Genomic DNA, 57,237 nt, shown 5'->3' on the forward strand with positions numbered 1-57,237 from the left:
GCGGTGCCATCGGTCGAACCATCGTCGGCGATCACGATCTGGCGCGGCGCGCGCGTCTGCGCAAACAGCGCATCGAGCGTGATCGGCAGCACGCCCGCCTCGTTATGCGCGGCGACGATGACGCCCAGCGTCGGCATCGAAAACGATGCAGATGCGGGCACAACCATGCCAATGTCCTGCACGGGCCGCAACAGCACGCGCGCCTGCCATGCCACGAAGATCAGCAGCACGGTGTCGTAGATCACGTAGGCGATGCCGGTCGACCACGCGACCACGCCTTGCAGGAAGAACGCGCGTGCGAACAGCACAAGCCATAACACCATGACGCTCAAATGAATCACGATGCTGACGAGCGGCGTGGGCGGCGGCGCGATACGCGGCGAAGTGCGCGCGAGCGCCTGATCGAGCAAGTCGTTCAAGACAGTCCTTTGTCGTCGTTCACGGCATCATCCGGCGCAGCACCGAATGACGATCGATCCACTGATGTTTGAGCGCGCCCGCAATATGCAGCGCAAGCACGCCATAGAGCGCATAACTGCACGCCGTATGCAGCGCGCCGAACTGCTCGTGCAACGCGTTCTTAGTGGCGGGATCGAGATTCATGATGAAACCGATACGCGGCCACTGGAACAGCCCGAACAGATACATGGGATGCGAAGCCGCAGCCACCCACGCCGAGTCGTGCAGCCAGCCCGTGAGCGGCATCGCGAAGATCAGCACGTAGAGCGCGATATGGGCCGCGTGAGCGGCCGCGCGCTCCCATGCCGGGAATTCGGCGGGCAGCGGCGGCGGACGGTGCGTGAGGCGCCACAGCACGCGCAGAATCGCAAGCCCCAGCACGGTGATGCCGATGGACTTGTGCGTGTCGATCACGAAGCGGATGTTTTCGTCGGAGAGCGTGCCATCGGGCAGGAGCGAAGCCGTCAGGCCAAGCGCGACGTTGCCCAGAATCAGCAAGGCAATCGACCAATGCAGCAGCACGGCCACGCGCGTGTACTTTTGCGCGGGCGCGGCGGCGTTGAAACGCGATTCGGCGGTAAGAGAAGTTTTCACGTGAGCGAGCCGTAACCTTTCAGTAGGAGATAACGCGCGGTGCGGAATCTTTATTCCCCGCCCACGCAAAGATTGTTCGAATGTCGCTGGGCGCGTCTGCAAAACGGGACGCCATCACGGCGCACGCGCATTATGCGCCCTCGGACCTGACACTGCAGAAGCCAAAAGATGGCGGAATTGCCAGTTCCATTCGGGCAATGAAAAAGCCGGAACGGCGCTTGCGCACCGCTCCGGCCTGCGAATCGGAATACCTGAAACGTCCCGCGGCTTCCAGCGACTTATTTGCCGCTGCCCGCCTGTTCCTCGATCTGCCGCCCCACATTGGCGTCGATATTCTTCCAGTATTCGAACACGCGTTCGCGCACGGGACTGCGCACGCCATTCAGGCTCGCCACCACCTGCTCGACGAGCAAGGCGCGCTGCTTGTCGTTAAAGACGTTACGCACAAGATTGCCTGGCTGGCCGAAATCGTCGTCTTCCGCGTGCAGCGTATAAGCGCTGCGGACCATTTCGCCATCGGCTTCCCAGCCATCGTCGGCGGGACCGGTCTGGTCGGCCCACGGACGCCCGAAGCTGTTCGGCACATAAGTGGGCGCGTTGCCGGTGTGTTCGAACGCCATATGACCGTCGAACTGATAGGTTTGCACCGGCACCTTCGGCTGGTTCACCGGCAACTGATTGAAGTTCGTGCCGATACGCGCACGGTGCGCGTCGTTATAGGCGAATGCGCGGCCCAGCAGCATCCTGTCCGGCGACAGGCCAATGCCCGGCACCGTATTGCCCGGCGAAAACGCCGCCTGCTCGATCTGCGCGAAAAAATTCTCCGGGTTGCGATTGAGCGTCATCGTGCCGACCTTGATGAGCGGATAGTCCTTGTGCGACCACGTCTTGGTCAGATCGAAAGGATTGAAGCGATAGTGCTTTGCCTGCGCGTAAGGCATCACCTGCACCGAGAGCGTCCACGTCGGACATTCGCCGCGCTTGATCGATTCGAACAGATCACGCCGATGGAAATCGGCATCGCGCCCGGCAGTGGCTTCGGCTTCGGCATTGGTAAAAAACTGCATGCCCTGATTGGTGTGGAAGTGATATTTCACCCAGAACTTCTCGCCCTGCGCGTTGATCCACATATAGGTATGCGAGCCGTAACCATTCATATGACGCCAGGTTTTCGGCAGGCCGCGCTCGCCCATCAGATACGTGACCTGATGCGCGGATTCCGGATTGTTCGTCCAGAAATCCCATTGCATTTCGCCGTCGCGCAGACCGGAATCGGGCAGACGTTTCTGGCTGCGGATGAAGTGCGGAAACTTCATCGGATCGCGCACGAAAAACACCGGCGTGTTATTGCCGACCAGATCGTAATTGCCTTCCGTGGTGTAGAACTTCAGCGAAAAGCCGCGCACGTCGCGCCACGTATCGGGGCTGCCCATCTCGCCCGCCACGGTGGAAAAGCGCGCCAGCATTTCCGTGCTCGCGCCCTTCTGGAACAAGGCCGCCTTGGTGTACTTCGAGACGTCCTCGGTGGTCTTGAACTCGCCGAACGCACCCGAACCCTTGGCGTGCGGTTGACGCTCCGGCACTTTCTCGCGGTTGAAGTGCGCCATCTGCTCGAGGAAATGCACGTCATGCAGCAGGATCGGACCATCCGGTCCGATCGTCAGCGAATTGCGGTCGCTGACGGCCGGCGCACCCGCGCTCGTCGTGGATTTACCGAGTGACTTACCGCTCGAATCAGCCATCTGAACTCTCCTGTGGAGTCGCCGGCCGCGCAACGCCGTACTGGACGCCGCGGACGCGAATGGTCTCTGCAGCGTGACGCGCGTGGCATCGCACGGCGCGGCGCCTGTCGCGACTCTGATTGGGGGACGACCCGGCGCCTGCCTGCACGCCAGGGAATGGCCATTCTGCACGTCCTCGCCAAGCATTGCGCTTAAGCGGTCGCTCGCGCATGGCAAGCGTTGGCGCGGCAGAAAAGACCGCCAGGGCAGCGTCGTTTCGCATCGGAAAATTTGTCGCCACGCGCCAGGTTCATGCGTTTCGAATCGGAAATTTCTGGCTTGTTGCGATGCCTGCCGATGTCAGCATTTTCTTAATACGAATCAAGCGTTTACTGAAATGTTGCGACGCACAAGATAACGCTTGACTTGGTTTTCTTTTGAGATATTATGAAGTCGATTGCTGCATCGCACCAATGCGCGAACCGGTGATCGATAGAACGTATTCTTCTTTTCGTAACGGAACCGACGCGTAGCGGTCCCCCATCAGGAACGACGACATGACTCTGCCTACTCCCGAACAATTCGCCGCCACCCAGAAAGCTGGCCTCGAAACCCTCTTCGGCCTGACGACCAAGGCGTTCGAAGGCGCAGTCAAGCTCGCCGAACTGAACATCGAAGCAGCCCGCTCGGCGATCGCCGAAGGTCAGGAACACGCCCAGCGCACGCTGACGGCCAAGGACCCGCAAGGCTTCTTCGCCCTGCAAGCCGGCTTCGCACAGCCCGCCACCGAAAAGGCGCTGGCTTATGGCCGCAACGTGTACGCCATCGTTTCGGCTACGCACTCGGAATTCTCGGAAGCCGCGCAAAGCCAGTTCGAACAGCAACAGCGCGCTGTCCAGTCGTTCGTCGACACGGCTGCCAAGAACGCGCCCGCCGGTTCGGAAAGCGCCATCGCGGCATTCAAGACGGCCATCACGGCAGCGCAAGGCGCATTCGACTCGGTGAACAAGGCTGCGAAGCAAGCTACGGAAATCGCCGAAAGCAACATCGACGCCGTGACCAAGGCAGCGTCGAAGGCCGCCGCACAAGCTACGCGCGCTGCAAAGCAAACGGCTTAAGTTTTACGGCGGCTTCTGGCGCCTTCGTGGCGACAGAGCGTTGCTGAGAACGGGTTTCGCGAAAGCGAAGCCCGTTTTTTCTTTTCGGCGACGAAGTTTCCGATCGGCGTCGTTCTGGCGAATCGCCGTTAATCGTCGCAGTTTCCCACGTCGAACATCGCTTTCAGCGCGCAATGGGAAGTCAGCATGCGTGCACCGTCATGACCGACGCCCGGGACGACGTGGAAATGCTGATTCAGACCGTTCGGATGCCGCGACTGCATATAGCGGAAGAAGCTTTCTGCGCGCGCGAGACGCTGCGGCCCTTGCGCCTGCGCGGCGCAGCTTTTGTCGAGCGAAGCCGATAAAGAATCGTGATCCGCCCCGCCCACCATATAGAGAATGTGCCGTTGCGCGTAGCGCGTTTCCAGTTGCTCCGGCGTCTTTGAGCCCATGAACGCCGGACGCGCATTCATGCCGTATTTCCAGTTATCGAAACCCGGGCAGCGCGAAGCATCGACAGCGACCGGGCGCTGCGCATCGAAATACGCGTACGACGAAGGACTCGCCACCACAAAGCGCACGTCGATGCCGGCCTGCGCGAGATCGTCCGGCACATCGGAGGCAATCGCATAGCGCTGCAGCACTTGCGCGCCGCCCGAATGCCCGGCGAACACGATCGTCTTGAGATGGGGGAAATGCTGTTTGTCCGCGAGGCGGCGCGCGATGGCGTCGAGTACCGCGTACGCGCCCACGGGCGCGCCGGTTTTCGCGTCGGCGCCGCCCATCCACGCGTTGGCGTGCCAGCTTAAAAGATCGCCCGGCGCGTGAAAGGCGCGCGTATCGTCAGTCGAAAGGAATTGCGGCGCGATCAGGATCGTACTGCCAGTATCGACGCCCGCTTTGTCGCGCGCCTGTTGCGCCGTGCGGAAATAATCGTTGGCGTTGCGCAACCGCCCATGCAGCACGATCACAGCGCGCACGACGTCGGGCTGCGGCACGTTCCAGTCAGCGCTTGAATCGAGCGCGAATTCGGCCTGACCTTGCGGCGTATCGATCGGCATGCGCGCACCGGCAAGCGCATCGACCGGACGTGAATCCGATGCATGCGCGCGGGCAGCATAAACAGAATCGCTAATCGAAACAGCAAGCGCGCAGGCCAGCGCTATTGCAGCGGCGGCGCGCAGAACAGTCGTACCCATCGTGTTTCCTGTTGGAAAAACACAGGATAAAACGTTCGAAAAGGAAACTCGCCGACTGCGGCAGTAGAAAAGCGGCCAGCATCGCGCGGGCCGCTCATTGAGAACGTGATATCGCCTGGCGAATCAGGAACCGAACATTCGGTTCACGGCATGTTCGAGGTGATCGCGCATGGCCTGCGAAGCGCGCGCGACATCGCGTGCCTGAATCGCTTCGAGCACTTCCAGATGCTCCTGCTGCACGATGCGCTGACGCTCGATCGACTTCACGAGCGACAGGTTGCGCGACAGATTCATGCTGAAAACCATCTGCTCCTGAATACCGGAAAGTGCGGTGATAAAGAACTGGTTCTTCGACGCGCGGGCGATCGCCATGTGAAAGGCGAAGTCGTCTTTCGCGCCAATGCCCGAGGTTTCGATAATCGTCTGGAGATTGTCCCACTCGCGGCGGATGGCCGAGAGGTCGGCGTCATCGGCCTTCTGCGCGGCGAGCGCCGCGGCGCCCGCCTCCACCACCACGCGATATTCGTAGCAGCGGCGAATGTCCGACAAGGTTTCGAGCGGCGCAAAGCGGCGCACGTCCGGGTCGGGACGGCGCATGACCGTTGTGCCCGAACCGTGGCGCGTGGCGATGATGCCGTCGGCGCGCAGTTGCGCGAGCGCTTCGCGCACGGTCGGCCGCGAGGTCGCGAAGCGTTCCGCGAGCATGTGCTCGGTCGGCAGGCGTTCGCCTTCCTTGTATTCGCCTTCGATGATGCGGTTCAGGATGTCGCTGTAAATCCGCGCCGGCATATTCGGCGCTTTCTGCTCAGCCATGGTCAGGTGCTACGCGGTGAGTTGTCAGGTATGTCGTGGATTGTAAGTCATATGACGCTGTCACAGAGCGAAACGCCCCATCCGACAAGGCTTCTGCGATATTTACAACAATGTCTTCGCCGCTCATCGCAAGGCGCTCACGGCGATGCGCAGCGTGGCCGTTTCGCTTTGTCCCGGCGCCAGCCAGCGCAAACCCAGACCGTTGTGGATCGCGTCGGGCAAACCGAGCCACGGCTCGACGCAATAAAAATCGGCGTCGGGCGCGAGCGTCCACGAGGTGACCGCGTACCAGGGCAATGAATCCGGGCGCTTCAAGTCGATTTCGATGCTGCGGTTCAGCGTGGGGATATCGATACGTACAGGTGTTTCCGGCTCGCCTTCGATGCAGTGAAAGCGATCGACGATCTGCGGGTCGTCGAAGGCATAGCGCGTGGCACCAGCTTGCGGCTCGGTCGTCGTGCCGTCGGCGAGCTGATGCCGGTAGACGTTGCGCGGCAGCGTGAGTGTCGCTTCGCCGCGCTGCGTGTGCGGCAACGCGAAGTAGAAATGATGGCCCGCGTAGTACGGCATGGGCGCGTCAGACGAATCTTTCGCATCGGAAACTTCTGCCGTATTCGTCGTGATCAGGCTGACTTCGAGCGTCGCTTCATCCACCAGCCGATACACCGCCTCGAAGCGGAAACGAAACGGATAGCCCGCCTGCGTCGCCGCGCTGTCGGTGAGCGTCATGCGCACGCTCGCGCCGTCTTCATCGACTTGCGCAGCGAACGGCAGATCACGCGCGAAGCCGTGCAAAGGCACTTCGCGCACGACGCCCTGCGCATCGCGCCAGAAGCCGATGCGCCCATCCACACGATGCCGCGCGATAAACGGAAACAGCAGCGGATTGCCACCACGCACCAGCGCGGGCTGCGTCCAGTCGGCGGCATCGGGCCAATGAATGATGGACGCGCCGTGCAGATGCCACGACAGCAGACGCCCGCCCGCTTGCGGCGCGAGCAGCAGACGCGAACCACCGCGCACGATTTCGATGACTTCCTGGTCCTGAAACTTCGGCATGTCGTATCGGAAATAGAGAAAACTTTTGTCGTGCGCCAGGCTGCTCGCGCCAACCTGGCTTTGTCTTTGTCTTTGTCTTTAACCGCGCGCCTTTTTCCACTCGGCGTAAGCGGCCAGCGTGGCTTCGTTGGGCGGATACGTGCCCGGCAATGCCGCACCGGCCTCGATGCGCTCGGTGATAAAGCATTCGAGCGTTTCCTGCTCCACCGCCGCCAACGCGACTTCCTCGACGAGATGACGCGGAATCACAACCACGCCATCGGCGTCGCCCACGAGAATGTCGCCCGGAAACACCGCCACGCCGCCGCAGCCGATCGGCACGTTTAGATCGACGGTGTGGTGCTTGCAGAGATTGAGCGGTGCGGAAGCGCCCGCGCAATAGACCGGAATGCCGAGTGCGGCGATGGTCGCGCTGTCGCGCACCGGACCGTCCGAAACCATGCCCGCGACGCCGCGCATCTTCAAACGAGTGGCGAGGATCGAGCCCATCGACGCCGCATCGGTCACGCCGCGGCAGTCCTGCACCAGCACCGCACCGGCGGGCACGGTTTCCACGCCCTTGCGCTGCGGATGCTCGGGATTCTGGAACGCGCTCAACTGGTCGAGATCCTCGCGCGCCGGGATGTTGCGCATCGTGAAGGCCGGGCCGACCAGATTGGGCGTGCCGGGCGCGGGCGACGCCAGCGGCTTCACGCCCTGGATAAAGACGTTGCGCAGACCGTGCTTGAAAAGCTGGGTGGTGAGCGTGGCCGTGGAGACGTGGCGCAGTTGTTCGAGCGCTTGTTCGCTCACGGGGATGGCGGGTGAATTCATCGTGTCTCGTCCGTTTTTGTGGCGCGCGAGGGTCGCGCAGGCTGGCCGCCAGGCATTGATGGAACCTCGTAGGCAGTTCGAGAAAACCATCGCCGGGCGCAATGCTCGCATTGTTGTAATACAACACGAAAATTGTCAACCAGCCCGATGGGTCTTGCTTCGGCACAGGTCATCGGACAACCCGCTCGAGCCTTGATTCGTCGGCTTGTATGCACTTGTCCAGCACCGCCTTCGACGATCCGCACGGCCTTTGATTACCCGCAGATTTGTGCCACGTCCCAGGGAAATCCCCATCCAAACATAATTTGCTTTACAACTTTGCGGCAAATAGAATGATGTCTTACATGACGAGCCCTATCCGGGCCCGTCACGGCCCACCAGAGAGAACCGAAAAAAGGCTGAACAACGGTGCGGGACCGCAGGGTTGCATGACAACACGGCGGCTACGCTACCAGCAGACACACGCTGACAACATTCATCGGGACGCACGAACGCAGGCGGCCACAACACGGGACCGGAACGGATACTTCCAGAGCATCCGCCGACGGCTCGACAGGAGACGAGCAGTGCAACGCAAGACTATCAAAGGGGTGCGGTGGTGGATCATCGGCCTCATCATGATCGGTACGGTCTTCAACTATCTCGCGCGTAGTTCGCTTTCCGTGGCCGCGCCCACGCTCACGCAGACGATGCACATGACCACGCAGCAGTATTCGTACGTGGTCACGGCCTTCCAGGCCTGCTATGCGCTCTCGCAGCCGATCGCCGGCTTCGTGCTCGATTCGGTCGGCGTGAAGATTGGTTTCGCGATCTTCGCGTTCGGCTGGGCCATCGCCAACATGCTGCACGGCCTGGCCAGCAGCTGGCCCGCGCTGGCGTTCTTCCGCGGCCTGCTCGGCATGAGCGAAGCGGCGATCTTCCCGGCCGGCATGAAGTCCATCAGCATGTGGTTCCCGGCCAAGGAGCGCTCGGTGGCCACAGGCTGGCTCAACACCGGCACGTCGATCGGCGCGATGATCGCTCCGCCGCTCGTGGTCTGGTGCATTCTCAAGTACAACTGGCAATTCGCCTTCGTCCTGACGGGCGGCGTGGCGCTGATCTGGGTCGCGCTCTGGCTCGTGTTCTTCAAGACGCCCGCCGAGCACCCGAAGCTCTCGAAGGAAGAAGCCGAGTACATCAGCGCCGGTCAGACCGACGCGCAGAAGGCCGGCATCGGCAAGCGCGCCTCGTTCAAGGAAGTGCTCAAGACGCGCCGCTTCTGGGGCATCGGCATCCCGCGCATGCTCGCGGAACCGGCATGGCAGACCTTCGGCGCGTGGATTCCGCTCTACATGGTCACCGTGCGTCACATGAACCTGAAGGAAATCGCGCTGTTCGCGTGGATGCCCTTCCTGGCCGCCGACCTCGGCTGCCTGATCGGCGGCTACCTGGCGCCGTTGTTCATCCGCTGGTTCGGCTGCTCGCTGATCACCTCGCGCAAGCTCGTCATCACGACCGGCGCGCTGCTGATGGTCGGCCCGGCCTGCGTGGGCCTCGTTGCCAGCCCGTATGCAGCCATCGCCCTCTTCTGCGTCGGCACCTTCGCGCACCAGACGATCTCCGGCGCCCTGTTCACGCTCGCTTCGGACGTATTCGGCCAGCATGAAGTGGCGACCGCCACGGGCCTGTCGGGCATGTTCGGTTATCTTGGCGCGACGGTGTTTTCGCTCATCGTCGGCGCACTGGCCACCACGATCGGCTATAACCCTCTGTTCGTGTGTCTGATGCTGTTCGACATCATCGGCGCCTGCGTCGCCTGGCGTCTGATCTCGAACCAGCAGCGCGACAATGTCGCCACGACCACGCTGCACGCACAGAACGTGAAGGCCTGATCGATCGATCATCGGCCGGCACCCGCGAGGGTGCCGGCTTTTGGCGTTTTTATGTGAGGTAAAACCACTGTGAAGAAAGTTGCATTGTCCGGCGCGGCCGGCCAGCTTGGCACCGTCCTGCGCAAGGGTCTGCACGAGCGCGGCGTGAACCTGCGCTCCGCGGCCGGCACGAAGCCGCTCGAACCGCTATTCGACGGCGAAGACGTCATGCACGGCGACCTGCGCGACCCCGCAGTGGTCGATCGTCTGCTCGACGGCGTGGACGTGCTGATCCACATGGCGGGCACGAGCGTCGAGCGTCCCCTGCCCGAGATCATCGAGAACAATCTGCGCGGGCTGGTGGAAGTGTATGAAGGCGCGCGCCGGCATGGCACGAAGCGCATTCTGTTCGCGAGCTCAAATCACGCGATCGGGATGTATCCGGTCGAAGACAAGCTCGATCTCGACTGCGCGTTTCGTCCCGATGGTTTCTACGGGCTGTCGAAAGCGTGGGGCGAATCGCTGGCGCGGCTGTACTGGGACAAGCACGGCATCGAAACGGTGAATGTGCGCATCGGTAGCTGTTTGCCGAAGCCGACGGAGTTTCGCCATCTGAGCACGTGGTTCGGTCACGAGGACCTGTTCCATATGATCGATCGCGTGATCAATGTGGAATCGATCGGCTTTGCGGTGGTGTGGGGCGTGTCGAACAACACGCGCAGCTACTGGACGCAGGAAGGCGCCAGCGACGATGCGAAGCGTCTGGGCTACGAGCCGAAGCAGGACGCGGAAGACTGGGCGCAAGAGATTCTCGCGAAGGAAAATCCGCTCGATGCGACGGCGCAGCGTTATCAGGGCGGCAGTTTCGCGAGCTTTGATTTCACGCCGGTTGAGCAGCGTGGGAAGAAGGGTTGATCGCCTGAGATTGCTTGCTCGAAACGAAAAAGCGCCCACATGGGCGCTTTTTTACAGCACGCCCCAACCCATCACACCACACCCGACTTAATAATCATCTGCACCGCGGCCGCGAGCACGCACACCAGCACCACCACGCGAAACGCCAGCGGATGCAATTTATCGCGCAGCGGCCGGATCAAAAACATGCCGATGATCGCCGGCACACTCGCCAGCGCGGAGATACCCAGATCGGTGCCGTTCGCGTGCGCGCCGCCGCTGAACGTGGTGATGAGCGTGAGCACCGACACCACCAGAATGATCGCGATCTGCTTGGTGAACACCCGCCCCGAAGCACCCGAAGCGATCAGATACATCGCCAGCAACGGCCCCGGCACCGAAGCAATGCTCTCCATCAACGCCGCACCAAAACCCAGCAGAAAGCCCACCGGCTTCACATACGCAGGCGAGAGCGCGAGTTTAGGCGAAGCCAGCAGCAACGCAGCCGCCACAATCAACGCAAGCCCCGAAGCCGCCTGCGCATGATGCGGTTCCAGGTGGATCAGCAGCGAAACACCCACCACATTGCCAATTACCGTGCCGATCAAGGGCGCGGCAATCTGCCTGACCGTCTTCCAGAATTCCCCGCCTTCGAGCGCCTGCGGAATATTGCCGAGAATGATCGGCATCGATAGCAGCAGTACCGCCTGTTTGACCGGCAGGAAGTGCGTGAGGATCGGCATCGCCACGAGCGGCACGCCGATGCCCGTCACGCCTTTCACCATGCCGCCGAGCACGAGCGCAATGGCGATACCGCAAAGCTGCAGCGCGTCGAGCGACTGCATATGCGGGAGCAGAACGCCCCCGGAAAAGTGGAAATCGAACATCGTGGACGATGAGTGCGTGGATGAACGGCAGCTCGCATAGCGAATTTTGCGATGCCGGGCCTGCATGATAGCTCAGGCCGCGACCGGTCCATCGTCATCGACTTTATCGCCCGGATCGCCCGGATCGCATCAAGCCTTCTTCACGAATTCCGTTTTCAGGCTCATTGCGCCAAAGCCGTCGATCTTGCAATCGATATCGTGGTCGCTGTCCACCAGGCGAATATTCTTGACTTTGGTGCCCATCTTGACCACGCCGCTCGAACCCTTGAGCTTCAGGTCCTTGATGACGGTGACGGTATCGCCGTCCTGAAGGATATTGCCGGCGGAATCGCGATACACCCGCGCAGCGGCATCGCCCGCTTCGGCGGCTTGTGCCGACCATTCATGCGCGCATTCCGGACAGACGAAGGTGCCGCCATCTTCATACGTGAATTCGGAATGGCATTTCGGGCAGGGAGGCAGTGCGCTCATGTTGAATCCTTGATCTGGCAGGTTCTACGAAAGCGCGAAAGTATACCGTGCCCGGTTCATCGCTTAAATTCCGGCGCGCGCTTCATGCGCGCTTCACATGCCGTTGCAGCCGCCGCTTACAAGTCAAATCCCCGATTCACCAAACGCTCCCTTTCGCATCAGCCGATAAAAAAACGGCGGCGCCGCAATGGCGCCGCCGTCAAACCTGCCTCGGAGCGTGAAAATCCGGTGTAGCGCCTAGAACCGGTGCACGATGCCGATCGCACCCGCCACCTGGCTGCGCGACGAGGACGGCGCACTGTTCTGGCCGTCGCCAATATCGGCGGTCGCGTTGATGATGTTGCCCGCACCGTTCGTGCCGAGCGTCTGGCCGCCCGCGCGCTGATAAGCCTCGACGAAGTACAGGCCCGTGCGCTTGGACAGGCTGTAGTACTGCGAGAGGTTGAACTGCTGGTACGAAGCCGCGCTGCTGATGCCGTTGGCCTTGGTCGCGCGCGTGTAGCTATAGCCGGCCGCCAGATCGAGCGTCACGAACGGCTTGTAGTGCAGCACCACGCCGCCGGTGTTCCAGATCTGCGTGTCGAAGAACTTCGAACCCGAACCCGCCACGTATTGCACGTTCGAATAGGATGCCGAAATATCCCATTGCGAGTTGAATGCGTAGCCGCCGGTCACCGCAAGGCGCTGTTGCGTCTTCGCGGTCTGGTAGCCATTGGTCACGCCCGAAACGCCCGGCTCGCCGTTGCTGTATGCCGTCGAGCTCGTACCCCAGGTGCCGCCGCCGCTCGTCGAGTTGCTCAGGCGCTCGAAGCCTACCGCCAGCCCAACCGGACCGTGGATATAGTTGGCCGCCACGCTCCACGACTGGCCTGCGCCCGTGCTGCCCGCCACGCCGCCCAGCGCGTACATGCCGCTGACCGTGAAGCCGGCGATATTCGGCGAGGTATAGACGAGCGAATTGTTGATCCGGTAAATCGTGTCCATCGAATCCAGATCGCCCGGGTGCGCGCCGTATGCGCCCGTGAGCCACGTGGTCGGGCTATACGGCGAGAGCAGCGTGTAGTACGGCGCGTACTGGCGGCCGGCGGTCAGCGTGCCGTAGTCCTTGTTCGCAACGCCAACAAACGCCGCGCGGCTGAACATCAGATTCGAAGTGGATTGCGCACCGTTCGCCGAGTTATAGCCCTCTTCAAGCTGGAAGATCGCGCGCGTGCCGCCGCCCAGATCTTCGCCGCCCTTCAAGCCGAAACGCGAACCGGCCCACACGCCCTGCACCATCTTGACGGCGGAATGACCGCCCGAATTACTGCCCAGCGATGCCGAGCTGCTTTGATAACCAATACCGGTATCGACGATACCGTACAGCGTGACGCTGCTCTGGGCGTGTGCGCCCAACGCCGCGAATCCAAGCGCGGATGCGATAAGGGTCTTCTTCATCTGTACTCCTGATGTAATCGTTGTGATGTATTGCTTTTTTAACTACGTTTGAATCTCATTGCGAGAGTGCTCCTCCTTGGCGGCACGGGGCGCCGCTTTTCGCAACGCCCCGTGCCTTCAGGTGCAAACCCGATCCGCTTAGTGGATCTCGGGTTCGCCGCCCGCTTCGCTGCTACCGCCACAGCCGCCCGCGCCTTCACGTTGCATGAAGTCGAATTCGCAGCCGTTGTTCGCCTGCATCACGTGCATCTGATACATCGCGCCATAACCGCGCTTGAAGCGCGGCTCCGGCTCGACCCACGCGGCCTTGCGGCGCGCCATTTCTTCATCGGAGATCAGCACGTTCAGGCGGCGCTCCGGCACGTTCAGCTCGATCAGGTCGCCGTCCTGCACCAGCGCGAGCGGACCGCCGATAAACGATTCGGGCGCCACGTGCAGCACGCACGCGCCGTAGCTCGTGCCGCTCATACGCGCATCGGAGATGCGCAGCATGTCGCGCACGCCCTTTTGCAGGATCTTTTGCGGAATCGGCAACTGGCCCCACTCGGGCATGCCCGGCGCGCCGACCGGACCCGCGTGCTGCAGCACGATCACGCTGTTCTCGTCGCAATCCAGGTCTTCGCTGTCGATGCGCGCGGCCATGTCGTTGTAGTCCTTGAAGACCACCGCCTTGCCCGTGTGCACGTGCAGACGTTTTTCCGCCGCGCCCGGCTTGATGACCGCGCCGTCCGGCGCGAGATTGCCGCGCAGCACGGCCAGCCCCGTGTCCGGCATCAGCGGTTTGGCGCGGCGATAGATCACTTCTTCGTTGTAGATCTCGGCATCGGCGATGTTTTCGCCCAGCGTCTTGCCGTTGACCGTCATCTGCGAACCGTCGATCAGATCGCCCAGTTCCTTGAGCATCGCGCGCAGACCGCCCGAATAATAGAAGTCCTCCATGAGGTACTTGCCGGTCGGGCGGATATTGGCGAGCACCGGCGTGCGGCGCGCGACATCGTCGTAGTGCGCGAGCGTCAGATCGACACCGGCGCGGCGCGCCACGGCGATCATGTGCACGATCGCATTGGTCGAGCCGGAGAGCGCGAGGCAGGTCGTGACCGCGTTATCGACGGCCTTGCGCGTGATGATGTCCGAAGGCTTGAGGTCTTCCCAGACCATTTCGACGATACGCATGCCGGTTTTCGCCGACATCTGCGCGTGACGCGAATCCGGCGCGGGAATCGAGGCGAAACCCGGCAGCGTGAAGCCGAGCGCTTCCGCGGCGCTCGTCATCGTCGATGCCGTGCCCATCGTCATGCAGTGGCCCGGCGAGCGGGCGATGCCGCCTTCCACGCCCTTCCAGTCTTCTTCGGTGATCTTGCCTGCGCGCAGGTCGGCCCAGTACTTCCAGGTATCCGAGCCCGAACCCAGCGTCACGCCGTTCCAGTTGCCGTTGAGCATCGGACCGGCGGGCAGGAAGATGGTCGGCAGATCCATCGAGATCGCGCCCATCAGCAGCGCGGGCGTGGTCTTGTCGCAGCCGCCCATCAGCACGACGCCATCGGCCGGATACGAGCGCAGCGTTTCTTCCGCTTCCATCGCGAGGAAGTTGCGATAGAGCATCGTGGTGGGCTTCTGGAACGGCTCGGAGAGCGTTTGCACCGGCAGTTCGACCGGGAAACCACCGGCCTGCCAGATGCCGCGCTTGACCTCTTCCACGCGCTGCTTGAAGTGCGTATGGCAGGGGTTGATCTCGCTCCACGTATTGAGGATCGCGATCACCGGCTTGCCCGCGTACTCCTCGCGGCTGTAGCCCATCTGCGCCGTGCGCGAGCGATGGCCGAACGATCGCAGATCATTCACGCCATACCAGCGGTGGCTGCGCAGTTCTTCGGGGGTCTTTCGCTTGTTGCTCATCTTGCCTTGCTCCAGTGTTTCCGCGGATGTGTCAATAAAACCGCCGGCGCGGGCCGACATCGCGCTAGCGCGATTCCTTCACACGCGACACGAGTTGGGTCGGGCTGACGAATTGCAGCGCGACCAGCACCCATGCAAGCGTGATAGCCATGTAGATCATCGCCATGGCGTCGATGGACTGCGGCGCGCGTACGCCCGTCGAGAACACTGCGTAATACAGCGCGACGACGAGGGTTTGCGTGTCGGGTCCGGCGGTAAAGAAAGTCAGTTCGAACATGCCGATCGTGCGCACCAGCACGAGCAGCCCGGCCGCCAGCATCCCCGGCACGAGGAGCGGCAGCAGTACATAACGGAAATAGCGCAGCGTGTTCGCGCCGAAAATACGCGCCGCCGATTCCAGATTCGGATCGATCTGCTCGATGAACGGCGTCATCACGAGAATCACGAAAGGCAGCGCGGGCACGAGGTTCGCGAGGATCACGCCGGTCAAGGTTCCCGCGAGACCGGTCTGGTACATCGCCGTGGCCATCGGAATCCCGTAGGTCACAGGCGGCACCATCAGCGGCAGCAGGAACACCAGCATGCAGATGCGCTTGCCCGGAAACTGCGCGCGTGCAAGCGCATAAGCGGCCGGCACGCCGAGCGCGATGGACAGCAGCACGACCGCGCCCACCACTTCGAACGTGACCCACAGCACGCTGCCCAGCTGGAAATCGCGCCATGCCTGTGCGTACCAGTGCAGCGTAAAACCCTGCGGCAGCGGCGTGCCGAACCAGCGCGTGGCGATGGAATTCACGCCCACCGTGGCGATCAGCAGCACCACGTTGAGCAGGAAGAACACCACGCCGCCCCAGACGAGCACTTTCCAGAGGATGTCCGGCACGCTGGCGCGCGGCTTCGTTTGCGGCGCACTGGCGCCGCCAGCGGCGCTGCCGCGCTGCTCATCCGGCATATTCGCGTGCAGGCCGGCTGCGTTGCGTTGATGTGCGGTCATCAGCCTTTCCCTCCGCTCACCGGGCCCGAATAGAAGAAGCGTTTCGCGCCGAGCATCGCCGCCACCACCAACAGTTGCACGAAGCCCATCGCAATCGCGATCGTCGAGGCGAGCGAGTAGTCATAGCTTTCGAACGCCGCTTCCGAAGCCGCGATCGAAATCACGCGCGTGGGACCGGCCGGCGCGCCAAGCAGCACCGCCGAAGGAAACACCGAATACGCCTGCACGAACGACAGGCACGCAGCCATCGTCAGACCGGGCGCGAGCAGCGGCAGATAGATCAAACGGAACTGCTGCCACGGACCGGCGCCGAGCGTGGCGGCCGCGCGCGCAAGCGTCGGATCGATGCCCGTCACGTAGGACAGCGTCAGCAAAAACGCGAACGGAAAGCCCGAGACGATCAGCGAAATCAGCACGCCCCAGTAGTTGTGCGTGAGGCGAATCTCTTCGCTCGTGTACAGATGAACCGCGTGCAGCGCCTGCGGAAACCAGCCGTTCGGGCCGAAGTAGCTGAGCATGCCGTCGGCGATCAGCACGGTGCCGAGCGTCACGGGAATCACGAGCAGCGTCGTTACCAGCTTCTGATACGGTGACTTGCGGCGCAGCGCGAACGCCACCGGCAGCGACAACCCCACGTTGATGATGGTCGCGGGAATGGCCAGCTTGAGCGTGACGAACACGGTGGGCCACAACGCGAGATCGTGGAAGAACTGCACGTAGTTCGCGAGCATGCCGCCGCCGTTCATCGGCTTGAACGAGAGCACGAGGCCGTAGGCGAACGGATAGAGAAACAGCGCGATGATGAAGCCGAGCGCAGGCGCGACCAGCCAGCCGCGCGCGTCACGCGGCGCCTTGGTGAGCGACGTGACGAGCGTACTCATGCGGCACGCTCCGCATAGGCGAGTACACGCGACGGCGCGACGCGCAGCGTGGCGCGCTCGCCCGCTTCGAATTCGCCTTCCACGCGCGCCCACAGCTTGCCGAAGGGCGCATTGGCGAGCAGCAGCGAATCGCGGCCGCCGTATTCGACCATTTCGACTTCGACGTCGAAGGCGTTCGCATCGCCCGCATTGGCGCGCTCGAAATCTTCGGGGCGCATCGCCACGGAAATCTCGCCGCCGCGCACGTCGCCCATCGGAACGCCCGTGAGCGTGATACCCGATGCCGACAACGCGACATGTTCGCCACGCTCGCCGCTCACCGCGAACGGCACGACATTGCGATAACCCATGAAGCGCGCCACATGCAGATTCGACGGGCGGCTATAGACTTCCTTGGGCGTGGCGACCTGCTGCACGACGCCCTCTTTCATGACGACGATGCGATCGGCCATTGAGAGCGCCTCGTCCTGATCGTGCGTCACGTAGATGGTCGCGCGTTCGAGCTGACCGTGAATGCGGCGGATTTCCGCGCGCATTTCAATGCGCAGTTTCGTATCGAGATTCGAAAGCGGTTCGTCCATCAGCACGAGCGGCGGCTCGATCACGATCGCGCGCGCAATCGCCACGCGTTGCTGCTGGCCGCCCGAGAGCTGGCCCGGCAGCTTGCTTTCGTGGCCGACCAGTTGCACGAGTTGCAGCGCCTCGCGCGCGCGACGCTTCGTTTCCTCGCGCGAAACGCCCTGCATTTTCAGGCCGAAACCCACGTTCTCCAGCACCGTCATGTGCGGGAACAACGCGTAATTCTGGAACACCATGCCGAAGCCGCGCTTCTCGGGCGGCAGCACGTCGATACGTTGTTCGTCGAGCCAGATGCTGCCGCTCGTGAGCGGTTGCAGGCCCGCAATGCAGTTGAGCGCCGTCGATTTGCCGCAACCCGAAGGGCCGAGCAGCGCAATGAATTCGCCACGGCGAATGTCGAGATCGAGACCGCGCAGCGCGGCGAGCTGCACGCCCTCTGCGTTGGCGAAACTCCGACATACCGCGTCCAGACGCAGACGATCGAAAGAATGCTTCATGACACCTTCCTGACCCACGTGATCCACTTTTCAGAGCCAGGCTTCAGGCATTGCCCGAGACCTGGCTTCGCGCCCTTTACACCGATTATTGCGACTTCTGCGAGCCGACTTCGCGATCCCATTTCTGGAACGCCGCGACCATCGCCTGCGCCGAAAGCGGCTGGACGTGCGGATACTGCGTGAGCCACTTCGCGTATTCAGGACGGCCATATTTGGCAATCACGTCCTGGCTTTGCTTCGGCGCCATCGCGAGCGTCACGCCGTTCACGGCCGGGCCCGGATAGAAGTAGCCATCGTCGTAGGTCATCGCCTGTTGCTGCGGTTCGAGCATGAAGTTCATCAGCTTGAGCAGCACGGCGAGTTTTTCCTTCGACACGCCCTTGGGCACCACCATGAAGTGCGCATCGTTCACCCACGTCATGTTGTCGAAGGCCTGCACCTTGAACTCGGCCGGCACGATGCCGAGCGCGCGCGGGTTGATGTCCCAGCCCGTCACGGTCACGGTCATGTCGCGCGTGCCCTCGCCGAGTTCCTTCATCACCGCCGAGGTGCCGCCCGGGTAATACGGCACGCACGAATTCAGCTCTTTGAGGAAGGCCCAGGTCTTGTCCCAGCCGTTGATCGGGTCTTGCGGATTCTTGTCGCCGAGCAGATACGGCAGGCCCATCAGGAAGGTGCGGCCCGGACCCGAATTGGCCGGACGCGCATAGATCAGCTTGCCCGGATTGGCCTTGCAGTACGCGAGCAGTTCGGCGGGCGTATGCGGCGGCTTCGCGACCTTCGCGGGGTTGTATTCCACCAGCGGACCCGCGGGCATATACGACACTTCCAGGCCGTAGCCCTGCGCGAGTTCCTGCATCTTGCGCGGACCCGGCGCGTACTTGTCGAGCACGCCCGGCAGCGCCGCCGTTTGATCCGGCAGCAGCTTCATCCACAGGTTTTGCTCGATGCCCGCGGCGAGCGCGTCGGTGCCCGTGAGGACGAGATCGATATCGGCGCGGCCGGCGGCCTGCATCGCCTTGATCTTGCCAGGCAGTTGCGGCGCGGGCGCGTTGGTATAGGTGATATTGGAAACGAGATTCGGGTACTTCGCCTTGAACGCCTCGAAAGCTTTCTGCGTGAGTTGCAGATTGCCGGCCACGTCGACAATGTTCAGCGAAACAGGATCAGCCTTTGCCGCGTTCATGCCGAACGCCGCTACGGCCGCCACACAAACGGCCAGCACCCTGGCCTTCAAGCGTCCATCGAACATCGCATCTCCTCACTCTGTTTATGGAATTTTTTCTTTGCGGCTGGGCTATTTCTTTGTTCTTGCCTCGCCGTTTTTAGCCGAGGTCGTGTCTGAGCGCCGCGGTCAAAGGATGCCGAACCACACATCAAGTTGTCAAGCAACGCATCTGCCGATGTAAGAACTTTTTAAGCCTGATCTGAAAGCTTCATCGGCAGCCTTGCGAGGAAGGCGCTTGCAGCGGTTCTGCAAGCGCCTTCGCGCGAGGTTTTAGCGCTTATTTGCGCACCAGCTCGCCGTCGCGCAGACGCCACAACGCGAGCGGGTTCTCGTCCTGCAATGCCACCGGCAGCAGTTCCGCCGGCAGATCCTGATAGCAGACCGGACGCAGGAAACGCTCGATCGCCATCGCGCCCACCGAGGTCGTGCGCGCATCGGAGGTGGCCGGGAACGGACCGCCGTGCACCATCGCGTACGACACTTCGACGCCGGTCGGGAAACCGTTCGCCAGAATGCGGCCTGCCTTGCGCTCCAGCACCGGCAGCAGACGCGCGGCCATGGCGTAGTCGTCGCGATCGATCTGCAGCGTGGCCGTGAGCTGGCCTTCGAGATGCTCGGCCACGCGCACGAGTTCGGCTTCGTCGCGGCACGCCACGACGATCGACGTCGGCCCGAAAATCTCGTCCGACAACGCGTGCTGCGCGAGGAACGATTCCGCGCTGGTCTTGAACAGCAGCGGCAGCACGGCGCACTGCGCGTCCGTCTGCGTGCCTTCGGCCAGTTGCTCGACGCCTTGCGCCGTCTTGCGCGCCGCCACCGCTTCGCCATACGCCGAGGCGATGCCCGCCGTCAGCATGGTTTGCGACGGCTTGCCCGTGAGCGCCGCGCTCGCGGTCTGCACGAAGCGGTCGAGTTCCGGCGAATCGATCGCCAGCACCAGGCCCGGATTGGTGCAGAACTGGCCGACGCCCATCGTGAGCGAATCGACGAAACCCTGCGCCAGCGCCTCGCCGCGTGCAGCCAGTGCGGCCGGCAGCACGAACATCGGGTTGATGCTGCTCATTTCGGCGTAGACGGGGATCGGTTCGGCGCGTTGCGACGCGATCTGCGCCAGCGCCAGACCGCCGCGACGCGAGCCCGTGAAGCCCACCGCCTTGATGGCCGGATGCGCGACCAGCGCTTCGCCGGTTTCGTTGCCGCCGCCGAAGATCAGCGAGAACACGCCTTCGGGCAGACCGACATCGGCGACGGCCTGCTGGATGGCGCGGCCGACGAGTTCCGACGTGCCCGGATGCGCAAGGTGCGCCTTCACGACGACCGGGCAACCGGCAGCCAGCGCCGAAGCCGTATCGCCGCCCGCCACCGAGAACGCCAGCGGGAAGTTGCTCGCGCCGAACACAGCCACGGGGCCGAGGCCGATGCGCTGCGCACGCAGGTCCGAGCGCGGCAGCGGCTTGCGATCCGGCAGCGCCGAATCGAGCACCGCGCCGCACCAGCGGCCATCGCGCACCAGCGACGCGAACAGGCGCAACTGGCCGACCGTGCGGCCGCGCTCGCCTTCGAGGCGCGCCTTGGGCAGCGCCGATTCCAGCATCGCGCGCTCGATCAGTTCGTCGCCGATGCCGAGAATGCGTTCGGCGATCGCTTCGAGCAGCTTTGCGCGGGTTTCATGCGGCGCGGCGCGGAAGGCGTCAAACGCCTGCGCCGCGAGTTCGCAGGCGCGCGTGACTTCGGCCTTGCCGCCGAGCCCGAACGACGGCTCGATGTCCTTGCCGAGCGCGGGCGCGAAAGCGCGCATCTCGCCGGCCTGGCCGCGCACGGCCTGCGCGCCCAGCAGCATGTTTCCGGTGATAGACGACATGGTTGCTCCGTTCAGTTCAATCGGTTGCGAGGCGCTCAAGCGTGCGCCGCCGCCAGCGACTGCTCGAACGCCAGCAGTTCCTTCGCGGCCGCCCCGATGGCGGGCAGCGCTTCGGCCGGCGACTGTGACAGCAGCGGCAGGATCGGGCCCATGTCGGCGATACCGGAGAGCGTGACGGCGTCGTGCAGCACGCGGATCAGCGAGATGTCGTCGCGCAGCGTTTCGAGCGGCATGAAGGCGTCATAAATGCGTTGTGCTTCGTCGGCGCGGCCTTCCTTCGCGGCCTTGAGCAGCGCCATGACGGCGTGCGAAGCGATACAGCCCGAACCCGTGGTCCATGCAGCCAGGCCGAAGTCGCGCACGTGCACCAGTGCGGGACGCTCGCCCATGCCCGACACCACCTTCGAAGCCGGCACGCTTTGCAGCAGGCGGCGCAGATACGGATCGTTGGCCGGATCGGCGCGCACGATGGCGTATTTCACGGCGATCAGCGTGCCGCGGTCGATCAGGCGCACGAGCGTGTCCACATCGACGTAATCTTCGCTCTTGATATAGAGCGTGAGCGGAATGCCGGCAGCGTCGGCGATGCGCGTGAGACCGGCTTCGACGCCTGCGGGCGTGGTGAAACCGGCGAGCGGCAGCACCATGGCGGTCTGGTATTTCGTCTGCGCGAGGATGTGCGCCTGGTCGAGCATCTTGCCGTAGTCCGGGCCGATGGCCGGGATCACGCGCGTTTCCGGTGCGGTCTGCTCGGCGAGCATGTCCAGCAGTTCGCGGAATTCGCTGACGGCGACGTGGTAGAGGTTTGCGTTGCCGCCGTAGAGCAGCGTGCGGATGCCGCCCACTTCCATGTGACGGATGAGCTTGCCGTTAGCTTCAACGTCGAGCGAGAAATCGGGGCGGCGTGCCAGGGGGGGCACCGCCATCACGGTCGAAGCGAATTCGCTCTCGACGATCGGGGACACGTTCATGAGGCCTCGTGCTGGATGGGAGGGTTGTCGATGAACTGAACAGTAGCACCGGCCTCGCTTAGTTGTCAAACAACTTGGCGATTTGTTAGGGTTTGTTTGGAGGCCGGGTTCGGTGGCCTGCGCCACAAGGGATCTGAGCGATTCCCCTTTCTCATCAGATAAATACCCGCGGCGCGATGCCTTAGCAAATCCTCCCGGCTTCTGACAACCGGCCGCGCCGATTCTTCCCCTAAAAGCAACAAAAGCGGCAACGCGTCACTTGTCAGAAGACGTCCTTCGAGCTTCGCCGTTCGCTCAAGCCGAAGCGAGCTCATCGCCAGTAAGCATCTGATTCGCATAAAGAATCTGTGGCGCAAGCAGCACTATCCCACCGTCCCGCAGCCCTACCACATCCCCCGTTCCACCCCCACCCCTACAGCGACTGAAATTGATTGTTGTAAAATTCTTCGATAATAATGGAACCGGTTCCAATTACCATTGCCCCGCAATGCGGCCCAGGCTAAAAGCCGCTCCCCCGCAAACGGCACGGCCAGATCAGGCCGCGTCGAATTGATACAGAATCCAACCATGTCCGAATCTCCTCTCTCGTCACGCCGGGGCTTCCTGCGCACGGCGGTGGTGCTCGTTCCGGCAACCGGCGCGCTCGCGGCCTGTGAGGGCGGCTCGCAGCCGTCTGCGGGCGCCGCGCAAGGCGGCAGCCAGGCGAGCGCGAGCCAGTCCGCTCAAGCCGACTACAAACCCCGCTTCTTCGATGCCCGCGAATGGACCTTCCTGCGCGCGGCCGTCGACCGTCTGATTCCCGCCGATGCCGAAGGCCCGGGCGCCCTCGAAGCCGGCGTGCCCGAATTCATCGACCGTCAGATGGACACGCCCTACGCGCACGGCGCGCTCTGGTACATGCAGGGGCCGTTCCAGCAAGGCGTGCCGGAGCTCGGCTATCAGATGAAGCTGGTGCCGCGCGATCTGTATCGCCTCGGCATCGCGGCGGTGAACGCGTATTGCGGCAAGGCGTACGGCAAGGACTTCGACGCGCTCGACGCCAGCACGCGCGACGCCGTGCTCGGCGCGCTCGAAGCGGGCAAGGTCGAACTGGACGGCGTGCCGGCCAAGGTGTTCTTCGGCCAGTTGCTGCAGAACACGCGCGAAGGCTATTTCAGCGATCCGATCCACGGCGGCAACAAGAACATGGCCGCGTGGCAGATGATCGGTTTTCCCGGCGCGCGCGCCGACTTCATGGATTTTGTGAACCAGAACGGTAAGGCTTACCCGTACGGTCCAGTTTCGATCAACGGGGAGCGCACGTAATGGCGATCAAGAAACCTCATGTGGACGCGGTCGTCGTCGGCTTCGGCTGGACTGGCGCGATCATGTCGAAGGAACTCACGGAAGCGGGTCTGTCCGTGGTCGCGCTCGAGCGCGGCGAGTATCGCGACACCTACCCGGATGGCGCGTACCCGAACACCATCGACGAGCTCACCTACAACATCCGCAAGAAGCTCTTCCTCGATCTCTCCAAGACCACCGTCTCGATCCGTCACAGCGCGGCCGATACGGCGCTGCCCTATCGTCAGCTCGCCGCGTTTCTGCCCGGCGAAGGCGTGGGCGGCGCGGGTCTGCACTGGTCGGGCGTGCACTTTCGCATCACGCCGGAAGAGCTGCGCCTGAAGAGTCACTACGAAGAGCGCTACGGCAAGAAGTTCATTCCCGAAGGCATGACGATCCAGGATTACGGCGTCAGCTACGACGAACTGGAGCCGCATTTCGACTTCGCGGAAAAGGTCTTCGGCACCTCGGGTCAGGCGTACAAGGTGGGCGACAAGGTCGTGGGCGACGGCAATGTGTTCGAAGCGCGCCGCAGCGACAATTTTCCGTTGCCCGCGCAACTGAATACGTATTCGGCGCAGCGCTTCTCCGATGCGGCGAAGTCGCTCGGCCTGCATCCGTATCGTCTGCCGTCGGCCAATACCTCGGGTCCGTACACGAACCCGTATGGCGTGCAGATGGGCCCGTGCAACTTCTGCGGCTATTGCAGCGGTTACGCGTGCTACATGTATTCGAAGGCCTCGCCGAACCTGAACATCCTGCCCGCGCTCAAGCAGGAAAAGCACTTCGAATTGCGCGCGAAATGCCACGTGCTGCGCGTCGAACTCGACGATACGAAGAAGCGCGCCACCGGCGTCACCTATGTCGATCCGTCGGGCCAGGAAGTGTTCCAGCCCGCCGATCTCGTGATCGTCTCGGCGTTCCAGTATCACAACGTCCACCTGCTGCTGCTTTCGGGCATCGGCAAGCCGTATGACCCGGTCTCGGGCGAAGGCGTCGTGGGCCGCAATTTCGCGTACCAGAACCTCTCGACCATCACCGCGTTCTTCGACAAGGACACGTACACGAATCCGTTCATCGGCGCGGGCGGCAACGGCGTGGCCGTGGACGATTTCAACGCCGATAACTTCGATCACGGTCCGCTCGGTTTCGTCGGCGGCTCGCCGCTGTGGGTGAACCAGGCGGGCGTGAAGCCGATCAGCGGCATCGCTACGCCCGCGGGCACGCCCAACTGGGGCTCGCAGTGGAAAAAGGCCGTCAAGGACCACTACGCGCATACCGTGTCGATGGACGCGCACGGTTCGAACATGTCGTATCGCGACGTGTTCCTCGACCTCGATCCGACCTATCGCGATTCGTATGGCCAGCCGCTCTTGCGCATGACCTTCGACTGGAAGGACAACGACATCAAGATGGCGCAGTACGTGACCGGCCAGATGAAGAAGATCGCCGAGGCGATGGGCCCGCAGTCCATCAACGTCTATACGCGCGAATTCGGCGCGCACTTCGATTCGCGCCGTTATCAGACCACCCACCTCGTGGGCGGCGCGGTGATGGGCACGGACCCGAAGACCAGCGTGCTCAATCACTATCTGCAGAGCTGGGACGTGCATAACGTGTTCGTGCTGGGCGCATCGGCCTTTCCGCAGGGCATCGGCTACAACCCGACGGGTCTGGTTGCCGCACTCGCGTACTGGTCGGCGAAGGCCATCCGCAATCAGTATCTGAAGAACCCCGGCCCTCTGGTGAGCGTGTGACGAGCCGTATGAAGACGATCTTTTCCCCCACGCGCATCGTGCGTCGTGCCGCACGCCTGACGGTTGCGGCCGCAACTATCTCGGCGGCTGTGCTGGCTGCGCCGCTTTCGGCCAGCGCCGCCAATGCCCCCGCCGCCAGCACCCAAGCCGACGCCGCGCTCGTCGCGCACGGCGAATATCTCGCACGCGCCGGCGACTGTATCGCCTGCCACACCGCGAAAGGCGGCAAGCCCTTCGCGGGCGGCCTGAAATTCGACACACCGATCGGCGCGATCTATTCGACCAACATCACGCCCGACGCCAATACCGGCATCGGCAAGTGGAGTTACGCGGATTTCGGCAAGGCGGTGCGCGAAGGCGTGCGCCCGAACGGCGACACGCTGTATCCGGCGATGCCCTACCCGTCGTACGCGCGCCTGTCCGATGACGACATGAAGGCGCTCTACGCGTACTTCACGCAGGGCGTCGCGCCGGTTGCGGCGCAAAACCGCGCGGTGGACATTCCCTGGCCGATGTCGATGCGCTGGCCGCTGGGCATCTGGCGCACGATGTTCGCGCCGAAGGTGCAGGCCTTCGACGGATCGCATTACAACGATGCAATCGTGTCGCGCGGCGCCTATCTCGTGCAGGGTCTTGGCCACTGCGGCGCGTGTCACACGCCGCGCGCAGCGACCATGCAGGAACGCGCGCTCACCGATCTCGAAGGCGACGATTTCCTCGCGGGCGGCGGCCCGATCGACGGCTGGGTGCCGTCGAATCTGCGTGGTAATCCGCGTACCGGCATCGGCACCTGGAGCGAAGACGATATCGTCCAGTTTCTGAAAACCGGCCGGAATCTGCATACCGCTGCGTTCGGCGGCATGACCGATGTGGTTCAGCACAGCATGCAGTACATGACCGATGCGGATCTGCTCGCGATGGCCCGCTATCTGAAGACGCTGCCGTCGAGCGACGCGAAGGAAACGCCCTACGCCTACGATGCCGCCGCCGGTCATGCGCTGCAAAGCGGCGACGCCAGCGCGCGCGGTGCCGCGGTCTATCGCGACAACTGCATGGCCTGCCACCGCAGCAACGGACGCGGCTATACGCGCGTGTTCCCGGAACTCGGCGGCAATCCCGTCGTGCAGGGCACGGATGCCACTTCGCTGATCCACGTGCTGCTCACGGGCGCCGCGCTGGAAGGCACGAAAGCCGCGCCTTCGACCTTCACGATGCCGCCGTTCGGCTGGCGACTCTCGGATCAGGAAGTCGCCGATGTCGCCACCTTCGTGCGCACGAGCTGGGGCAATACCGGCGCGCCGGTCAGCGCCGGTGACGTTGCCAAGGTGCGCAAGACGGTCAGCATCGTCACGCCCGACACGCCTCCGGGCGCGTCGTTCAAGCGCTAAGGATGCAATCCAGGCCTTGAATTCAGGCCTTAAAGCGCAGAGGTTTTCGCGCGCGGCATCGCGCCGCGCGCGGAAAAATCACTAGCGCTTTCTGCGCGACTCCGTAAAATCCACGCCTTTTTTCCGCGCGCAGGCCGCGGGCCGTCTCGCATCCGCACGCGAGACGGTCTGTTCCTGCGCGCATAACAAGAGACCGCAGCATGGCGGTCCGCCTCTCATCGAGACAACACATGATGAAAAAACACCTGATCTCTGCACCGATTCTGATGTCGCTCGCGGGCGTCGCGGCGGCGCAGGGCTCCGTTACGCTCTACGGGATTGTCGATGCGGGTATCACGTACCGCAGCAATGAGCGCACCGGCAGCGCAGGCGCCTATCAAGGCCACTCGAACCTGGGCGTGACGAGCGGCAATCTTTCGGGCAGCCGCTGGGGCCTGAAGGGCAAGGAAGATCTGGGCAACGGTCTGGCGGCGATCTTCCTGCTGGAAGACGGCTTCGACATCAGCAACGGCACCTCGGGTCAAGGTGGCCGCCTGTTCGGCCGTCAGGCATTCATGGGCCTCACCGACAAGCAATACGGTTCGCTCACGATGGGCCGCCAGTACACCTCGCTCAACGACTTCGTCGCGCCGGTCGCGCCGGTCAGCGTGGTGGGCGGCTTCGGCGCGCATCCGGGCGATATCGACGATCTGGATCAGACCACCCGCGTCGACAACTCGATCAAGTACACCAGCGCGAACTACTCGGGCTTCACGTTCGGCGCGTTGTACGGCTTCGGCGGCCAGGCCGGCAGCCTCAAGCGCAAGAACACCTGGAGTGTGGGCGGCGCGTACGCGAACGGCCCGCTGCGCGTGGGCGTGGGCTACGAGCGCTCGGACAACAGCAAGACCAGCACCGCGGACAGCACCTACGGCAAGTGGCAAGGCACCTACGACGGCACCTTCAACTCGTCGATCAACGAAGGCTACGCGAGCGCGCAATCGCAGCAGGTGATCGCAACGGGCGCGACGTGGGACTTCGGCACCGCGCTGGTCGGCGTGAACTACAGCAACGTGCAGTACAAGGCCGGCACGAACTCGCTCTACTCGGGCACGGCGACCTTCAACATCGCCGGTGTGTTCGGCATGTGGAACGTGCAGCCGCGCACGCGCCTGTTCGCGGGCTACAGCTACACGCGCGGCAGCCACGTCGATGGTCAGGACGATGAAGCGCAGTACCACAACGTCTCGCTCGGCGCGCTTTACGATCTGTCGAAGCGCTCGACCGTGTATCTGCTCGCGGGCTATCAGCACGCTTCGGGCATGACGCTCAACGCGCTCGGCGAACCGGTGGCGGCCACGGCATCGGTGTCGGACAAGGGCAACAGCCACTCGTCGGCGGCCCAGTCGCAGGCGATCGTGAGCGTGGGCTTCCGCCAGAAGTTCTAAGCATCACCATGCAAAAGAGCACGCGGCGCAACTGCGCGGCGTGCCCTTTTGCGGTTCGTCCAATGGGCGAACCTGCACCTCTATCGATCAGGAATCCCGACTAATATGCCGGCTCAGTGCAGCACTTCCGGGCGCGCGAGCAGACCGATGAATTCATCGATCGACAGCGCCGGCGCAAGCTCGGAAAGCGTCGAGTAGATCACGGTATCGTAGATCGCGGAACCCGCGGCCGATTCGAGTTCGACACCCGCCGCAGCGGCGCGATATTCCGCGCGCTCGTGGGCGATCGAGAGAATCAGTTGCGCTTCCGATTTGGAAAATGGCGTCTTCATATCCTGGCTAACGGCGGCGCGGATGGAACCTTTAGGGTAAGGCGCGGTAAGTCTTTGCCGCTTTCGACGCAAGCAAAACGAAAGATTCAACGCGCCGCGACTTCGTGCGGCGGCGCAAGTTGCGGCGCCGTGGCGGGCGGCGTGATCGTATAGCCCGCGTCGCGCAGATGCTGGAGCAGCGATCGCTCGCCAAAGAAGTGGCCCGCGCCCACGGCCACCAGTATTGGCCCTTTACCGTAGAAGTAACCGTCCTGCGCGAGCGTTGCCGCGAAGATATCGGTGCCGCGCGCGAACAGATACTGGCTGAAATCGTAATGCGCGTCGCTTTCGCCGGGATAACGCGCATTCGCCAGACGCTCGAGCGCCGCTGCATCGCCCACGGCCCACGCGCTCTGGAACGATTCGTATGACACTTCGCCGGGCGATCGGCCACCGTGCAGGCCCGTGCAGACGCCCTGCAAAAAGGCTTCCTGATCGGCGGCGGGCATGTCGTCGAAAAGCTGCATGCCCTGCTCCATCGTTTCCAGGTAGATCAATGGAATCTGCCGATGGCGCGCCAGCGTTTCCAGCCGCTCGTCGATGCCGGGAAACACCAGCGGCGCAGCCGCTTTCACAAAATGCGCGCGCTTGCCGCCGTTCGATACCCACTGCCACTGATGCAGGCGCACGGCCTCCACGGCAAAGCCCGCCAGCCACGGCTTGGTCTGGAAAAAGGTGCGGATATCGGCGCCGCTTTCGCGCGCGCAACGCGCCAGCGATTCGGCCGTCATCGAACTCACGTGATTCGCCAGGCTGTCGCTCGCCGGATAGAGACCGATGCGTTTGATCGTCTGCGTGTCCTCGGGCGTGGGCTGCGTGTGCGTTTCCAGCACGATTGCCTGCACGCCGGTGGCGAGCGAAGCGAGCGCGGCATTCACGCGCGGATCGTCGATGGCCAGCGCGTGGATCGTCGGTAACAGGATCAGCGTGGGATGGTCGGGCGAGCGCGCGACCCAGACGGGCGGATGGTCTTCGGCGGACCTGACGGCCTGCGCCTGCGCCGGGTACGCGGCGGCCAGCCATAGCGCCGCGCAGGCGAGCGCCACGCGGCGGCATGTCCCGGAGATACGCGCAACGCTGATCATTGTTCGACCCCGCCTGAGGGGAAGGCCCGCTCACAGCATACGCTTTGCAAAACGGCCTCTGCGTGCGTCAGCCCACACGTCGCGCGTGCGAAGATGCGGGTCTGAATCACTGGCCCGAGGAGCGCCCATGGACCGTCTGCAAGCGATGCAGATCTACGTGAATATCGTCGAACGCGGCAGCTTCACGCAGGCCGCCGAGGCGCTGCAGCAGCATCGCCCGGCCGTCACGAAGGCGGTGCAGCAACTGGAAGCGGAACTGGGCATCCGCCTGCTCAATCGCAGCACGCGGCGCGTGAGCACGACGGCCGAAGGCGAGGCATTCTATCAGCGCTGCGTGCAACTGCTCGCCAACGTCAACGACACCTTCGCCTCGTTCGCGCAATTCGCACAGAATCGCCCGCAGCCTAAAGGGCGTTTGCGGCTCGATCTGCCGGTGGCGCTCGCGAAGGCCGTGGTCGTGCCCGCGCTGCCCGACTTCCAGCAGCGTTATCCGCAAGTGGAGATCGTGCTGGGCGTGAGCGATCAACCCGCCGATCTGATCAGCGAAGGCATCGACTGTGTGCTGCGCGTGGGCGCACTCAAGGATTCTGGCCTGATTGGCCGGCAGATCGGCATGGTGCAACTGGCGACCTGCGCGTCGCCTGCGTATCTGGCGCGCTACGGCGTGCCGCGCACGCTCGACGACCTGCAGTCAGCAAGCCAGCCGCACAAGGCTGTGAACTTCTTCAGCGGCCGCAACCGCCGGGTCATGGACTGGACTTTCCGGCAAGGCGGCAAGACCGTCACGCTCAAACTCGCCAGCGGCATGCTCACCGACAACTTCGACGCCCTGCTCGCCTGCGGCCTCGCGGGCTGCGGCATCGTGCAGGCGCTGCGGCCCGCGCTGCAACCGTCTATCGATACCGGCCATCTGGTGGAAGTGCTGCCCAATATCGCGCCGGTGCCCAAACCGGTTTCCGTGCTCTATCCGAATCGCGATCATCTGCCGGGCAAGGTACGCGTGTTTATCGACTGGATTTCGGAACTCGCGGCGCGACGCCTGCCGGGCTGAAAACGCCTCGTACCTGGACGGTCGAAACGGTCGAAACAAAAACGCTTCGATTGTTATTGATCGAATAACAATGAGTCATCGGACTGCGCGTTTATCCGCGCCGTGACGCGGCCTACAGTATCCGCTCGAAACCGTTTGATCGAAGGAGTCTGAGATGTCACGAGTCGTCCGTTTCAACCGCGTCGGTGGTGCCGAAGTGCTGCAGATCGACGATGTCGATGTAGCCGCGCCCAAGGCCGGCGAAGTGCAGATCCGCGTCAAGGCCGTCGGCCTGAATCGCGCCGAAGTGATGTATCGCAGCGGCCAGTACACCTACGCGCCGGCATTCCCCGCGCAGCTCGGTTACGAAGGCTCGGGCGTGATCGAAGCCGTGGGCAGCGGCGCGCAGGACTTCGCGGTAGGCGACGCGGTGAGCGTGGTGCCCGCGTTTTCGTTTATCGAATACGGCATGTACGGTGAACTCGTCAACGCGCCCGTGCATGCGGTGGTGAAGAACCCGGCCGGGCTGTCGTTCGAGGAAGCCGCCGCAACGTGGATGATGTACGCCACCGCCTGGGGCGCGCTGATCGAATTCGGCGGCCTCAAACAGGGTGAAGCGGTGCTGGTGGGCGCGGCGTCGAGCAGCGTGGGACTGGCTGCAATCCAGATCGCGAACATGGTGGGCGCCACGCCCATCGCGCTCACGCGCAGCGAGAAGAAACGCGCAGCGCTGCTGCAAGCCGGCGCGAAACACGTGATCGCGGGCGGCGGCGCGGCGCTCACGCAGCAGGTGCTCGACATCACGCAAGGGCGCGGCGCGCAGATCGCGTTCGATCCGGTGGGCGGCCCGGAAGCGGCGCATCAACTGCGTGCGCTCGCGCGCGAGGGCATGTTCTTCCAGTACGGCGCGCTCGACACGCGCGATCTGAGCGTGCCCGTGATGGACCTGCTCGGCCGTCATCTGAGCGTGCGTGGCTACGAGTTGTTCGAAGTCACGACCGACGCCGCGCGGCTCGCGCGCGCCAAACGCTTTATCACCGAAGGGCTGGCCTCGGGCGCGCTCAAACCGGCGATCGACCGCACGTTCCCGTTCGAGCAGATCGCCGACGCCCACCGCTACATGGAAGCCGGCGAGCAGGTCGGCAAGATCGTCGTGACGGTTTAAGCGGCGCTTATCCGCGGCGATCAGGGACGATCGGCGGCCTGGTCGCCCTGCGCCGCGCGCGCTTTCGCCAGCACGTCGAGATTGCCCTCGCCGAAGCCTTGATGGCCGCTGCGCTGCACCACTTCGAAAAAGATCTCGCCCGCGCGGCGCTTCACGAAGGTCTGGAAAAAGAGGCGCGGCACGCCGTCCGCGCCCATTTCTCCGTCGATCAGGATGTGGCGCTTGCGCAGCGCTTCCAGATCGACGCCATGGCCCGGCAGGCGCGCATCGACGGAATCGTAATAGGCGGCCGGCGGCTCGACGAACTCCACGCCGTTGGCCATCAGCGCGTCGATGCAGGGCACGATATCGTCGGTTGCCAGGGCGATATGCTGCACGCCCTCGCCCGGATGATCGGGCAGATAGTCGTGCATGAGTTCGGTGCGATGCGTGCCTTCCTCGTAGACCGGAATGCGGATCTCGCCGTCCGGCGACACCATCACGCGCGACTCCTGCGCCACATGCCAGTTCGCGTTGATTTCGTGGATCTCGCGGAAATGCAGCAGATCGCGATAAAAATCGAGCCATTCGCCGATACGCCCCGCGCCCACCGTCTGCGTGAGGTGATCGACGCGTTGCAGGCCGGTGCCGCTGTGTTCGAGATCGGCCTGCGCCGTGGCCATATCGATCGGACGAAAGTCGATGTCGAAGATCGAGATATCGCCCACGCCGCCGCGCTGACCACCACGGCCGCGCCAGCGATCGACGAAATAGATATGCGAGTCGCCAATGCCCTGAATGGCCGGAATGCGCAATTCGCCCGCGCCGACGCGCTCGCCTTCGTAGGCCCACGCGCCCACGCGCAGCGCATGCTCGAAGGCGCGCCGGGCGTTCTCCACGCGCACGCCGATCGCGCAGATGCCCATGCCGTATTCCTCGGCATAGCGCGCGGCGAAGGAATCGGGTTCGGCGTTGACGAGGAAATTCATCTGGCCCTGGCGCCACAGCGTCACGTCCTTGCTGATATGACGCGCGATGGCCTTGAACCCCAGTTGCGTAAGCTGCGCCGCCAGCGCCGCGGGCTCGGGCGCCGCGAATTCGACGAACTCGAGCCCGGCCATGCCGAGCGGATTGGCCTGCTCCGGCGTACCGGAAATGGGGTTGGACGACATGCGGGAAGCTCCTGATACCAGACGTTGAAGCGTCAAAAGAAAACGATGAAACCAGGCGGCGGCACAGCTAGAGAGTGCGGGCAGAACGCGCGCGGCGCAAGCCCCGGCACAATCTCAGGGTGCGCTGGACTGCTCGCCAGGCCCCATGCCGCCGCGCGGCAATTTTAACCAATTCGTACACTGCGCCAAAGACGGCCCTGATGCCGGGAGGGCGTCAGTCTCCGTGCTAACCCTCAAAGCGTTCGATAATCGCACACTTATGGGCGATAATCGCGCATTTCGCGCGTTGTACGCATTGATCCGGGGCACGCGCCGCCCTATGCTCCGTTTCACCGCTGCCAACCACATGCACGCAGCGAAAGACGCAACACCGCAAGCCACACCGCGAGTAACTACGCAGGCAGACAAAAGCGCTGCCGGGACTGGAGACATCTCATGACCCCCACCCTCGAATCCACGGGCTCCGCCGAGCCAGCCAAGCAAAGCCATTCGCGCAGCCAGGCGAAGAAAGCGGCCCTTGGCAGCTTTGTCGGCGCGGTTGTCGACTGGTACGACTTCCTGCTCTACGGCATCGTCGCGGCGCTGGTCTTCAACGCCGAATTCTTCCCGGCCATCGGCAAGAACATGGGCACGCTCGCGGCCTTCGCGACTTTTGGCGTCGGCTTCCTGTTCCGTCCGCTCGGCGGCGTGGTGTTCGGCCACTACGGCGACCGCCTCGGCCGCAAGCGCATGCTCGTGCTGACCGTCATGCTGATGGGCCTGTCCACGGTCGCCATCGGCCTGCTGCCCACCTTCGCCACGATCGGCTGGTGGGCGCCCGTGCTGCTCGTGCTGATGCGCGCGATCCAGGGCTTCGCCGTGGGCGGCGAATGGGGCGGCGCAGCGCTCATGGCCGTCGAAAGCGCGCCCAAGGGCAAGAAGGCGTTCTACAGCAGCGGCGTGCAGGTGGGTTACGGCGTGGGCCTCGTGCTCGCGACCGGCATTGTCGCGCTGCTGAGCCATTTGCTGGGCGAGACGGCATTCCGCTCGTGGGGCTGGCGTCTGCCGTTCCTGTTCAGCGTCGTGCTGGTGCTGATCGGCCTGTGGGTGCGTTCGAGCATGGACGAGTCGAAGGAATTCGTCGAAAAGGTCGAACACGCCGATCGCAAGCTCAAGATGCCGGTGCTCGAAGCGCTCACGCGTCACCCGAAGGCTTTCCTCTACATCGTCGCGCTGCGTCTGGCCGAACTCTTCACGATGTATATCGTGACCGCCTTCGCCCTGAGCTATTCGACGGCGAATCTCGGCCTCTCGCGCGATCTGTTCCTGGGCATCGGTCTGTTTGTCGGCGCGATTTCGTGCGTGACGATTCCCTGCTTCGCCTGGCTGGCCGACCGTCTGGGCATGCGCCGCATCTATCTGGTTGGCGCGGTGATCGGTCTGGTCAGCGCGGTGCCGTTCTTCCTCGCACTGGAAGCCCGCTCGACGCTGTGGATCGTGCTCTGCTCGGTGGCGCTCGCCAACCTCGCGCACGACATGGTGGTCAGCGTGCAGCAGCCGCTCTTCACCGAACTGTTCGGCGCCGAATACCGCTACAGCGGCGCAGGCGTGGGCTATCAGTTCGCCAGCGTGGTGGGCGGCGGTTTCACGCCTTTCATCGCCGTGGCGCTGGTGGGCGCGGGCAACGGCTCGTGGCATCTGGTGGCGGCGTACCTGGCCGTGGGCTGCCTGATTTCGCTGATCGTCGCCGCGCGCATGAAACCCGCGCAAGCCTGAACGCAACGCACCATCCAGCAAGCCATCACGAGGCCGGGCGCATGCCCGGCCTTTTGTGCTTCAAAGCCTGCGCGCCGATGAACCCCACATGAAAACGACGAATCTCGACAAGCGCGACTGGATCGCCGGTCTGGAAAAAGGCCTGGCGATTCTCGAAGCCTTCGACAGCGAGCACGCCCGCATGACCGCGACCCAGGCCGCCGAGCGCACGGGTCTGTCGCGCACCGCTGCGCGGCGCTATCTGCTCACGCTCGAATCGCTCGGCTATGTCTATACCGATGGGCGCCTGTTCGGCCTCACGCCGCGCGTGCTGCGCGTGGGCTGGTCGTATTTCGATTCGGCGCGCCTGCCGCGCACCGTGCAGCCCTATCTTCAGCAACTGAGCGCGACGCTCAACGAATCGGCCTATGTGAGCGTGCTCGACGGCTGGGATCTGGTCGTGATCGCGCGCAACGGCGTCTCGCGCGTGATGACCACGGGCTTCGTGCTGGGCGCGCGCGTGCCCGCGCCGCTGATCTCGCCGGGCGTCGTGCTGCTTGCGTACAAGGAGGATCAGCAGGCGGTGTCGGCGTGGCTCGACGCCGTGGAACTCGCGCCCTTCACGCCGCACACGCTGACGAGCGCAACGCGTCTGCGCGAGAAAATCGTCCGCGCCCGCGCCGACGGTTACGCGCTCATCGAACAGCAGTTGCAGGTGGGCGTGCGCGGCGTGGCCGTGCCGCTGCGCAACCGCGCCGGCGATGTGATCGCCGCCTTGAGCACGAATATGTCGATTGGCAACGAAAGCTCGGAAGCGGCCGTGACGCGCGTGCTGCCGCATCTGCAGGAAACCGCGCTGTCGATGCTGAACGTGCTGTAACGCACACCCGCGCAGCGCAAATTAGCGCGCGGCTTCGGCGACGATCCACGCTTCGAACAGGCGCATCGCCGGTGTCATCGCCCGTGACGCGAGGCTCGTGAGCCAATAGCTGCCGGTCGGCACCTCGACATCGAAGGGCCGCACCAGCAGCCCCATCTGCAACTCGCGCTCGAACATGCGCGCGGGCGCGAGCGCCACGCCCGCGGCCTGCATCGCCGCTTCAGCCATCAGGCGCGACGAATCGAAAATCGGCCCGCTCACGGTCCACGGCTCGACGCCTGCCGCATCGAACCAGCGCAGCCATTCGTCGGTGCGATAGGAGCGCAGCAGCGTTTCCCTCGCGAGATCCCCGGCAGTGCGCAGACGCCGCGCGATTTCCGGCGCGCACAGCACCGCCAGCGGCGCGTCCAGCAGATGCGTGTTCTGCGTCGCGGGCCATTTGCCGTCGCCGAAACGGATCGCGAAATCCAGCCCCTCGCCCGCCAGATCGACGAGATTGTTGTTGGTCAACAGGCGCAGCTCCACGAACGGATACGCCTCGCGAAACGCCTTGAGGCGCGGCATCAGCCAGCCGATCGCGAACGTCCCCACCACGCCCACCGTCAGCACCTCGCGCAGGCGCCCGCCTTCGAACTGCTTGAGCACGGTCTCGATGCGGCCGAACGCATCGCTCAACACCGGCAGCAAGGCGCGCGCTTCATCGGTCATGCCGAGGCCGCGCGGCAGTCGCCGGAACAAAGGCACGCCGAGCCAGTCTTCGAGCATGCGCACCTGCTGGCTGACGGCGGCCTGCGTGACCTTGAGTTCGAGCCCGGCGCGCGTGAAGCTCAGATGGCGCGCCGAGGCTTCGAAAGCGCGCAGCGCGTGGAGCGGGACGTTGGGACGCATGATCGATCCATAAGTTTTGCTTGTGGGTGAGGCAAATTATCGTCGCTTGTGAATGGGGCGGCAACGCCACAGAATGCGCCTTCAAATTCGCTTTTCACCACAACGGAAGCCAAACGATGCCGAACCCCTTTCTTTTTAAGATGAAAGTTATGCTAATGGCTGCGATGTCTGTCGCCATGACCGCGCAGGCTGCCGAGCCCCCCGAAAAAGCCGTCGTCGATGCCGCCATTCAACCGTTGCAGGCGAAGTACGGCATTCCCGGCGTGGCGGTCGCGGTCACCGTGAACGGGCGGCATGCGTTCTACAACTACGGCGTGGCGTCGAAAACCACCGGTGCGCGTGTCGATCAGGAGACGCTGTTCGAAATCGGCTCGGTGACCAAGACCGTCACGGCCACGCTGGCCTGCTATGCGCAGACGAACGGCAAGCTCTCGTTCTCCGCGCCCGCGAGCGAGTACGTGCCGGCGCTGCGCGGCAGCGTCTTCGATCACGTGAGCGTGCTGAATCTGGGCACGCACACGTCCGGCCTGCCGCTCTTCGTGCCCGACGGCGTCGACACCGATGCGCAAATGAACGCCTGGCTGCGCAACTGGCAACCGGCGAGCGCGCCGGGCACGCAGCGCGTGTATTCGAATCTGGGTATCGGTCTGCTGGGACGGGCGGCGGCGAAGAGTTTGGGGATGCCGATCCGCGAGGCGCTCGAACAGCGGCTTTTTCCCGCGTTCGGCATGACGCATACGTTTATCGACGTGCCGAAGGCAAGCCAGGCGCATTACGCGCAGGGCTATGACAAGAACGATATGCCCAGGCGCCTGAACCCCGGTGTGTTCGCCGATGAAGCCTATGGCGTACGCACGACCAGCGGCGATCTCGCGCGCTATCTGGACGCCAATATGGGTATCGGCAAGCTCGATGCGACGTGGCAGCGCGCGATCGACTGCACGCACACGGGCTATTACACGAGCGGCCCGTTCACGCAGGATGTCGTCTGGGAGCAGTACCCGTGGCCGGTGGCGCTCGACACGCTGCAACGCGGCAACAACCCGGACGCCATCCTCAAACCGATGGCCGCGCACGCACTCACGCCGCCACTCGCGCCGCAAGCGGATGCGCTCATCAACAAAACCGGCTCGACCAACGGTTTTGCAACCTATGTGGCCTACGTGCCCGCGCGGCGTATCGGCGTGGTGATTCTGGCGAACAAGGCGTATCCGGCCGAGGCACGGGTGAGCGCGGCTTATGCGATTCTGGAAGCGCTGGATCAGGCGGGATCAAAGACGAGAAAGTAATGGACGCGTTGCGCGCCGCTCAACCGCCCGCAGGCCCCGCACAACGCCCGCACGACCGCGCCTGCCCCAGCCGCAATCGCCCGGCGCTGATCGTCACCTCGTTGCCGCACTCGCACCTGCAGACCCACATGCCATTGCCGGCATAGCGGTCCGTGGTCAACTGGCCGAACACTTCGCCGCCCTTGAGCGACGGCGAACCCGGCCGCGAGCGCCAGACGCGGCGCTGCTCGCCGCAGCCGCAATCGCGCGTCTGGCCGCTCTCCACCTCGCCGAGGCTGGCCGTGACGTGATTGCCGCAGCGGCATTTCCAGAGCCACACACCGGCACCGCGATATTGAAGCGCGACAAGATCGCCAAACGCGCGGCCGGCGACATCGCGGCTCGGCGGGAAAGGCCATTCTGGCGGCAAAGGAGGACGAATACGCTGGTTCACGGAGGATAAATGGGATTCAGCGACCTGATCTCAAGCATAACCGCGTCACAGACGGCCTGGGAGCCGCCTCGATGCGGGGCACGAACACGTATTTTGACATCTTGCGCGCATCCTGACTGTTGCAGCGTGTGATGCGGTGCAATCGACAATGCTTGACCTTCAGGTTGACTTGAACGTTATGGTTACGGCTAACGGCTGCCAGAGCGCACTGCGCGTGCCGCAAACCGATCAACGGAGAACCGAGGCCATGACCCAGCGCGTACTGCACGTCGTCACCAATGTCGCCCACTATGCGGACGCGGCCGACCCAACCGGCCTGTGGCTCTCCGAACTGACGCACGCCTGGCATGTGTTCGCCGCACACGGCTACGACCAGCAGATCGTCAGCCCGAAAGGCGGCGAGTCGCCGCTGGAACCGCGCGCACTCAAATGGCCGCTCGCCGATGCCTCCGTGAAATCCTGGCTAGACGATAAGGATTACCAGGCATTGCTGGCGAGCACCGCGCGCCCCGATCAGATCGACCCAGCCGATTTCAATGCCGTCTATTTCACGGGCGGCCACGCGGTCATGTGGGATTTCCCCGACGATGCGGGCCTGCAAAGCATCACGCGTGACATCTACGAGCGCGGCGGCATTGTTTCATCGGTTTGCCACGGCTACTGCGGATTGTTGAACACCACGCTTTCCGACGGCACCCGTCTGGTGGAGAAACGCCGCGTCACCGGCTATTCGTGGGTCGAAGAAGTGCTCGCGGGCGTGGCAAAGAAAGTGCCGTACAACGCGGAAGAAGCGATGAAGCAGCGCGGCGCGCGCTATGAAAAAGCCCTGTTGCCCTTCGTTTCCCACGTGATCACCGACGGCCGCCTGGTGACCGGGCAAAACCCGCAGTCCGCGAAAGCCACGGCGAAACAGGTTGCTGCGCTGCTCGGCTAACTGCGCCGCCGGGTCTTGTGCAAGGTCTTGACGTCCGCGGCGGCCAGCGCGGGCGCGGGCACTTTCACTTCGCCAGCGCGAATACGCGACAGCACGCGCTTTGCATTGGCGCTGCAGTCCATATCGTCGGGCTTCGCCTCGATCTCCTTGAGCAGCGCAACGATATGCGCCTTGCTCTGCGCGAGACGCTTTTCCAGCGCCTCGATATCCTGCACCTTCGCGCGCAGCGTTTCGATCAGCGTGCCATGTTGCCACTGCTTCATATCGGGCGGCAGCAACATGCGGATTTCGTCGAGACTGAAACCGGCTTGCTGCGCTGCCGAAATCAGATCGAGCACCAGCACGGCTTGCGGCGCGTAGGTGCGATAGCCATTCGGTTCGCGCTCGACTTTCAGCAAGCCGATATCTTCGTAGAAACGAATACGCGAAGCCGCCAGGCCCGTGCGTTCGGCCAGTTCCCCAATCTTCATGATGTCCGTACTCTCCGATCAGACCCAACCCGGCGCGAGCGGCGTGGGCAAATTCAGCACGATTTGCGCATCCTTGACGACATCGAGTCGAACGATCTTCGATGCGCCCAGTCCGTCCAGCAACTGGCTCAAGGGACCGCCGCCACGCAACAGTTTTACGTCGCGCGGCAACAGCCTTTGCGCAAAGGATAGCGTATTGGTCTGCACCGTCGCCTGATGCCAGACTCCATCGACTTTATTGATCAAGGTGTTGGTCGCCATATGCGATTGCGGCGCCACAGTGCGCAACGCCGGCAGCGGCGCATTCAATACGAGGTCCGGCGCGCCATCGGGTCCGGCAATCTGCGCGCTTACATTGGCGCCTATCTTCAGAGCAATATCGGCGCGCCATTTCGGCAACTGATAACCATAGACGCCGCGCACGCGTGCGATTTCCGTCGTCACGGGCAGCGCCAGTACGTGCGCATGAAAACTGCGCCGACGCATGGAATCAAGCAGTTCCAGCGCGTGCGAACCGCGCGCGCCAGGACGGCGAATTACGATCGCGATAGAGACCTCGTCATAAGGATCGTTATCGCAAACCGAATACGAGAAGAACGTCAGCGCAACCAGCCCATAGCCGGGAAACGCACGCAGCGGTTCGAGCGGCGTCGGCAACATCGTCCGTAATTGCGCTAACGGTGCAAGCAATAAAGCCTGAATATGGCTGGTGCGATAGTAAAAGTTAGGCGCCCAGGTCGGGCCGACTCGCGACTCGACCAGTTGCTTTGGAATCCTTCTGAAAAAGTCGATATTCCCCGCAGCGGGATCACGCGCCACTTCATCCAGATCGGGGTTCATCCGGAAGCGGTCGTAATAGCCACCCGCCGGCACTTCCACCTTATGCGGTCCAAATTCGACTTCCGTTCGCAGCCTGTCCATATTCGCCGACCTTTCCGATAGTTGATCTTTCGGCACTTTAAGGTTCAAGTCAGCCTGAAGGTCAAGCTTTGCGTGACCGCACAGATAGTGCTTGACCTTCAAGTTGACTTTAATCTTAAAGTCGGACCACGCTGAAACGAGGTCAACCATGAACGTGTTCGACAAACTAGCTTTACCCAACGGTTCGACGATCCCGAACCGCATCGCCAAAGCCGCCATGGAAGAGAACATGGCCGATGCCCGTCATGCGCCATCGGCGCAATTGATGCGGCTTTATCAGGCGTGGGCCAACGGCGGCGCGGGCCTGCTCATTACCGGCAACGTCATGGTCGACAGCCGCGCGATGACCGGCCCGGGCGGCGTGGTGCTCGAAGACGACCGGCATCTGGATGCGTTCAGGCAATGGGCGAGCGTCGGGCGTTCGAAGGGTGCGCAATTCTGGCTGCAGATCAATCATCCGGGCCGCCAGATGCGCGCCAATCTCGGCCAGCCCACCTGGGCGCCTTCCGCTGTGCCGCTTGCGCTCGGCAAGATGTCGAAGCATTTCGCCGTTCCTCAGGCCATGACCCATGAAGTGATCGAAGACGTGATTCAGCGTTTTGCGCGCACAGCGCGGCTGGGCGAACTCGCCGGATTTACGGGCGTCGAGATTCACGCGGCGCACGGCTATCTGCTGAGTCAGTTTCTTTCGCCTTTGAGCAATCAGCGCAGCGATCAATGGGGCGGCTCGCTGGAGAATCGCGCGCGCCTGCTGCTAGAGATCGTTAAAGCCGTGCGCGCCGTCGTATCGCCGCGCTTTGCCGTGGCCGTCAAACTCAATTCCGCCGATTTTCAGCGCGGCGGCTTCAGCGCCGACGACGCACGTCAGGTCGTCAAGCTTCTCAACGAACAGGCCGTCGATCTGGTCGAACTGTCGGGTGGCAGTTATGAAGCGCCGGCCATGCAAGGCGATGCGCGTGACGGCCGCACCCTGGCGCGCGAAGCCTATTTCGTGGAATTCGCCCGCGATATCCGCACGATTGCGCGTATGCCGGTGATGGTCACGGGCGGTATCCGCCGACGCGCGATTGCGGAACAGGTCGTGACGAGCGGCGTGGATATGGTGGGTATCGGCACGGCGCTGGCCATCGATCCGGATCTGCCGCGCGCATGGCGCGCCGGTAAAGATAACGCTCCAGCGCTTGCGCCTATCACCTGGAAGAACAAGCCGATGGCGTCGCTGGCGAATATGGCCACCGTCAAATTCCAGTTGCACCGGCTGAGCACAGGAAAGCAAACCGATCCCACCGTATCGCCATTACGCGCATTGATTCTGCAGCAACTGGCCGATGTTTCGCGCACGCGGAAATACAAACGCTGGATGATGCAGCAAGCGAAATAATCGGCGGGATAAGCGCTTTTTCCGTAAAAGCTGGCGCGCTTTTTAACCGCGAATTTTTTCCCGGTAGCCTAATATCGACATATCAGGTTTCGACCGGACCGGGACGTTTGAGGACATGATCGCAAGATGATCGAACCCGGACGCCAGCGCGCATGAGCGAGGAAAAGCCATCATGAATAGCGTGACTACCAAGGTCTGGCACGAATTCAAGGAGATGTTGCCGCCCACTATCTTTTTCTTCGTTATCCTGCATATTGTCGCGCCGATCCGTTCGCTGATGACGCACGACACCGGTATATCGTTACCGACTTCCGGTGCTGTGACGATCGCCGCGCTGGTGCTCGGCAAATCGGTTCTGCTGGCCAACATGCTGCCGTTCGTGAACCGCTTTCCCGAGAAACCGCTGATCTGGAATGTGGGCTGGAAAACGGTGATTTATACCGCTGTCGCCTCGCTACTCCACTACCTCGAACGTCTCTTCGATTACTGGAAGAGCGCGCACAATCTGGCCGCCGCGAACCATCAGTTACTCGTCGAACTCGACTGGGCGCACTTCTTCGCCATTCAACTGCTGCTGGTCGTGCTGATCATCAACTACTGCGTCATGGCCGAACTCGCCCGCGTTATCGGCAGGCGCAGACTGTTCGCGTTCTTCTTCGGGCCAATGCCGCGTTTGCCGGCCGCTCACGAGGTCTCGTAACGCGCCGCTTACTGCGCGGCGCTCAAACCCATAAGACGCTGGCAATCCGTGCCGCTCGCGCGCGCGGCGCGCTGTTGATCGGCGTCGAGCTTCGCGAAGCGGGCCAGCGCGTCGTCCGCCGCTGCTGCGTTGTATTCGAGCTTGTGCAGGCCGTAGTCCGAATTCCCGTTCTCGATCACGTATCGCATGCTCTTGCGCGGATCGCGGCCGCCGTCGTTGATGACGTCGTTGATCGTCACGTGGCAAAGCAGCGCCGAATAGTAATCGCGATCGGCCGCGCTAATGCCCGGGCGTAAAAAGTGAGCCACCGCTGCGGCCGAAAGAATCAGGAGCAGCAGCGCAATCCAGCGTTTTTTCTTCATCGAATTCAAATCTTTGTGGCGCGCGCAAGTACGCGCAGCCAGAACAGAGAGCGGTTGGAACTTGTCGCGCAAGTGCGAACAAGCCGGTTGACATGCGCCTGCGAACGAGACATTCGCAACGGCGATCCCCCGAATCGTGGCGCGATTATAAGCGCCTTGCGAAAACGCGGCGCCCGCAAGCACAAACAGGGCCGTACGCCACATCGCGAATTTAGTATACCCCTGTACCCTATCTGTGTAATATACCCCCCTACGGTATATAGACCATTGCGCATGCACGTTCGACAAGCGTGCGCGGGCATTTCAGGTAAGGAAAAAGGCGGCGTGACGGACTTCTCCACTCTTCTTTCGCAAGGCGCGTCGAGCGCATGGCTGTTCATTCCCAGCGCGATTCTGCTGGGCGCGCTCCACGGCCTGGAGCCCGGGCATTCGAAAACCATGATGGCCGCCTTCATCGTGGCGATTCGGGGCACGGTCGGCCAGGCTGTGCTGCTGGGTCTTTCCGCGACCTTGTCCCACACCGCCGTGGTCTGGGCGATCGCACTTGCAGGCATGTATTTCGGGCGCAACTGGAACGCGCAGACGAGCGAGCCGTACTTCCAGATCGCCTCGGCGGTGCTGATCGTGGGCGTCGCCGCGTGGATGATCTGGCGCGCCTGGCGCGAGCATCGGCATGCCCACGCGCATCACCACCATCATGGTCACGATCATGACCACGACCATCACCATCATCACGAACACCATCACGATCACGATGGCCTCGATATAGGTTCGCAGGAGTATCAGGACGCCCACGAACGCGCGCACGCGGACGATATTCGCCGCCGCTTCGCCAATCGCGACGTCACGACCGGCCAGATCGTCATGTTCGGGCTGACTGGCGGCCTCGTGCCCTGCCCCGCGTCCATCACCGTGCTGCTGTTGTGCCTGCAATTGAAGCGTTTTGCGCTGGGCGCATCGCTGGTGCTGTGCTTCAGCATCGGCCTCGCGCTCACGATGGTCGCGTCCGGCACCCTCGCCGCGCTGAGCGTCAAACATGTCTCGCGCCGATGGAGCGGCTTCGGCAGTTTCGCGCGCAAGGCACCGTATTTTTCCGGCGCGTTGATCATGCTCGTGGGTCTATTCGTCGGCTATCAAGGGCTGAGCGCGCTGGCCGCGGTGTGATGCTGGCCCGCAATCGCGGGCGGCCCCCACGCTATACTCGCGCATCCATTCTGTCGAGGTAACGCATGAGCCACACGATTCGCGATAAACAGAAACTGCTCAACCGGGTGCGCCGCATCAAGGGGCAGGTCGAGGCTATCGAGCGCGCACTCGAAGACGAACGCGGCTGCATGGACGTGCTTCAACTCATCACCAGCAGCCGCGGCGCGATGAACGGGCTGCTGGCCGTGGTACTCGAAGATCACATCCGCACACATCTGGTCGATGCGGAACCCGAGGACGAGCACGGCAGCGGCAAGGAACAATTGATCGAAGTGGTTCACAGCTACTTCAAGTGAACCTGCACTATGGCTGTTAAATCGCCCTGTATCGAACTCTGTGCCTTCGACGGCAAGACCGGCTTTTGCACCGGCTGCCTGCGCACGCGTGAAGAAGCGCGTGGCTGGAAGAAAATGACGGACCACCGCCGCCATCAGATCATCAACGAAAGAAGCCGCCGCCAGGCCAAACTGGGACGCGAAATACAACAGGCGTCGTCGGATGAATAGCGCTATCTGAACGACGCCGTGCACCGGTTAGCGTTTGCGCCGCTCAGTGATCGGTCAGCCCCAGCATCTTGTCGAAGAAGATGCTCGCGAGCACACCCGCTACGAAGCCGTTCTTCGGCGTGCCCGCATACGACGCATTGCCCCACGTATTCGTATTCCAGGTCCGCATCACATACGGGCTCAGAATAATGCTGCGTGTAAGCGCAATATTTGCGTCGAGTTTCAGGCCGTATTGCGTGCGGCCCACCGTATAGCCCGTACCGCCCGCCGCCAGGTTTTCCTGCTTCAGATAGTCCTGCTCGTGCGGCGTCAGCGTCGCCCAGTTGAATGAAAGCGAAATGCTGTCGTGCGGGCGACTACGCAGTGGCGCTTCCAGAATCACCCCGGTGCTGCCCGTCATGGCGAGACCCGTCGTCGAGTGCGAATCGAAGCTCGCCGTCGCGGTGGCGAACAGCGACACCGCGGTCGGGTCCGGCGCAGTCGAATTTCCGCCATCGGGACGATAAATCACCTGACGCCCGCCGAAATACATCCCTGACGTGCCCTTGTGCGTTCCCGCCGTGAACGGGTCCGTCTGCGTGCGCGTGTTGTAGTAGAACATCAACTCATAGCTTTTCGGAAACGGATCGGTCTGATACGTCGTGCGATACGTGACGTTCGCCAGATAGACATTGCTGTCCGCCGCATCGTCGGTCCATTCCCAGCCGTTGGTGAACGGGAACGCCGGATTCGAGCGCCACATGCCCGCCTGCACCGACCATTCCGGTGTCAGGCTATAACGCACGCGACCGCCCCAGTTCACGTAGATCGGCGGATTCATGCCGGCGCTGTTCTGCAGGATCGCGCTCTGGCAACCGAAGCCCTGATTACAGACCGGCGCGCCGAAATACAACCCCGGATTGCTTTTACCGACTTCAAAGTCGAGCTTGTCGTGAAAGGCTTTCTGCTCCCACGTAAAGAGCGCGAGGTGTGAAACCTTCGGCACATAAGGCCCCGGCTGTCCCGCGAGCACATCGCCCACCTGCGTGCCCCACCCCAGATTCGACGTGAACGGCACGAACAGTTGCTGGAAGTGAATCGTCGCACCAGGAAAGCCCGCAATCTTTTGCAGATCGAAATCGCCACCCACAGCGATAAATGTGAGCGCTTCGTGATTGCCCGTCTGCTGCCCGACACTCGGGTTGGCGAGATACATCTGCACGAGATTCAGCGTTGGCGTAAAGCCCCAGTTATTGAGCTTTTCGCCGATGCCGGAAAGCGGGCCCTGGCGCGGACTTTCCGGCGGTTCCGGCGTGGCATTGCCGATGTGCGAAACGCCAAGCTGATCGGTGGATGGAATGCCTTGCTGCACGGCGGGTCGATCCGTGGACGCCTGTTTGATCGTACCGTCATTCGCGGCCAGCTTGATCGTCTTCGCGTCTTTCTGCGCCTGCGCGAGCTTGTCCTTTTCGGTCTTTTTCACCGCAGCCGCCGTGGTTGCGGCGCTATCCGATGCACTAGCCGGCGCCGTCTGCGCGAGCGCCGCGCCGCTCGCGATCATCGCGGCAAAAGCCATCGAAGAAAGCCGCCATTTTTTGTTTTCGCGTTGAGTTAGGATTCCAAACCGATAAATCGTCATTATTGTCGTCTCCTGTTTTTTAAGGCAAAAGCGCTCCCCACCGCGCCTCGTTGCGGGCGCGTTGCGTATTACGTGGGGTAAAAATCGAAAGTGTAGAAAAGCGCCCGCGTTACCAGGCCGTCGCGCCGCCGTCGATCGGGAAATCGGCGGCCGTTACCCACGCGGCTTCGTCGCTGGCGAGGAACAGCGCGCACCACGCCACGTCCTCGGGCTGGCCGATACGTTGGGTCATCTGCTTGGCCAGCACACGCGCCATCAATTCAGGCTGCGCCTGCAGATGCCGGCGCGTGGCTTCGGTCTCGACAAACGCTGGGGAGATCGAGTTCGCGCGGATACCGTGCGGCGCGCCCTCCATCGCCAGTTGCCGCGTCATCGCCAGCACGCCGCCCTTACCCGCGCAATGCGCGAGTGCGGGCGAGCCTTCAAGCGCGTGCGTCGCATTCGCCGAAGCGAAGTTGATGACCGAACCGCCACCGCGTCCGATCAGCGCGGGCCACGCGGCCTGACACAGCAGAAAGACGATATCGAGCTCGCCGGTCAAGGTCTTGCGCCATTGCGTCTCGTAGTCCATCTCGCCGATCCACGCGAAGGCGCCAAATGCCGCGGCGTTCACCAGCACGTCGATACCGCCATGCAATTCGACGGCGAACTCCACCGCGCGCTGCGCCTCGCGCGGCGCGGTGAGATCGCAAGGATGCAGGCTGTCGATCTGCCAGCCGCGCTCACGGGCTTCGACAACCGTGCGTTGCGCGGCGTCAGCGTCGACATCGCAGCCCACGACGTGTGCGCCTTGCGCTGCAAACAGCAGCGCGCAACCCTTGCCGATACCGTTGCCGATTCCCGTCACGAGTGCCGTTTTACCGCGCAGACGCTCGCCCTGCGCGATCGGCAATGCCGGTTTGAATGCGAATGTCATGCGGCGTCTCCCGATCGCTCAACCGAGCTTCAGACGACGCACGCGCAGCAGCGATGCGCCCACGCACACGGCGGCCAGCACGAACAGCGCGAGTCCCCACGAATGCACGACCGCGAAGCGCGAACCCGAGTGCATGACCATGCCCATGAAGATGATCGGGCTGCAGAAGTAACCGACGAATTGTGCCGCCGTAAAAGCACCCGTGCCGAAGCCGCGCCGCGAGAACGGCAGCGAACGCAGGCCCCAACTCACCAGTGCGGGCAGCACGATGCCGCAGCCCACGCCATTGATCGCACCGCCAGCGGTCAGCATCGTCTGGTCGTGCGCCGTGCCCATGCAGACGAAACCGAGACCGCAAATCAGCGTGCCCAGCACGAACTGCTGCAGCACCGAGCAGCGGCTCGCGATAAACCAGCCAAACCCCAGCGTGCCGAGGATAATGCCCGCGCTATTCACCGCATACGCAAGGCCAATTGCGCCAGTCGAATGCACGCCGAGTTGCACGAGCATGAACGACAGATGCACCGGCACGACCATAAACACCATGCCCACGCCAAACGCCGCCAGACAGATCAGCGCCAGCAGCCAGGGGCGAAATACGGTTTCATCGGCGATATGGGCTTGCGCCTCGCGCACGGCACCCTTCGTATCCCAGATGAAAATCTGCACGAGCGGCGCGAGCAGCAAAGGCAGCGCGTAAGCCACGAATGGCGCACGCCAGCCATAGGCGCCCAGCATGCCGCCCATCAGATTGAACATGAATGCCGATGTCGATGCCACCGTGACCTGCAAGGCCGCGTAACGATCGCGCCGTGCGCCCGTGAAGTAATCGCCGATAAACGACGTGCTCACGGTCATTGCCGCCGCTTCGGCCAGGCCCACGAGCGCGCGGCTCGCGAGAATCGCCTGGATCGAGTCGAGATAAAGCGGCGCCGTGCCGGCCAGCGCATAGAGCACCAGCGCGCTCACCAGCACGCGCTTGCGGCCGATCCTGTCGCTGACCGCGCCGATCACCATCGCGAGTGCGCCGAGCACGAACATCGGCATCGTCACCACGACGGGCACCAGCGTTTCGATACCGGGCACATCGGCGAAATGCTGCTGCATTGCAGGCAGCACCGGGCCGATCACGGTCGGCGCAAGCGTGCCGCAAATCACGGTGCTCAGCAGAATCAGCGCGTGCAGAAAGTGGGCTTCGCGACGCGCGGGCGTACCGTCGCGGCCAGGGGACTGGACAGGCATGAAATCGTCTCCGTTTCTATTTGAATAAAAGTCCGTGAATTCGCGCCGCTGGCGCAACGCGCGTCGGGCAGGACCACGAACTTCCTGTTTGTGTGAGACGAATGATTCCGGCGGCGACGTTACGACACAATCAGATTGCGTTGACAGGTCGATTTGATCTCGTCAAATCCACCCGTGCGAGCCATCACGCGCGCTGGATCAACGCCGCGCCCGGCGCGGCTGCGCTGGCCTGCGCCTGCTCCAGCAAAACGCGGCGAATCCACATATGCGCGGGATCGCCGTCATTGATCGCGTGCCATTGCATGACTTCCACCAGCGGCGGCAAATCGATCGGCAAGGGCAAAACGCGCAGCGGCAGGAAATGCGCGTAAATAGTCGCGAGGCGCGTGAGCACCGTCGCAATGCGCGTCGTGCCGATCACCAGTTGCGGCAAGGTGCTGAAATTTGTGGTGGTGACTTCGATATTGCGCGAGATACCGCGGCTTGCCATGATGAATCCTTCGACACTCGCGCTGCGGCTATCGCCGAAGGTGGCCGCTACGTGGCCCATTTCGGCATATTGCTCGACCGTGAGCGTATCGCCCACCAGCGTGTTGCCTTCCCACACCACACAGCTATAAGTCTCTTCGAATAACGCCTGCGAGGGATGCCCCGGATTGACCGAAACACTCGGGTAAATCACGAGATCGACTTCGCCGCGATCGAGCCGGTCGGGCACATCGTCGGCCATATTGGCGATGTGCAGCGTAATGCCGGGCGCCTCGCGTTGGAGGCGCTGCACCACGTCGATCAGCAGCACGGTAGTGAGGTAGTCGGAGGCGCGAATCACGAAATTGCGGCGCGCCTGGGCGGGGTCGAATTCCAGCCGCGCCACCACTGTCGATTGCACGCGCAGCAGAATCTCGCGCACCGGCTGCGCGAGGCTACGGCCGAGCGGCGTCAATTCCATGCGCCGCCCCACCTGCATCAGCAGCGGATCGTTGAAATACTCGCGCAAACGGCCGAGCGCGCTGCTGGTGGCCGAGGCACCGATATGCAGCCGCTCGCTGGCGCGCGTCACGCTGCGCGTATCGAGCAGCGCATCGAGCGCGACCAGCAGATTCATGTCGAAGTGACCGAGTCTCATGGTGCGCCACTATCCCGTGAGCATCCGATCCCATCAATGCGTGTTTCCACTAGGAATTGATGGTTTCGAAAAATGAATCGCTCTACAGTACGTCCATATAAATGAATCGCCGTGCCGCAACACGCGACATGGCAACAAGCCGGAGACAACCCGCATGCAGACCGCGCCGTGCCCGCAGCCGCCGCTGCTTCCTTCGTTGCGACCCCATCATTTCGGCATCAGCGTGCCGGACCTCGACGCCGCCGTGGCGTGGTACGGCCAGATGCTTGGCTTCACGCTTGAACAGCAGCTTCATATCGAGAAGATTCCGGCGCGCATTGCCTTTGTGCGCCGCGAACATTACCGCATCGAAATCTTCGAAGTGCCGGGCGCGGCTGCGCTGCCCGAAGATCGCCGCACGCCCAATCTCGATCTGCGCACGCACGGCAACAAGCATATGTGTTTCGAAGTGCCCGACGTGCCCGCCGCCGTCGCCGCCTTGCGCGAAGCAGGCGCGGATATCGCCTTCGAACTGCATGTCGATGGCAATCCCACCGCCTTTATTCGCGACGTCAGCGGCAATCTGATCGAACTGCTCGAACCGTTCGCCGCCGACCGCGCCGAATCGCTGACTTAATCTTGCTTACACGTTCACGCTCTCATGAAGACTTCGAACAATCCGCTGCACGGCTGGCAAGTCAACCGTGACGACATTCGCCGGGTCGGCCACGACCTGCTGCGCCCCGAATGCATTCTGGCCGAACCCGACGGCACGCTCTGGACCGCCGACGCGCGCGGCGGCGTGATGCGCATCGCACCGGACGGCGCACAAACGTTGATCGCGCAACAAACTCCCGAAGCGAACACGCCGGATTCCGGCGATGCGCAGCAACTCGTCATGGGCGGCACGCTGCCGAATGGCCTCGCCTTCGATCGCGACGGCAATATCGTGATCGCGAACTTCGGCACTGACGCCATCGAACTGATGACGCGCGACGGCGCCTCGCGCACGCTTTACGACCGCATCGACGGCGCGCCGCTCGGCAAGACGAATTTCGTCTTGATCGATACGCGCGGACGCATCTGGTTCACCGTCACCACGCGCCAGGTGCCGTGGACGCGCTCGATCAACGAAAAGACCGCCGATGGTTATGTCGGTCTGATCGACGAGCACGGCATTCGCATCGTGGCCGATGGCTTTGTCGGTACGAATGAAATCCGGCTCGATGCCAACGAAGAATGGCTTTATGTGGTGGAAACCAATGCGCGCCGCATTTCGCGCCTGCGTGTGCAGGACGACGGCTCGCTCACGGATCGCGAGATTTACGGCCCGCCCGATCTGGGCGGCTTTCCCGACGGCTTCGCCTTCGACGCGCACGGCAATCTGTGGATCACGCTGATCCTCAATGAAAAACTGATCGCGCTCACGCCCGAGGGCGAAATCCTCACGCTGCTCGACGACGGCAATCCCGAAGCCTTCGCGCACTACGAAGAACACTATCGCAACGGCACCACCACGCCCGAACTGATGGGCGCCTGCCGCGGCACGCTCGCGCCGATGATGGCCAGCCTCACCTTCGGCGGCCCCGATCTGCGCACCGTCTATCTGGGTAGTCTGGGCGGCACCACGCTCGCGAGTTTCCGCTCGCCGGTCGCAGGCCTGCCGCTCGCACACTGGCACCGCAGCGCCGCGAACGCGTCGTAACCCTATCGCCTCTCACTTCTTTTTACGGGTAGCCAAGACATGATCGAATATCTCAAGAAAGGCCAGACGGCCCAGGCAAAAGCCGACAACAACGCGCAGGTGCGCATGACGGTCGAGAAGATCATCGCCGATATCGAGGCGCGCGGCGAAAGCGCAGTTCGTGAGTATTCCGAACGTTTCGATAAATGGAATCCGCAGCACTTCCGCCTCTCGCAGGAAGAGATTCAGGCGTGCATCGACGCGCTCTCGCCGCAGGCCATCGAAGATATTAAATTCGCCCAGGCGCAGATTCGCCGCTTTGCACAGATTCAATTGCTTTCGCTGCGCGATGTGGAAGTGGAAACGCTGCCGGGCGTCGTGCTCGGCCACAAGAATATTCCGGTGAATTCGGTGGGCTGCTACATTCCGGGCGGCAAATATCCGCTGCTGGCCTCCGCGCATATGAGTGTGCTGACCGCGAAAGTCGCGGGCGTCAAGCGCGTGATTGCCTGCGCCCCGCCGTTCGACGGCAAGCCCTCGCCGGAAATCATCGCGGCCATGGCACTCGCGGGCGCGGATGAAATCTACGTGATGGGCGGCGTGCAAGGCGTGGCTGCGATGGCGCTGGGCACCGAACACATCGCGCCCGTAGACATGATCGTCGGTCCCGGCAATGCGTTCGTGGCCGAAGCAAAGCGCCAGCTTTACGGCCGCGTGGGTATCGACCTGTTCGCGGGCCCGACCGAAACGATGGTGATCTGCGACGACACCGTGGATGCCGAACTCGTTGCCGTCGACCTGCTCGGTCAGGCCGAACACGGCCCCACTTCGCCCGCGTACTGCATCACCACGAGCAAGACAATTGCCGCTGAATTGCCTGCTGCCATCGAAGCCGTGCTTGCGCGTCTGGATACCGCGCCGGTGGCGAGCGTCGCGTGGCGCGATTACGGCGAAGTCATTCTCTGCGATACCGACGAAGAAATGCTCCAGGAAGCCGAGCGTCTGTGTTCCGAGCACGTGCAGGTGATGACGCGCGACCCCGACTGGTTCCTGCAACGCATGACGAACTACGGCGCGCTGTTCCTCGGCCATCGCACCAACGTGTCGTATGGCGACAAGGTGATCGGCACCAATCACACGCTGCCGACGATGGGCGCGGGCCGCTATACCGGCGGCCTGTGGGTCGGCAAATTCATCAAGACGCACAGCTACCAGCGCATTCTTACCGATGAAGCGTCGGTGAAAATCGGCGAAGTCTGCTCGCGTCTTTGTGCGCTCGAACATTTCTCGGGCCACAAGGAACAGGCCGATATTCGCGTGCGCCGCCTGGGCAAAACGCAATAAGCCGCGATGCAAGCCACCATGACGAAGTTCACCACCCCCACCGGCGAGCGCCCGGTCGCGCTCGTCACCGGCGCGACGGGCGGCCTTGGCGAGCAGATCTGCCACACGCTCGCGCAGGCCGGTTGCGCGGTTGTCGCCGGTTATCGCAGTTCGGCCGAAGCGGCGCAGTCGCTCGTTGCGAAACTCGATGGCGCGGGACATCGCGCCTTTGCCGCGCCCGTGACCGATAGCGCCGCGCTCGCGCGTCTGGCCGACAATGTGGCCACGCACTACGGCCGCTGCGACGTCCTCGTGAACTGCGCAGGCACGACGCGCTTCGTGGCGCACGACGATCTCGACGGCATGAGCGACGCACTCATCGACGATGTGCTCGCCACCAACGTGCGCGGCCCGTTCGCCATGGTGCGGGCGCTGCGCCCGCTGCTCGAAAAGAGCACGCTGGCAGGCGGCGCGGTCGTCATCAATATCTCGTCGATTGCGGCGCAAACGGCCATGGGCAGCAACGTGATTTACTGCGCGTCGAAAGCCGCGCTCGACAATCTCACGAAGTCGCTGGCGCGCGCACTCGCGCCGCGTATTCGCGTGCTGTCTGTTTCGCCGGGACTCGTCGACACCGAATTCGTGAAGTCGATGGACACCGCCTGGCGCGACGAACAGGCCGCGCGCACGCCGCTCGGTCGCCTCGCCGATCCGCGCGAGATTGCACAGGCGGTACTCGTGGCCGCGCGCGATCTGCATTTTTCAACGGGATGCGTGCTGCCCGTGGACGGCGGCCGCCCGCTGCGCTAAGCCGCAAAACCGCCAAACCCATAAAAGACATCGAAGGAGACAGACCCATGAAACTCGCGTCGCTCAATAGCGGTCACCCGGATGGCGCGCTGATCGTCGTCTCGCGCGATCTGCGCCGCGCGGTTCGCGCCACCTCGATTGCGTCGACGCTGCGCGCCGCGCTCGACGACTGGTCGCACGCCGAGCCCGCCTTGCAGGCGCGCTACACGGCGCTCAACGCCGGCACCGTCGCCGAAGCCTTCGACTTCGACGCACACGCCTGCACCGCGCCGCTGCCGCGCACGCATCAGTTCATCGACGCATCGGCGTTTCTCAATCACGGCCGCATCATGACGCAGGCCTATCACCCGGAAAAGAAGTCGGACCCGTCGATTCCGGTTTTGATCCAGCGTCAAGCCGATGATTTCGTGGGCCCGCACGCCGATTACCCCTTCCCCGACGAAGCCGACAATGGCGATTTCGAAGGCGAAGTCGGCGTGATTCTCGGCGATGTGCCGATGGGCACGCGTGCCGCCGATGCGCTCGACCACGTGCGCCTTGTCGTGCTCTTTAACGACGTGAGTATGCGCAAGCATCTCTTTCGCGAACTCGGCATGGGTTTTGGCTTTATTCTCGCGAAGCCCGCCACGGCATTCGCGCCGGTTGCCGTCACGCCGGACGAACTCGGCGACGCATGGCGCGATGGCCGCGTGCAACTCGACCTGGAAGTCTCCCGCAATGGCGAACGATTCGGCGCGCCCAATGGCCGTGAAATGAGTTTTGGCTTTGACGAACTCATTGCCTATATCGCCTATAACCGCAATCTGCGCGCCGGCATGCTGCTCGGCTCCGGCACGTTTTCGAATGAGAATTATCGCGAGACCGGTTCCGTCTGCCTCGCGGAACAGCGCGCCATCGAAACGCTGGAACACGGCGAATCGCGCACGCCCTGGCTGCAATTCGGCGAGCGTTTGCGCTTTGAAATGAAGGGCCGCGACGGGCAATCGGTATTTGGCGCGATCGATCATCGCTTCGTGCAGGCGGCGTATAGGAATCAACCGGCAGCAGCAGGAGTGGACGCATGAGCGGGCAATACGACATCGTCGCGATGGGCGCGGGTCACAATGGTCTTGTGGCCGCGGCATATCTCGCGAAGGCGGGCAAGAAAGTGCTGGTGCTGGAGCGCAAGGCCTGGGCAGGTGGCGGCGTGAGCACCCGCGAACTCAATACGCCAGGCTATTGGCACGACGAGCATTCGAGCGTGCACATCATGATTCAGGGCAATCCAATGTTGCGCCAGGACGAACTGGGCCTGCTTTCGGAACATGGTCTGAAATATCACTATTCGCCGGTGCCGCACGCGACGATTTTCCCCGATCAATCGGTGCTCTACACGTACAAGGACATCGACAAGACCTGCGAGTGCTTCGCGAAGGTCTCGCAGAAAGATGCCGACACGTACCGCGAATTCGTGAAAATGAGCCAGCAGGTCCTGCAGATGTTCATGCCAGGCTTGTATTCACCGCCGCCACCGTTGGGCGAACTCGTCGCCATGCTCGACCGCAGCGACGAAGGCCGGTTGATGCTCGATTATATGAATCGCGATTGCCTCGATCTCGTCAATCAACTCTATGAAAGCGACAAGATCAAGATTCATTTGCTGCGCCTCGTGAGCGAAAACCTTCAGGCGCCCAATGAACTCGGCACCGGCATGGGCGTATTGCTGATGCCCGGCATCATTCATACCTACGGCGTTTCGCAGCCCATCGGCGGCAGCGGCAAACTTACGGAATCGCTGATTCGCTGTATCGAATCGTATGGCGGCGAAGTGCGCTGCAATGCCGAAGTCGCGAAGATCATCACGAGTGCGGGACGCGCGAGCGGCGTGCAACTCACGAGCGGCGAAACCATTCTCGCGAAAGACGCGGTAATTGGCGCGCTGCATCCGCATGTGATTCGCCGCTTCGTGGAAGGCGTGCCCGAGCCCGTGCTCAAGCATGCGGAACGCGCCACGCTCGCGCCCTTCTCGATCATGGTGAGCCATTACGATCTCAAGGAAAACGCGCGCTATTACGCGGGCGACGAAGTCGGCTACGCCACCATGCTCGAATTCATGGCGACCGATAAACTCGATGACATGCTCGCCGATTTCGACGATCTCAAACGCGGCCTGATTACCGAGCGCCGTCTGTGTGCGGGCGGCGATGAGAGCATCGGCGATAAAACCCGTGTGCCCGCTGGCAAAGGCATGTTCCATGGCATTACGTTCGCGCCGTATAGCGTGAAGGACAAGCGCTGGTCGGATCGTCACTGGGACGAATTCAAGGAAGAGATCGGCGATCTCTCTTTGCAGCACTATCGCAAGTTCGTTTCGAATCTCACGAGCGAGAACATCGTCGCGCGCAGCATCGTGAGTCCGGTCGATCTCGAACGCTCCAGCCCGAACAGCATGATGCGCGGCGATCTGCATGGCGTGGCGCCGTACTTCTATCAAAGCGCGGGGCATCGGCCCACGCCGGACCTCGGCCAATTCACCGTGCCGGGCGTCGATCGGCTTTATCTGGCCGGGCCGTTCCAGCATCCGGGCGGCGGCGTATATGGTGCGGGCCGCGCTACCGCGATCAAGATGTTCGAGCAGTTGGGCATGGATTTCAGCAGCGTCGCAAAGGGCGCGCGACAGGACAGCGGCGTGCCGGCTACGGCGAATGGCGTGAACGGTGCGAGTGGTCACGCAGTGAAAAAAACCGGCATGGTGCTGCGCGGCCCCGCCGATGAAGAACTCATGCACGTAGAATCGCTGGAGCGCGTGGGCGACGAACTCGTCATCAAGGGCAAGAGCTTCGGCACGATGCCGATGGAAGCCCGCCTCGATGCATCGTCCGCACGTGCGGGCCTGAAAATGCTGGGCGCTTCGCGGCTGGCGTTTCTCGCCACGCTGCCGTTCCGCAAGGGAGGCACGCAATGAGCCATATCGTCGTCACTGGCGCGCAGGGTTTCGTGGGCCGCGCGCTCGTCAAACGCCTGCTGGCCGAAGGTCTGGGCGCACGCGCCGTTTCGAAACTGACGCTGCTCGATATCGCCTTCGATGCGCCTCACGCAGACTCACGCGTCGTGCAGCTTGCAGGCAGCATCGCCGATGCCAGCGTGCGTGCGCAAGCGTATTCATCGCCTGTCGATGCCGTGTTCCATCTCGCCAGCATTCCCGGCGGCGCAGCGGAGCGTGATTACGCGCTCGGCCGCTCCATCAATCTGGACGCCACGCTCGGCCTGCTCGAAGACCTGCGCGATCAGGCCCGCGCGCCGCGCTTCGTGTTTGCGAGCACAGTCGCCGTGTACGGCGAAAAGCTGCCCGATATCGTCGACGAAACCACGCTGCCCGCGCCCGCGCTCAGCTACGGCGCACACAAGCTGATGGGTGAAGCGCTGGTCGCCGACGCCACGCGCCTCGGCTGGGTACAGGGCTGCTCGTTGCGCCTGCCGGGTGTGGTCGCGCGGCCGGGCGACGGCGCGGGTTTGATGTCGGCGTTCATGAGCCAGCTGTTCTGGAAGCTGGCCGCCAACGAAACGCTCACAGTGCCGGTCTCGCCCGAAGGCGTCGCATGGTGGATCTCCGTGGGCGCATGCGTGGATAACCTGCTGCATGCAGCAACCGTCGATGCCGAGCGTTTCAACGCGCGCCGCAGCTATCAGATGCCCGTGCTGCGCCTGACCATCGCCGAAGTGGTCGATGCATTGGCCGCGCGCTTTGGTGCGGAGCGCAAGGCGCTCGTGAGCTACGCGCCCGATCCGTTTATCGAGCGCCTGTTCGCCACCTATCCGCCGCTTCTGACGCCTGAAGCGGAAAAGCTGGGCCTGCATCACGACGGCAGCATCGAACAATTGATCACGCGCGCCATGGCGCAATAAACGAACACACGGCATCGTCACCGCAGCAACGGTCTGCGGCGCGCGACAA

The 57,237-nt window shown here is 63.0% G+C and carries 54 protein-coding genes (1 of these 54 running past the window's edge); 25 read left to right on the plus strand and 29 right to left on the minus strand.

Features of this window, described 5'->3' with window-relative positions; all coding sequences use genetic code 11:
• The 3 genes from U5A67_RS06945 to U5A67_RS06955 form a co-directional block, all read right to left on the minus strand.
• Positions 1–419 carry the 5' end (the start) of a glycosyltransferase gene (locus U5A67_RS06945; RefSeq protein ID WP_321813487.1) on the minus strand. The gene continues 1,066 nt to the left of window position 1, outside the view, so only the first 419 of its 1,485 coding nucleotides appear in the window; the start codon lies at positions 417–419; the stop codon falls past the left edge of the window.
• A gap of 19 nt (positions 420–438) precedes the next feature.
• Entirely contained in the window at positions 439–1,053 is a 615-nt protein-coding gene (locus tag U5A67_RS06950; protein ID WP_321813488.1) for a cytochrome b, read from the minus strand.
• Between the two features lie 278 nt (positions 1,054–1,331).
• Entirely contained in the window at positions 1,332–2,795 is a 1,464-nt protein-coding gene (locus U5A67_RS06955; protein ID WP_321813489.1) for a catalase, read from the minus strand.
• Between the two features lie 536 nt (positions 2,796–3,331).
• On the opposite strand from U5A67_RS06955, the gene phaP reads away from it, so the two are divergent.
• Positions 3,332–3,892, plus strand: coding sequence for a TIGR01841 family phasin (phaP, locus tag U5A67_RS06960; protein ID WP_321813490.1), 561 nt, complete (start codon positions 3,332–3,334; stop codon positions 3,890–3,892).
• Between the two features lie 128 nt (positions 3,893–4,020).
• Here phaP and U5A67_RS06965 read toward each other — a convergent pair whose 3' ends face one another.
• The 4 genes from U5A67_RS06965 to U5A67_RS06980 form a co-directional block, all read right to left on the minus strand.
• Positions 4,021–5,073, minus strand: coding sequence for an alpha/beta hydrolase (locus U5A67_RS06965; protein ID WP_321813491.1), 1,053 nt, complete (start codon positions 5,071–5,073; stop codon positions 4,021–4,023).
• 123 nt (positions 5,074–5,196) lie between these two features.
• Complete coding sequence (locus U5A67_RS06970; protein WP_205982905.1) at positions 5,197–5,886, minus strand: FadR/GntR family transcriptional regulator; 690 nt, start codon at positions 5,884–5,886, stop codon at positions 5,197–5,199.
• Between the two features lie 123 nt (positions 5,887–6,009).
• On the minus strand, positions 6,010–6,945 hold the full coding sequence (locus U5A67_RS06975; RefSeq protein WP_321813492.1) for an aldose epimerase: 936 nt from the start codon (positions 6,943–6,945) through the stop codon (positions 6,010–6,012).
• Positions 6,946–7,023: 78 nt separating this feature from the next.
• Positions 7,024–7,758: a ribonuclease activity regulator RraA gene (locus U5A67_RS06980; protein ID WP_321813493.1), complete on the minus strand. Its 735-nt coding sequence runs from the start codon at positions 7,756–7,758 to the stop codon at positions 7,024–7,026.
• Between the two features lie 566 nt (positions 7,759–8,324).
• On the opposite strand from U5A67_RS06980, the gene U5A67_RS06985 reads away from it, so the two are divergent.
• Together U5A67_RS06985 and U5A67_RS06990 are read left to right on the plus strand one after the other, a co-directional pair.
• The gene (locus U5A67_RS06985; protein WP_321813494.1) at positions 8,325–9,629 is read left to right on the plus strand and encodes an MFS transporter; all 1,305 of its coding nucleotides are present in this window, start codon (positions 8,325–8,327) and stop codon (positions 9,627–9,629) included.
• A gap of 69 nt (positions 9,630–9,698) precedes the next feature.
• Positions 9,699–10,523, plus strand: a complete 825-nt coding sequence (locus tag U5A67_RS06990) for an NAD-dependent epimerase/dehydratase family protein (protein ID WP_205982908.1) — start codon at positions 9,699–9,701, stop codon at positions 10,521–10,523.
• Positions 10,524–10,594: 71 nt separating this feature from the next.
• On the opposite strand, the gene U5A67_RS06995 is transcribed toward U5A67_RS06990, so the two are convergent.
• From U5A67_RS06995 to U5A67_RS07040, 10 genes are all read right to left on the minus strand, one after another.
• Positions 10,595–11,389 carry a sulfite exporter TauE/SafE family protein gene (locus tag U5A67_RS06995; RefSeq protein WP_321813495.1) on the minus strand — a complete coding sequence of 265 codons (795 nt, stop codon included), beginning with the start codon at positions 11,387–11,389 and terminating at the stop codon, positions 10,595–10,597.
• Between the two features lie 129 nt (positions 11,390–11,518).
• Positions 11,519–11,860 (minus strand): zinc ribbon domain-containing protein YjdM, encoded by a 342-nt coding sequence (locus U5A67_RS07000; RefSeq protein ID WP_321813496.1) that lies wholly within the window; start codon positions 11,858–11,860, stop codon positions 11,519–11,521.
• A 237-nt stretch (positions 11,861–12,097) separates the two neighbouring features.
• Positions 12,098–13,297, minus strand: a complete 1,200-nt coding sequence (locus U5A67_RS07005; protein ID WP_205982911.1) for a porin — start codon at positions 13,295–13,297, stop codon at positions 12,098–12,100.
• A gap of 138 nt (positions 13,298–13,435) precedes the next feature.
• Positions 13,436–15,193 carry an L-arabinonate dehydratase gene (araD, locus tag U5A67_RS07010; RefSeq protein ID WP_205982912.1) on the minus strand — a complete coding sequence of 586 codons (1,758 nt, stop codon included), beginning with the start codon at positions 15,191–15,193 and terminating at the stop codon, positions 13,436–13,438.
• Between the two features lie 64 nt (positions 15,194–15,257).
• Positions 15,258–16,145, minus strand: coding sequence for an ABC transporter permease (locus U5A67_RS07015; protein ID WP_205982968.1), 888 nt, complete (start codon positions 16,143–16,145; stop codon positions 15,258–15,260).
• Between the two features lie 41 nt (positions 16,146–16,186).
• The gene (locus U5A67_RS07020) at positions 16,187–17,068 is read right to left on the minus strand and encodes an ABC transporter permease (RefSeq protein ID WP_205982913.1); all 882 of its coding nucleotides are present in this window, start codon (positions 17,066–17,068) and stop codon (positions 16,187–16,189) included.
• Positions 17,065–18,144, minus strand: a complete 1,080-nt coding sequence (locus U5A67_RS07025; RefSeq protein WP_205982914.1) for an ABC transporter ATP-binding protein — start codon at positions 18,142–18,144, stop codon at positions 17,065–17,067. Before U5A67_RS07025 ends, U5A67_RS07020 begins: the two co-directional genes overlap by 4 nt.
• Positions 18,145–18,229: 85 nt before the next feature.
• Positions 18,230–19,330 (minus strand): extracellular solute-binding protein, encoded by a 1,101-nt coding sequence (locus U5A67_RS07030; RefSeq protein WP_241023412.1) that lies wholly within the window; start codon positions 19,328–19,330, stop codon positions 18,230–18,232.
• A gap of 319 nt (positions 19,331–19,649) precedes the next feature.
• Complete coding sequence (locus U5A67_RS07035) at positions 19,650–21,233, minus strand: aldehyde dehydrogenase (NADP(+)) (protein WP_321813497.1); 1,584 nt, start codon at positions 21,231–21,233, stop codon at positions 19,650–19,652.
• Between the two features lie 35 nt (positions 21,234–21,268).
• Positions 21,269–22,204, minus strand: a complete 936-nt coding sequence (locus tag U5A67_RS07040) for a dihydrodipicolinate synthase family protein (RefSeq protein WP_321813498.1) — start codon at positions 22,202–22,204, stop codon at positions 21,269–21,271.
• Positions 22,205–22,771: 567 nt separating this feature from the next.
• Here U5A67_RS07040 and U5A67_RS07045 point away from each other — a divergent pair.
• From U5A67_RS07045 to U5A67_RS07060, 4 genes are all read left to right on the plus strand, one after another.
• Positions 22,772–23,509 carry a gluconate 2-dehydrogenase subunit 3 family protein gene (locus U5A67_RS07045; RefSeq protein WP_205982918.1) on the plus strand — a complete coding sequence of 246 codons (738 nt, stop codon included), beginning with the start codon at positions 22,772–22,774 and terminating at the stop codon, positions 23,507–23,509.
• Complete coding sequence (locus U5A67_RS07050) at positions 23,509–25,284, plus strand: GMC family oxidoreductase (RefSeq protein WP_321813499.1); 1,776 nt, start codon at positions 23,509–23,511, stop codon at positions 25,282–25,284. Before U5A67_RS07045 ends, U5A67_RS07050 begins: the two co-directional genes overlap by 1 nt.
• An 8-nt stretch (positions 25,285–25,292) precedes the next feature.
• The gene (locus U5A67_RS07055) at positions 25,293–26,672 is read left to right on the plus strand and encodes a cytochrome c (RefSeq protein ID WP_321813500.1); all 1,380 of its coding nucleotides are present in this window, start codon (positions 25,293–25,295) and stop codon (positions 26,670–26,672) included.
• 233 nt (positions 26,673–26,905) lie between these two features.
• Complete coding sequence (locus U5A67_RS07060; RefSeq protein ID WP_321813677.1) at positions 26,906–28,099, plus strand: porin; 1,194 nt, start codon at positions 26,906–26,908, stop codon at positions 28,097–28,099.
• 113 nt (positions 28,100–28,212) lie between these two features.
• Here U5A67_RS07060 and U5A67_RS07065 read toward each other — a convergent pair whose 3' ends face one another.
• Together U5A67_RS07065 and U5A67_RS07070 are read right to left on the minus strand one after the other, a co-directional pair.
• Entirely contained in the window at positions 28,213–28,431 is a 219-nt protein-coding gene (locus tag U5A67_RS07065) for a hypothetical protein (protein WP_205982921.1), read from the minus strand.
• An 86-nt stretch (positions 28,432–28,517) separates the two neighbouring features.
• The gene (locus U5A67_RS07070) at positions 28,518–29,555 is read right to left on the minus strand and encodes a TraB/GumN family protein (RefSeq protein WP_321813501.1); all 1,038 of its coding nucleotides are present in this window, start codon (positions 29,553–29,555) and stop codon (positions 28,518–28,520) included.
• 127 nt (positions 29,556–29,682) lie between these two features.
• Here U5A67_RS07070 and U5A67_RS07075 point away from each other — a divergent pair, with 127 nt between their 5' ends.
• Entirely contained in the window at positions 29,683–30,606 is a 924-nt protein-coding gene (locus U5A67_RS07075; RefSeq protein WP_205982923.1) for a LysR family transcriptional regulator, read from the plus strand.
• Positions 30,607–30,760: 154 nt separating this feature from the next.
• Positions 30,761–31,750 (plus strand): zinc-dependent alcohol dehydrogenase family protein, encoded by a 990-nt coding sequence (locus U5A67_RS07080; RefSeq protein ID WP_321813502.1) that lies wholly within the window; start codon positions 30,761–30,763, stop codon positions 31,748–31,750.
• Between the two features lie 20 nt (positions 31,751–31,770).
• Here the strand turns inward: U5A67_RS07080 and U5A67_RS07085 are convergent, their stop codons facing one another.
• A complete protein-coding gene (locus U5A67_RS07085) occupies positions 31,771–32,901 on the minus strand; it encodes a 4-hydroxyphenylpyruvate dioxygenase family protein (RefSeq protein ID WP_321813503.1) in 1,131 nt (376 codons plus the stop codon).
• Positions 32,902–33,336: 435 nt separating this feature from the next.
• On the opposite strand from U5A67_RS07085, the gene shiA reads away from it, so the two are divergent.
• Together shiA and U5A67_RS07095 are read left to right on the plus strand one after the other, a co-directional pair.
• Positions 33,337–34,656, plus strand: a complete 1,320-nt coding sequence (gene shiA / locus U5A67_RS07090; RefSeq protein ID WP_321813504.1) for a shikimate transporter — start codon at positions 33,337–33,339, stop codon at positions 34,654–34,656.
• A gap of 88 nt (positions 34,657–34,744) precedes the next feature.
• Positions 34,745–35,515 (plus strand): IclR family transcriptional regulator domain-containing protein, encoded by a 771-nt coding sequence (locus U5A67_RS07095; RefSeq protein WP_321813505.1) that lies wholly within the window; start codon positions 34,745–34,747, stop codon positions 35,513–35,515.
• 21 nt (positions 35,516–35,536) lie between these two features.
• Here U5A67_RS07095 and U5A67_RS07100 read toward each other — a convergent pair whose 3' ends face one another.
• A complete protein-coding gene (locus tag U5A67_RS07100) occupies positions 35,537–36,403 on the minus strand; it encodes a LysR family transcriptional regulator (RefSeq protein ID WP_321813506.1) in 867 nt (288 codons plus the stop codon).
• 116 nt (positions 36,404–36,519) lie between these two features.
• Between U5A67_RS07100 and ampC the strand changes: the two genes are divergently transcribed.
• Positions 36,520–37,692 (plus strand): class C beta-lactamase, encoded by a 1,173-nt coding sequence (gene ampC, locus U5A67_RS07105; RefSeq protein WP_415767784.1) that lies wholly within the window; start codon positions 36,520–36,522, stop codon positions 37,690–37,692.
• A gap of 19 nt (positions 37,693–37,711) precedes the next feature.
• Here the strand turns inward: ampC and U5A67_RS07110 are convergent, their stop codons facing one another.
• Positions 37,712–38,011 (minus strand): hypothetical protein, encoded by a 300-nt coding sequence (locus tag U5A67_RS07110; protein WP_205982930.1) that lies wholly within the window; start codon positions 38,009–38,011, stop codon positions 37,712–37,714.
• A gap of 361 nt (positions 38,012–38,372) precedes the next feature.
• Between U5A67_RS07110 and U5A67_RS07115 the strand changes: the two genes are divergently transcribed.
• Positions 38,373–39,059 carry a type 1 glutamine amidotransferase domain-containing protein gene (locus U5A67_RS07115; protein WP_321813508.1) on the plus strand — a complete coding sequence of 229 codons (687 nt, stop codon included), beginning with the start codon at positions 38,373–38,375 and terminating at the stop codon, positions 39,057–39,059.
• Here U5A67_RS07115 and U5A67_RS07120 read toward each other — a convergent pair.
• Positions 39,056–39,529 carry a MerR family transcriptional regulator gene (locus U5A67_RS07120; protein WP_321813509.1) on the minus strand — a complete coding sequence of 158 codons (474 nt, stop codon included), beginning with the start codon at positions 39,527–39,529 and terminating at the stop codon, positions 39,056–39,058. The two genes, U5A67_RS07115 and U5A67_RS07120, sit on opposite strands and share 4 nt — an antisense overlap.
• A gap of 18 nt (positions 39,530–39,547) precedes the next feature.
• Positions 39,548–40,450: an acetoacetate decarboxylase gene (locus U5A67_RS07125; protein WP_321813678.1), complete on the minus strand. Its 903-nt coding sequence runs from the start codon at positions 40,448–40,450 to the stop codon at positions 39,548–39,550.
• A 148-nt stretch (positions 40,451–40,598) separates the two neighbouring features.
• Between U5A67_RS07125 and U5A67_RS07130 the strand changes: the two genes are divergently transcribed.
• Both U5A67_RS07130 and U5A67_RS07135 read left to right on the plus strand, forming a co-directional pair.
• On the plus strand, positions 40,599–41,831 hold the full coding sequence (locus tag U5A67_RS07130) for an NADH:flavin oxidoreductase/NADH oxidase family protein (RefSeq protein ID WP_321813510.1): 1,233 nt from the start codon (positions 40,599–40,601) through the stop codon (positions 41,829–41,831).
• A gap of 172 nt (positions 41,832–42,003) precedes the next feature.
• Positions 42,004–42,531, plus strand: coding sequence for a hypothetical protein (locus U5A67_RS07135; protein ID WP_321813511.1), 528 nt, complete (start codon positions 42,004–42,006; stop codon positions 42,529–42,531).
• A gap of 8 nt (positions 42,532–42,539) precedes the next feature.
• Here U5A67_RS07135 and U5A67_RS07140 read toward each other — a convergent pair whose 3' ends face one another.
• Entirely contained in the window at positions 42,540–42,893 is a 354-nt protein-coding gene (locus tag U5A67_RS07140; protein WP_321813512.1) for a hypothetical protein, read from the minus strand.
• A 324-nt stretch (positions 42,894–43,217) separates the two neighbouring features.
• On the opposite strand from U5A67_RS07140, the gene U5A67_RS07145 reads away from it, so the two are divergent.
• From U5A67_RS07145 to U5A67_RS07155, 3 genes are all read left to right on the plus strand, one after another.
• Positions 43,218–44,057: a nickel/cobalt efflux protein RcnA gene (locus tag U5A67_RS07145; protein ID WP_321813679.1), complete on the plus strand. Its 840-nt coding sequence runs from the start codon at positions 43,218–43,220 to the stop codon at positions 44,055–44,057.
• A gap of 65 nt (positions 44,058–44,122) precedes the next feature.
• Positions 44,123–44,395: a metal/formaldehyde-sensitive transcriptional repressor gene (locus U5A67_RS07150; protein WP_205982937.1), complete on the plus strand. Its 273-nt coding sequence runs from the start codon at positions 44,123–44,125 to the stop codon at positions 44,393–44,395.
• A gap of 9 nt (positions 44,396–44,404) precedes the next feature.
• Positions 44,405–44,605, plus strand: coding sequence for a DUF1289 domain-containing protein (locus U5A67_RS07155; RefSeq protein ID WP_321813513.1), 201 nt, complete (start codon positions 44,405–44,407; stop codon positions 44,603–44,605).
• Between the two features lie 43 nt (positions 44,606–44,648).
• On the opposite strand, the gene U5A67_RS07160 is transcribed toward U5A67_RS07155, so the two are convergent.
• From U5A67_RS07160 to U5A67_RS07175, 4 genes are all read right to left on the minus strand, one after another.
• On the minus strand, positions 44,649–46,160 hold the full coding sequence (locus U5A67_RS07160) for a carbohydrate porin (RefSeq protein ID WP_321813514.1): 1,512 nt from the start codon (positions 46,158–46,160) through the stop codon (positions 44,649–44,651).
• A gap of 172 nt (positions 46,161–46,332) precedes the next feature.
• The gene (locus U5A67_RS07165; RefSeq protein ID WP_321813515.1) at positions 46,333–47,139 is read right to left on the minus strand and encodes an SDR family NAD(P)-dependent oxidoreductase; all 807 of its coding nucleotides are present in this window, start codon (positions 47,137–47,139) and stop codon (positions 46,333–46,335) included.
• A gap of 18 nt (positions 47,140–47,157) precedes the next feature.
• The gene (locus U5A67_RS07170) at positions 47,158–48,381 is read right to left on the minus strand and encodes an MFS transporter (RefSeq protein ID WP_321813516.1); all 1,224 of its coding nucleotides are present in this window, start codon (positions 48,379–48,381) and stop codon (positions 47,158–47,160) included.
• A 184-nt stretch (positions 48,382–48,565) separates the two neighbouring features.
• The gene (locus U5A67_RS07175; protein ID WP_321813517.1) at positions 48,566–49,507 is read right to left on the minus strand and encodes a LysR substrate-binding domain-containing protein; all 942 of its coding nucleotides are present in this window, start codon (positions 49,505–49,507) and stop codon (positions 48,566–48,568) included.
• A gap of 154 nt (positions 49,508–49,661) precedes the next feature.
• Here U5A67_RS07175 and U5A67_RS07180 point away from each other — a divergent pair, with 154 nt between their 5' ends.
• The 7 genes from U5A67_RS07180 to U5A67_RS07210 are packed head-to-tail and all read left to right on the plus strand — an operon-like array spanning position 49,662 to position 57,188.
• On the plus strand, positions 49,662–50,123 hold the full coding sequence (locus U5A67_RS07180; RefSeq protein WP_321813518.1) for a VOC family protein: 462 nt from the start codon (positions 49,662–49,664) through the stop codon (positions 50,121–50,123).
• Between the two features lie 24 nt (positions 50,124–50,147).
• The gene (locus tag U5A67_RS07185; RefSeq protein ID WP_321813519.1) at positions 50,148–51,191 is read left to right on the plus strand and encodes an SMP-30/gluconolactonase/LRE family protein; all 1,044 of its coding nucleotides are present in this window, start codon (positions 50,148–50,150) and stop codon (positions 51,189–51,191) included.
• A gap of 39 nt (positions 51,192–51,230) precedes the next feature.
• The gene (hisD, locus tag U5A67_RS07190) at positions 51,231–52,514 is read left to right on the plus strand and encodes a histidinol dehydrogenase (RefSeq protein ID WP_321813520.1); all 1,284 of its coding nucleotides are present in this window, start codon (positions 51,231–51,233) and stop codon (positions 52,512–52,514) included.
• A gap of 18 nt (positions 52,515–52,532) precedes the next feature.
• Positions 52,533–53,303: an SDR family oxidoreductase gene (locus tag U5A67_RS07195; protein ID WP_321813521.1), complete on the plus strand. Its 771-nt coding sequence runs from the start codon at positions 52,533–52,535 to the stop codon at positions 53,301–53,303.
• Positions 53,304–53,350: 47 nt separating this feature from the next.
• Entirely contained in the window at positions 53,351–54,367 is a 1,017-nt protein-coding gene (locus U5A67_RS07200) for a fumarylacetoacetate hydrolase family protein (protein ID WP_321813522.1), read from the plus strand.
• Entirely contained in the window at positions 54,364–56,247 is a 1,884-nt protein-coding gene (locus U5A67_RS07205) for an NAD(P)/FAD-dependent oxidoreductase (protein WP_321813523.1), read from the plus strand. Before U5A67_RS07200 ends, U5A67_RS07205 begins: the two co-directional genes overlap by 4 nt.
• Entirely contained in the window at positions 56,244–57,188 is a 945-nt protein-coding gene (locus U5A67_RS07210; RefSeq protein ID WP_321813524.1) for an NAD-dependent epimerase/dehydratase family protein, read from the plus strand. The genes U5A67_RS07205 and U5A67_RS07210 overlap by 4 nt, the downstream gene beginning before the upstream one ends.
• The last annotated feature ends 49 nt before the right edge of the window (positions 57,189–57,237 follow it).

Origin of the sequence: Paraburkholderia sp. J69-1 (assembly GCF_905220255.1) — a bacterium.
Classification (GTDB): Bacteria; Pseudomonadota; Gammaproteobacteria; order Burkholderiales; family Burkholderiaceae; genus Paraburkholderia.

Coding starts and splice junctions, on each gene's coding strand:
- U5A67_RS07195 (WP_321813521.1), top strand. CDS start 52,533: ATGACGAAGTTCACCACCCCCACCGGCGAGCGCCCGGTCGCGCTCGTC.
- U5A67_RS07180 (WP_321813518.1), top strand. CDS start 49,662: ATGCAGACCGCGCCGTGCCCGCAGCCGCCGCTGCTTCCTTCGTTGCGA.
- U5A67_RS07200 (WP_321813522.1), top strand. CDS start 53,351: ATGAAACTCGCGTCGCTCAATAGCGGTCACCCGGATGGCGCGCTGATC.
- U5A67_RS07060 (WP_321813677.1), top strand. CDS start 26,906: ATGAAAAAACACCTGATCTCTGCACCGATTCTGATGTCGCTCGCGGGC.
- U5A67_RS07040 (WP_321813498.1), bottom strand. CDS start 22,204: ATGAACGTGTCCCCGATCGTCGAGAGCGAATTCGCTTCGACCGTGATG.
- U5A67_RS07020 (WP_205982913.1), bottom strand. CDS start 17,068: ATGAGTACGCTCGTCACGTCGCTCACCAAGGCGCCGCGTGACGCGCGC.
- U5A67_RS07120 (WP_321813509.1), bottom strand. CDS start 39,529: ATGAAGATTGGGGAACTGGCCGAACGCACGGGCCTGGCGGCTTCGCGT.
- U5A67_RS06975 (WP_321813492.1), bottom strand. CDS start 6,945: ATGCCGAAGTTTCAGGACCAGGAAGTCATCGAAATCGTGCGCGGTGGT.
- phaP (WP_321813490.1), top strand. CDS start 3,332: ATGACTCTGCCTACTCCCGAACAATTCGCCGCCACCCAGAAAGCTGGC.
- ampC (WP_415767784.1), top strand. CDS start 36,520: ATGCCGAACCCCTTTCTTTTTAAGATGAAAGTTATGCTAATGGCTGCG.
- U5A67_RS07170 (WP_321813516.1), bottom strand. CDS start 48,381: ATGCCTGTCCAGTCCCCTGGCCGCGACGGTACGCCCGCGCGTCGCGAA.
- U5A67_RS07025 (WP_205982914.1), bottom strand. CDS start 18,144: ATGAAGCATTCTTTCGATCGTCTGCGTCTGGACGCGGTATGTCGGAGT.
- U5A67_RS07030 (WP_241023412.1), bottom strand. CDS start 19,330: ATGAACGCGGCAAAGGCTGATCCTGTTTCGCTGAACATTGTCGACGTG.
- U5A67_RS07075 (WP_205982923.1), top strand. CDS start 29,683: ATGGACCGTCTGCAAGCGATGCAGATCTACGTGAATATCGTCGAACGC.
- U5A67_RS07160 (WP_321813514.1), bottom strand. CDS start 46,160: ATGGCTTTTGCCGCGATGATCGCGAGCGGCGCGGCGCTCGCGCAGACG.
- U5A67_RS07165 (WP_321813515.1), bottom strand. CDS start 47,139: ATGACATTCGCATTCAAACCGGCATTGCCGATCGCGCAGGGCGAGCGT.
- U5A67_RS07125 (WP_321813678.1), bottom strand. CDS start 40,450: ATGGACAGGCTGCGAACGGAAGTCGAATTTGGACCGCATAAGGTGGAA.
- U5A67_RS07100 (WP_321813506.1), bottom strand. CDS start 36,403: ATGCGTCCCAACGTCCCGCTCCACGCGCTGCGCGCTTTCGAAGCCTCG.
- U5A67_RS07175 (WP_321813517.1), bottom strand. CDS start 49,507: ATGAGACTCGGTCACTTCGACATGAATCTGCTGGTCGCGCTCGATGCG.
- U5A67_RS07000 (WP_321813496.1), bottom strand. CDS start 11,860: ATGAGCGCACTGCCTCCCTGCCCGAAATGCCATTCCGAATTCACGTAT.
- U5A67_RS07070 (WP_321813501.1), bottom strand. CDS start 29,555: ATGATCAGCGTTGCGCGTATCTCCGGGACATGCCGCCGCGTGGCGCTC.
- U5A67_RS06965 (WP_321813491.1), bottom strand. CDS start 5,073: ATGGGTACGACTGTTCTGCGCGCCGCCGCTGCAATAGCGCTGGCCTGC.
- U5A67_RS06980 (WP_321813493.1), bottom strand. CDS start 7,758: ATGAATTCACCCGCCATCCCCGTGAGCGAACAAGCGCTCGAACAACTG.
- U5A67_RS07005 (WP_205982911.1), bottom strand. CDS start 13,297: ATGAAGAAGACCCTTATCGCATCCGCGCTTGGATTCGCGGCGTTGGGC.
- U5A67_RS06995 (WP_321813495.1), bottom strand. CDS start 11,389: ATGTTCGATTTCCACTTTTCCGGGGGCGTTCTGCTCCCGCATATGCAG.
- hisD (WP_321813520.1), top strand. CDS start 51,231: ATGATCGAATATCTCAAGAAAGGCCAGACGGCCCAGGCAAAAGCCGAC.
- U5A67_RS07055 (WP_321813500.1), top strand. CDS start 25,293: ATGAAGACGATCTTTTCCCCCACGCGCATCGTGCGTCGTGCCGCACGC.
- U5A67_RS07065 (WP_205982921.1), bottom strand. CDS start 28,431: ATGAAGACGCCATTTTCCAAATCGGAAGCGCAACTGATTCTCTCGATC.
- U5A67_RS07140 (WP_321813512.1), bottom strand. CDS start 42,893: ATGAAGAAAAAACGCTGGATTGCGCTGCTGCTCCTGATTCTTTCGGCC.
- U5A67_RS07155 (WP_321813513.1), top strand. CDS start 44,405: ATGGCTGTTAAATCGCCCTGTATCGAACTCTGTGCCTTCGACGGCAAG.
- U5A67_RS06970 (WP_205982905.1), bottom strand. CDS start 5,886: ATGGCTGAGCAGAAAGCGCCGAATATGCCGGCGCGGATTTACAGCGAC.
- U5A67_RS07015 (WP_205982968.1), bottom strand. CDS start 16,145: ATGCCGGATGAGCAGCGCGGCAGCGCCGCTGGCGGCGCCAGTGCGCCG.
- U5A67_RS07035 (WP_321813497.1), bottom strand. CDS start 21,233: ATGTCGTCTATCACCGGAAACATGCTGCTGGGCGCGCAGGCCGTGCGC.
- U5A67_RS07045 (WP_205982918.1), top strand. CDS start 22,772: ATGTCCGAATCTCCTCTCTCGTCACGCCGGGGCTTCCTGCGCACGGCG.
- U5A67_RS07205 (WP_321813523.1), top strand. CDS start 54,364: ATGAGCGGGCAATACGACATCGTCGCGATGGGCGCGGGTCACAATGGT.
- U5A67_RS07095 (WP_321813505.1), top strand. CDS start 34,745: ATGAAAACGACGAATCTCGACAAGCGCGACTGGATCGCCGGTCTGGAA.
- U5A67_RS07150 (WP_205982937.1), top strand. CDS start 44,123: ATGAGCCACACGATTCGCGATAAACAGAAACTGCTCAACCGGGTGCGC.
- U5A67_RS07050 (WP_321813499.1), top strand. CDS start 23,509: ATGGCGATCAAGAAACCTCATGTGGACGCGGTCGTCGTCGGCTTCGGC.
- U5A67_RS07085 (WP_321813503.1), bottom strand. CDS start 32,901: ATGTCGTCCAACCCCATTTCCGGTACGCCGGAGCAGGCCAATCCGCTC.
- U5A67_RS07185 (WP_321813519.1), top strand. CDS start 50,148: ATGAAGACTTCGAACAATCCGCTGCACGGCTGGCAAGTCAACCGTGAC.
- U5A67_RS07210 (WP_321813524.1), top strand. CDS start 56,244: ATGAGCCATATCGTCGTCACTGGCGCGCAGGGTTTCGTGGGCCGCGCG.
- U5A67_RS07115 (WP_321813508.1), top strand. CDS start 38,373: ATGACCCAGCGCGTACTGCACGTCGTCACCAATGTCGCCCACTATGCG.
- shiA (WP_321813504.1), top strand. CDS start 33,337: ATGACCCCCACCCTCGAATCCACGGGCTCCGCCGAGCCAGCCAAGCAA.
- U5A67_RS07080 (WP_321813502.1), top strand. CDS start 30,761: ATGTCACGAGTCGTCCGTTTCAACCGCGTCGGTGGTGCCGAAGTGCTG.
- araD (WP_205982912.1), bottom strand. CDS start 15,193: ATGAGCAACAAGCGAAAGACCCCCGAAGAACTGCGCAGCCACCGCTGG.
- U5A67_RS06955 (WP_321813489.1), bottom strand. CDS start 2,795: ATGGCTGATTCGAGCGGTAAGTCACTCGGTAAATCCACGACGAGCGCG.
- U5A67_RS07135 (WP_321813511.1), top strand. CDS start 42,004: ATGAATAGCGTGACTACCAAGGTCTGGCACGAATTCAAGGAGATGTTG.
- U5A67_RS07130 (WP_321813510.1), top strand. CDS start 40,599: ATGAACGTGTTCGACAAACTAGCTTTACCCAACGGTTCGACGATCCCG.